The organism is Methylobacterium sp. WL7 (genome assembly GCF_008040085.1).
GTDB classification, from domain to species: domain Bacteria; phylum Pseudomonadota; class Alphaproteobacteria; order Rhizobiales; family Beijerinckiaceae; genus Methylobacterium; species Methylobacterium mesophilicum.
In genome coordinates, this window is sequence record NZ_VRVG01000012.1 from 1 (window position 1) to 57,200 (window position 57,200).

Genomic DNA, 57,200 nt, shown 5'->3' on the forward strand with positions numbered 1-57,200 from the left:
CACAGGACCAGCAACATGATCTCCGGCAGCGGGTAGACCACCTTCCAACTCTGGCGCGGGTCTTCCAACGCCGAAAAATGCTCCACCAGTGCCTTGCCTGACATCGGATGCCTCACCAGACCGAGGCCCCCTGTGAATCACGCAAAAGGCAACACCGAAATCCATTCCTTTCAAGCGATCGCCCTGGCTGGCGGGGGTGGGGGGCATTGACGGTGTGTACGGCGTAGGGCCGAGGACAGCGGGGATCGTTTGTCCCGATGTGCGCCGCCGCGCTGCGCGCTGCCCCGCGACCACCCGCTTCAGGCCCGGAGGATTGCGTTGGCGGTCAACCGCACCGATCTGCTAGACCGGCCGGATGGCCGGCCTGAGAAGCCGGCGCAGAGACGGCCAGGGATCGGCTTATGGACTTTCTCAACGCGATGGGCGGGACCGCCGGCGGCTTCTTCGGAGCCGTGATCCCGTTCCTGTTCGTGCTCACCGTGGTGGTCTTCGTCCACGAGATGGGCCACTTCCTGGTCGGCCGCTGGTGCGGGGTGGGCGTGCACGCCTTCTCCCTCGGCTTCGGCCCGGAACTGTTCGGGTTTAACGACCGGCGCGGCACCCGCTGGAAGCTCTGCGCCATCCCGCTCGGCGGCTACGTGAAGTTCCACGGCGACGCCAACGGCGCCAGCATGCCGGATCCGGAGACGATCGCCCGGATGTCCCCGCACGAGCGGGCGATCAGCTTCCCGACCCAGCCCGTGGCCAAGCGCGCCGCGATCGTCGCCGCCGGCCCGGTGGCGAACTTTATCCTGGCGATCCTGCTGTTTGCCGGCGCGATCTGGCTGGCCGGGCGCTACGAGCTGCCCGCCCGGGTCTCCTCCGTGGAGCCCGGCAGCGTCGCCGCCCAGGCCGGCTTCCAACCCGGCGACGTGATCACCGCCATCGACGGCGAGAAGATCGGCGACTTCAACGCCATGTACCGCACCGTGACCGGCAGCGCCGGCACGCCGCTGACCTTCACGGTGGAGCGGGCCGAGCAACCGATCACCATCCAGGCGACGCCCGCCACCTATGAGGAGAAGACGCCCTTCGGCCGCCACCGGATCGGCCGGCTCGGCATCCGCTCGCCCGCAGGGTCGGAGGCGCGGCTCGTCCGGTACGGGGCGCTCGATTCCCTCGATCTCGGCGTGCGCGAGACCTACTTCGTGGTGGAGCGGACCTTCTCCTACTTGAGCAAACTCGCCACCGGTCGGGAATCGGCCGACCAGCTGTCGGGTCCGATCGGCATCGCCCGGGTTTCCGGCGAGGTCGCCAAGAACGGCGGCGTCGGGGGGCTCGTCGGCCTCATCGCGCTGCTCTCGGTCTCGATCGGCCTCCTGAACCTGTTCCCGGTGCCGCTGCTCGATGGCGGGCACCTGCTGTTCTACGCCTTCGAGGTCGTCCGCGGCCGTCCGCTCAGCGAGCGCGCCCAGGAGATCGGCTTCCGGATCGGCCTCGCCCTGGTCCTGATGCTGATGCTGTTCGCCGCCTGGAACGACATCCTCAACCTCGGCGCGTCCTGGCGGAACACCTGATCCAAGGACCCCGCGTGGGCACCGGTCCGATCTCCACCGGAATCGGTGCCCTAATCCCGCCGCGATACCGCCCGGAGACTGCCTCGAAGGCGCCCCGCCCGGTGCTTAAAACAGGGTTAACGCCAACATTGGTAGGCGCGAAAACAGGTGTGGCCGCAAAGATTTACAGGCCATTCACCATGATTGGGGCTTTGCCCGCACGGTCCGCCCGCCGTTAAGTGGCGCGAAGGCCACGACCCCCCAAAATCCCCTGACGATGGCCTCCCGCGCGTTTGCTTGGCAGGGGAATCCCGCTAAGAGCTACGCTTGGACCTGAAGCCACGCTTGGACCAGGGTGACAGGACGACCGGTCAACGGTCGCCTGTGACGGGCTAACCCCCGCGACCAGAACAGAAACGGGCGATTGCATGATGTCGTTGACGGGGAAGCCCCGACGTAAGTCGGTGCGGAAGACCATCGTCCTAGTCGCTGCCGGTGCGGGCCTGGTCCTGAGCGGTGCCGCCCAGGCGCAGCAGATCGTCGTCCAGGGCAACCAGCGCGTCGATGCCGACACGATCCGGTCCTACGTGACCGGGACGGCGTCCGGCTCCGCCGAGGAGGCCCGGCGCAACCTGCTCGCCAGCGGCATGTTCTCGGACGTGAAGGTCGCCCAGTCCGGCGGTCGCACGGTGGTCACCGTCCGCGAGAACAACCTGATCAACCGGGTCGTGTTCGAGGGCAACAAGAAGGTCGAGAAGGCGACGCTCGAGGGCATCGTCGAGGCGAAGGCCCGGGGCCCCTACAGCGAGGCCATCGTCAACGCCGACCTCGCCCGCATCCGCGACGTCTACAAGCGCTTCGGCCGCGGCACCGCCAAGGTCACCTACCGGACCGTGGACCTGCCGAACGGCCGGGTCGACGTGATCTACCAGGTCGACGAGGGCGACAAGACCGGCATCATCTCGATCAACTTCGTCGGCAACAACGCCTATTCGGAGCGGACCCTGAAGGGGCTGATGAGCTCCTCCGAGATGAATTTCCTGTCGTTCATCAAGACCTCCGACGTCTACGATCCGGACCGCATCACCACCGACCTGGACCAGGTGCGCCGCTACTACCTGAAGAACGGCTACGCCGACTTCCAGGTGGTCAGCGCCGACGCCCGCTATGTCGAGGGCGACAGCTCGGGCTACGTCATCACCGTCACGGTGAACGAGGGCGAGCAGTACAAGGTCGGCGCGGTGGCGGTGGATTCCCGCCTGCCCGGGATCGACACCGCCAAGCTCGACAGCAACATCACCGCCGCGGTGGGCGACGTCTACAACGCCGACGACGTGGAGCGGACGCTCAACAACGTCACCCGCGAGGTCAACCGCGCCGGCTACCCGTTCGCCCAGGTCCGCCCCACCGGCCAGCGCGACCCCGCGACCCACCAAGTCTCCCTGGGCTTCGTGGTCGAGGACGGCCCGCACGTCTACGTCGAGCGCATCAACATCCGCGGCAACACCCGCACCCGCGACTACGTCATCCGCCGCGAGCTGGATATCGCCGAGGGCGATGCCTACAACCGCGTGCTGACCGACCGGGCCGAGCGGCGCTTGAACGGCCTCGGCTTCTTCAAGAAGGTCCGGTTCTCCAACGAACCCGGCTCTGCGGCCGACCGCGTGGTCATCAACATCGATGTCGAGGATCAGCCCACGGGTTCGTTCTCGGTGGCGGGCGGCTATTCTACCCAGGACGGCATCATCGGCGAGGTCTCGGTCTCCGAGTCCAACTTCCTCGGCCGCGGCCAGTATGTCCGCCTCGCCGGCACGGGTGGCCAGTACTCGCGCGGCGTCGACTTCTCGTTCACCGAGCCGTACTTCCTCGGCTACCGGCTCGCCGCCGGCTTCGACGCCTTCTACAAGTACTCCGACCTGACCCGGTACTCGCGCTACGAGACCACGGTGTATGGCGGCCAGCTGCGCCTGGGCCTGCCGATCACCGAGGAGTTCGGCATCACCCTGCGCTACTCGCTGTACAACACCGAGCTGAAGGTGCCGAACACCCTCAAGCGGCCGTACAACGACTGCTCGACGCCGATCCCGGGCTACACCGCGACCTACGCGGGCGGCACGATCGACCCGAACAGCGGCCGCAACATCGGCGGCCAGTCGGTCTACCCGAACTGTGCGTATGACGGTGAAGCCTCGATCGCCATCAAGGGCTCGCAGGGCAACACGCTGACCTCGCTGGCCGGCCTGACGCTCGCCTACTCGACCCTCGACGTGGTTGGCGCGCCGCGCAACGGCCTCTACGCCGAACTGAAGCCCGACGTCGCGGGCCTGGGCGGCGACTCGAAGTTCTTCCGCGTCACCGCGGACGCGCGCTACTACAAGGAGTTGTTCGAGGACGTGATCGGCTTCGTCCGGTTCCAGGGCGGCCACATCAACGCCATCGACGGCAAGCCGCTTCGCGTCACCGACGAGTTCTTCCTCGGACCGTCGCTGGTCCGCGGCTTTGCGCCGAACGGTATCGGCCCGCGCGACGTCGGCATCGCCGACGCCCGCTCCAACGCCATCGGCGGATCCACCTACATCGGCGGTACCCTCGAAGTGCAGTTCCCGCTGCCCCTCATCCCGCGGGATCTGGGCCTGAAGGGCGCAGTCTTCGCCGATGCCGGTACGTTGTTCGGCTATAGCGGACGGCGCAACTTCAACGTGAACGGCGACGGCTTCATCAACGGGATCTCGCCGCAAACCGGGAAGTGCAACTTCTCTGCGTTCAACATCGGCGTCGAGCCGGAATGCGTGAACGTCCGCGACACGGCCGCGATCCGATCCTCGATCGGCGCGTCCATCCTGTGGAACTCGCCGCTCGGCCCCATCCGGTTCGACTACGCCTATGCCTTGACCAAGGACGAGGGTCAGTCGGTCTACGTGCCGCTGCTCGGCAAGGTCGGCCATATCGGCAAGGATCAGACCCAGGCGTTCCGCTTCTCCGGCGGCTCGCGGTTCTGATAAAAACCACGCGCACCGGCCGGATTTCTCCGGCCGGTGCGTTGCCCTGCATGTCAGATCCCGATTTCTTCGCCGCGACCGGCTTCCTCACCCTCGCCGACGTCGCCGCCGCAGCCGGTGCTTCCCTGCCCGAGGGCGCGGACCCCGAATGCAGGCTCAGAGCCGCGGCCCCGCTCGAGAGCGCCGGGCCGGACGACCTTGCCTACATGGACAATGCCCGCTACGGCGACGCGCTCGCCGCGACCCGGGCCGGCGCCTGCCTGGTGAGCCCGCGGTTCGCGGCGCGATGCCCGGCCGGGACCGTCGCGCTGGTCAGCCGGGACCCGTACCGGGCCTACGCCGCCCTGCTCGGGCGCCTGCACCCGGATGCCATGCGCCCCGGCTCGCAATTCGGCGGCCGCAGCATCGCCCCGGGCGCCCATGTCCACCCGGATGCGCGGCTGGAGGAGGGGGTCACGGTCGATCCCGGCGCGGTGATCGGCCCCGGTGTCGAGATCGGTTCAGGCAGCGTCATCGGCCCGAACGCGGTGATCGGCGCGGGCGTGCGGATCGGGCGCGACTGCTCCATCGGCGCCGGCACGACCTTGAGCCACGCGCTCGTCGGCAACCGGGTGATCCTGCATCCGGGTGCCCGGCTCGGCCAGGACGGGTTCGGCTTCGCCATGGGCGCGACCCATCTCAAGGTGCCCCAGATCGGCCGGGTGATCGTCCAGGACGATGTCGAGATCGGCGCCAACACGACGATCGACCGGGGTGCCTCGCGCGATACGGTCATCGGCGAGGGCACCAAGATCGATAACCTCGTCCAGATCGCCCACAACGTCGTCATCGGCCGCCACTGCGTGATCGTCTCCGGGGTCGGCATCTCGGGCTCGACCACGCTGGAAGACTACGTGGTGCTCGGCGGCCAGGTCGGCGTGGTCGGCCATCTGCGCATCGGCCGCGGCGCGCAGATCGCCGGCTCGTCCAACGTCAACCGCGATGTCCCGCCGGGCAGCCGCTGGGGCGGCACGCCGGCCAAGCCGGTGCGCGCGTGGTTCCGCGAGCTGACGACGCTGGCGCGGCTGGCCGAGCGCTCCGGCAAGGATCCGGAGAAGGATCCGGCTCCCGACGCCGGGTGATATCGGCCGGCCATCCCGGAAACCCTTGCATCTCCGCTGATTTCTTCCGAAGAGGGCGTCCGCCCGTCATGGGGGGCGGATATCGGTCCGCCCGATGGCGGTGACTCGAGGTACGGGATTCGATGAGCGAGGCGGCGCGCGACACCAACGAGGAACTGGGCACAGCCGACATCCAGACGCTGCTGGAGTTGCTGCCGCACCGCTACCCGTTCCTGATGATCGACCGCATCGTCGAGATCGATCGCGATGAATCCTGCGTCGGCATCAAGAACGTCACCGCCAACGAGCCGCAATTCATGGGGCATTTCCCCGGGATGCCGGTCTTCCCCGGGGTGCTGCTGATCGAGGGCATGGCCCAGACCGCCGGCGCGATTTGCTGCCGTCACATCCGGACGGACGAGCTGCGCACCAAGCAGGTGTTCTTCATGACCATCGACAAGTGCAAGTTCCGCAAGCCGGTCACTCCCGGCGACCAGGTGCGCTTCCACATGAAGAAGATGAACCACCGCCGGACCATGTGGTGGTTCCGTGGCGAGGCCCGGGTCGACGGTGTGCTCGTGGCGGAGGCCGAGATCGGCGCCATGCTGGTGACGGAGTGAGCGACGCCCTGATCCACCCGAGCGCCGTGATCGAGTCGGGCGCCGCGATCGGCGAGGGCGTGCGGATCGGCCCGTTCTGCCATGTCGGGCCCGAGGTCGTGCTGGGCGAAGGCTGCGAGCTCCTCAGCCACGTGGTGTTGGCCGGTCGTACGACGATCGGCCCCCGCACCCGGATCTTCCCCTTCGCCTCCATCGGCCACCAGCCGCAGGATCTGAAATACCGGGGCGAGGCCTCGACGCTGACGATCGGGGCCGATTGCCTGATCCGCGAGGGCGTGACAATGAACCCCGGCACCAGCGGGGGCGGCCTCGAGACCTCGGTCGGCGATCACTGCACCTTCCTGGCGAATTCCCATGTCGGCCACGATTGTCGGGTCGGCGACCACGTCATCTTCTCCAACAACGTGATGCTGGCCGGCCATTGCAGCGTCGGCGATTACGCGATCCTGGGCGGCGGCGCCGCGGTGATCCAGTTCGCCCGGGTCGGCGCCCACGCCTTCGTCGGCGGCCTCTCGGGGCTGGAGAACGACTGCATCCCCTACGGCATGGTGCTCGGCAACCGTGCGTATCTTTCGGGGCTCAACATCATAGGCCTGCAGCGCCGCGGCTTCGCCCGCGAGGACATCCACGCCCTCCGGCGGGCCTACCGCCTGCTGTTCGCCCCCGAGGGCACGCTGATGGAGCGGGTCGAGGACGTGGCCGCGACCTTCGAGTCCCACACCGCCGTGTCCGAGATCCTCGCCTTCATCCGCGCCGGCGGCAAGCGCTCGATCTGCACGCCGCGCGAGCTTCCGGTCCCGATCGGGGCAGCCTGAGCCTACCCGCATGGACGAGGCCGCTCCACTGCCCGAGGGTACGCTCGTCCTGATCGCCGGCGCCGGCCGGCTGCCCGAACTCGTCGCCGAGTCGCTGACCCGGACGCACCGGCCGTTCCGGCTGATTGCGCTCCGCGGCTTCACCGATCGGTCCCTGCGTGCCCGGGCCGACGCGACCGTCGACCTCCTCGACCTCGCCGCGATCCTCAAGCTGCTCCGCGCCTGGGGCCCGGCCGTGATGGTCCCGGCGGGCGGGGTCTCCCGGCCGAGCCCGGCTGCGCTGCTCAATGCCGGCGCGGCTTTGCGCAACCGCGAGACCCTGCGGGCGATCGCCGGCGGCGGCGACGACCGGCTGCTGCGCGCCGCCCTGGCGTTGGTGGAAGAGGAAGGCCACCGGGTGCTGGGCGTCCACGAGGCCGCCCCGGATCTGCTCTGCCCGGAGGGCCGGCTCGGGCGCCTCGGGCCCGACGCGGATGCCGACCTGTCGATCCGCACCGGGCGCGGGGTGCTCGACGCGCTCTCGCCCTACGATCTCGGGCAGGCGGTGGCGGTCTCCGGCGAGCGGGTAATCGCCGTCGAGGGGCCGGAGGGCACCGACCGCATGCTCGCCCGCGCCCGGGCGCTCGGCCGCAGGCCGTTCGGGCGGGGACGGGCGCTGCCCGCGACCGTGCTGGTGAAGGCGCCGAAGCTCGGCCAGGACCTGCGCATCGACCTGCCGGCGATCGGCCCCCGGACCGTGCGCAACGCCGCCGCGGCCGGCTGCGTCGGGCTGGCGCTCGAAGCCGGCGGCACTTTGGTGATTGATCGGGTCGCCACGGCGGCCGAAGCCGACCGCCTCGGTCTGTTCCTGGTCGGCTACGGAACCGCGCCATGAGCGCTGCCGCTATGTCCCCATCCAAGACAATCTGGCTGGTGGCCGGCGAGGATTCGGGGGACCAACTCGGCGCCAAGCTGATGCGGGCGCTGCGCGCGGCGGCGCCCGGAACCGTGTTCGGCGGCGTCGGCGGCGAGGCCATGGCCGAGGAGGGGTTCACCTCCCTGTTCCCCCTCGATGACGTCGCCGTCATGGGCTACCTCCCGGTGCTCGCCCGGGCTCGGACGCTGCTGCGGCGCATCCGCGAGACCGCGACCGCGGTGGTGCGCGCCCGGCCCGACGTGTTGGTGATCATCGACAGCCCGGGCTTCACCCATGCCGTCGCCCAGCGGGTCCGGAAGGCGGCGCCCGGCATCCCGATCGTCGACTACGTGTCGCCGAGCGTCTGGGCCTGGCGGCCCTGGCGGGCCAAGGGCATGCGCGGCTTCATCGACCACGTGATGGCGCTGCTGCCGTTCGAGCCCGCCGCGCATCTGCGTCTCGGCGGCCCGCCCTGCACCTATGTCGGCCACCCGCTGATCGAGCGGTTTCCTGACTTGCGCCCCGCCGCGGCGGAGGTCCGGCGGCGGGAGGCGGTCCCCTACCGCCTCGTGGTCCTGCCGGGCTCCCGCCGGGCCGAGATCGACCGGCTGATGCCGGTCTTCGGGCAGGCGCTCGAGCTTGTCTCCCGCGTCCTGGAGGTGGAAGCGGTCCTGCCGGCCGTGACCCGCCACCGGGCCCTGATCGAGCGGCTGGCCCTGAACTGGCCCGTGCCCGTCCAGGTGCTGACCGGCGAGGCGCCGAAATACGCCGCGTTCCGGGGCGCCCGGGCGGCGCTCGCGGCCTCCGGCACCGTCACGCTGGAACTGGCGCTGGCGGGCGTCCCGATGGTGGTGGCCTACAAGGTCTCGCGCGCGGAGGAGTTCATCGCCCGCCGCCTGATCCAGGTCCCCAGCATCGTGCTGCCGAACCTGATCCTGGCCGACAACGCCATGCCGGAATTCGTCCAGGCGGATTGTACGCCCGAGCACTTGGCTCGGGCCCTGCTGCCACTGCTGGCAGGCGGCCCGGAGCGCGACGCGCAAAGCGACGCGCTCGCCCGGATCGACGGAAGGATGCGGCTTTCCGGGGACGACACGCCGAGCCGGGCCGCTGCCCGGATTGTGCTGGATGCCGCCGTGGGGACGCGGGATCGGAGTCGTTTGACGCCTCAAGCTCATCGCGCGGTTTAACGGGTCAATCTCCCTGTCTTTCCGGGGGCGCGGAGCCGAACCCGGAACCCGTAACCGCCGACAATCCTAGGTCTTGATCTGCCGACGGTTATGGATCCCGGGTTCGGCTCCGCGCCCCCGGGACGACAGGGAGCATGTCCCGGCGTCGAGGCGATGCTTGAGCGCGGACCGACGATCGCCGGTCCAGGATGTTCGCATCCTGCCGCTCGTCACCCCCCGCGCCGCCCGCAGCGCACGTAGGCCGCTGTGCCGCGCCCGCTCGACCAGGTGAGGCGGTCGCCGTCGACCACGAGCCGCACCTGCGAGGACCAGTGCCGGCCGCGGTCGCTGCATTCGGCGGCGACCACCCAGGCGTTGCCGACGCGGCGGCCGTCGTGGAAATTGCAGATCGTGCGGCCGGCCCGGGCTCGCTCCGGCGTGATGGTGGCCGGGATGTAGCCCCGGCGCCGGGAGCGTGCCGAGCAGGCATCTGCGGTCGGCCCCCAGATTCCGGCATATTCAGGATTGGCCGGGCCCGCTTGCCTGGAGGATACGGGCGCCGCCGGGGGAACGATTGCCCCTTGCGTGCCTGGATCCGCCGGGCTCCGAGCCGCCTGGGAGGCCATTGGCGGCCCAGTGTCCAAACCCTGCGCAGCCGGTGCGGCCTCGTCGAGCGCGTCGAGCGTCACGACCCGACGGCCCGGGGGCTTCGGGGCCGGAGCGGGCCGGGTTTCGGCCTGCTGGGTCCGGAACGGCATGTCCTCGGTGAGGTAGATCGCGCTATAGCCGAAAAGCCCGGCCCAGCCGAGGACCAGGAGCGCAGGCACGACGAAGCGGCGCTTGGAGCCGGTACGGGGTTCATCACCCGGATCGGCCAGCACGACCGCACCCATCCTCACCCCCTGATCCAGGCATCCGGTGCCGATTCGGTCGCCGGGTCGCTGGGGAAAAGGATGCCCCAACAAGAGGCTAGGGGGAACTGCCGCGTCGTTCAGCGTCCGAAGATCCCCTTCAGGAACTGGGCGGTGCGGTTGCGCTTGCGCTTGCGCTCCAGTTCCGCGGCGTCCTTGAGCCATGCGACCTGCACCACCCGGCGCTCACCCTCGAACGGCTCGTGGCCATGCCAGGAATTGTCGGCCCGCAGGAAGGCGAACATCGTCCCCATGGTCGGGGGCACCTCCACCGCGAAGGGCGCGTAGTTGCGGCCGTCGTAGAGCACCCGCAAGCGTCCGGCGGCCGGGGCGTCCCAGGCGTCGTTCATGTAGACGAGCAGCGTCAGCACCTTCGATGGGCCGTCGGTGTGGATCGAACCGTATTTGAGCTGGCTCTTCCGCATGATCGTGGTCAGCCGCGGGCAGGAAACCAGGTCGATTCCGAACTTCTCGCCGAGGATGTCAGAGAACGCATCGCTCTCCAGTTCGTCGATCAGCGCCTTGAACCGGCCCTTGAGCGCGACCTCGTCCACCGTCAGGTAGCCGGGCTTTGCGATGTCCGGGAAGTCGCGCCGGATCGCGTCGATGGCGTCCGGGTTCAGGACGTTGGTGCCCAGCGTGTACGGGTAGGGCTCGCGGGCCACCGGGGCGGCACGCACCGCGGAAACGTCGAGGATCGAGAGGGCGGACATCTGCGGGTCCCTGGTCTCCGGCGCGCGACGGCCGGCACGCCGGCGCCAGGGGCGCGTGCCGGAGGATCATCGGGGCGTGCGGGCCGGGCGCGCCCATGGGGCGTCCGCGGTCATCCAATCTCGAGCGCTTCCCCTGATCCTGGAATCCCATAATCCGGTGATTGCGGCGGTCCAACGGCGAAAGCCGTGTGGTGGCGCATTCCGGTGACAGTCTCGGGGCGCCTGGCCGTGCAGGATGGCGCGATGCCCGAGGACTTTCTTCTCGGGTGCGTACCCGGAACCCGTCCGCGATGAGGCCGCTGGTCCTCGCCTTGCTGTGCGTTCACCTTGTCGCGATGGCGGCCGGGGTGAGCGCGTTCGCGCAATCGTCGCGGTCGTCGCGCCCCGCCGGGACGGCGCGGATGAGCTGCGCCGAGGCGATGGCGCTGGTGAAGAGCGAGGGCGACGTGGTGATCGCCGGCGGCACCGCTCCGGAGCGTTTCGTCAGCGGCCCGGGCCAGTGCACCGGCGCCGAGATAGCCGAACTCCGCTTCGTCCCCACCCGCGACAATCCGCAATGCCCGATCGGCTATCGCTGCCGCGAACCGGGCTTCGAGGAGTGGAACTGGTAGCGCGGGACGCGGCGTGGCGTCGCCTCGGCCGGTTCGTGACGAAACTTTCACGTGACAGCGCCCGCGAAGTGCCACGTTCTCGCCACGACCCAGGGCCAAGGCCGCCGGGTTGCGTTCCCGAATGAACGCTCACGTTAGGCGGGAGACACGCGTGGCTTCAATCAGGACCGGGCTCGGGATCCAGGCCGTGCTGACGGCCGTGGCCGCGCTGATCCTGCTGGCGCTTCCGGGGATCCCCAGCCCGCCGCTTTACGTCTCGCTCGCCGGCTTCGTGATGGCCGGCATCCTGATCGCCGCCAACGGCATCTCGGCCTACCTGAAGGTCTTCGTCTCGGTCTACGGGTTCGGCTACCTGCTGCTCGCCGGCCTGAAGACGATCGCCGCCATGGGCCTGCTGCCCCCGGTGGTGGCCGCACTGCTGCCGCCGGACTTCGCCGCCACCGGCGCGGTGGTGTTCGGCGCCATCGTGCTCGCCGTCTCGCATCTCGGTCCGATCCGCGCGATCACCGACATCGCCGACCCGTATTTCGCCAACCGCGACAAGCCGACCAAGGAGATCGGCCTGTTCCGCTGGTTCGGCAGCACCGAGGGCCGGATCGGCCGCAACCTCGTCGCGCTGTCGATCTTCGTGAACTTCGCCGACGTGGCGCTGACCCTGCGGTTCAACTTCTTTTACCGCGACATCTACAACGCGCTGCAGGAATACGACGCGACGGCGTTCTGGTACCAGCTGCTCTGGATCTTCGTTCCGCTGGCGACGCTCAACATCGCCATCGGCATGTTCGACCTGTTCGTCGATTCCTCGCTGCACATCCGCTGGCGGACCTGGCTGACCCACAGCCTATACGAGCGCTGGCTGGGCAACGGCACCCATTACCGCATCCCGTTCACCGACGAGGAAGCCGACAACCCGGATCAGCGTATCCAGGCCGACGTCAACCTGTTCATCCAGCAGACCGCGAGCCTGTCGATCCGGCTGCTCAGCCAGGCGGCGCAGCTCGTCTCGTTCATCGTGATCCTGTGGACGCTGTCGCGCGACTTCGTCGTGCCGTTCACCGACACGGTGATCCCGGGCTTCCTGGTCTGGCTAGTGATCGCCTACGCGGTGGTCGGCACGTGGCTCACCCACCTGATCGGCCGGCCCCTGATCGGGCTCAACTTCCGGCAGGAGCAGGTCGAGGCCGATTTCCGCTTCTCGCTGGCCCGCAACCGGATCTACTCGGAGCAGATCGCGCTGCTGCGCGGCGAGCGCGCGGAGGCGACGCGGCTCGGCTCGCTGTTCCACATGATCATCGACAACTACGTCGGCATCATCTTCCGGCGCATCAAGCTGATCGCCTTCACGTTCAGCTACCGGCAGGCCAGCGTGATCTTCCCGATGGTGCTCGCCGCGCCGTCGTTCTTCGCCAAGAAGATCACGCTCGGCGCCCTGCAGCAGACCTCGCAGGCGTTCTCGCAGGTGCAGAGCTCCCTGTCGTTCTTCGTAGACTCGTACACGACCCTCGCCTCGTACAAGGCCAACACCATCCGTCTCGGCTCCTTCCGCCGCGCGATGAGCAAGGCCGAGGCACTGGAATCAGCGGGCTACGGGCTGGTCCAGGGCAACGAGACCGCCAACGGCGTCACCGCCCGTGGGCTGGTGCTCGCCCTGCCGGACGGCCGCGAGATCGTCTCGGCACCGGAGCTGACCCTGGCCCGGGGCGGCGCCACCCTGGTCACCGGCCCCTCGGGCTCCGGCAAATCGACGCTGTTCCGGGCGATCGCGGGCATCTGGCCGTTCGGCAAGGGCCGGGTGGACGTGCCAGCCGGGCAGTCTACGCTGCTGCTGCCGCAGCGGCCCTACATTCCGCAGGGGACGCTGCGCGGCGCGGTGGTCTACCCGAACACCATCGACCAGTTCTCGGACGACGCGATCCGCGATGCCCTGACCGCCGCCCAGCTGCCGCACCTGATCGACCGCCTGGACGAGACCGATACTTGGGAGCGGCGCCTGTCCGGCGGCGAGCAGCAGCGCCTCGCCATCGCCCGGGCGATCCTGGCCAAACCCGCCTGGCTGTTCCTCGACGAGTCGACCGCATCGCTGGACGAGCCGTCCGAGGCCAAGATCTACCGGATGCTGCGCGAGCGGCTGCCCGACACCACCATCGTGTCGATCGGCCACCGCTCCACGCTCGATGCATTCCACGAGCGGCGGATCGTGCTTGAGCCCCAGGGCGACCTGTTCACGCCCCGGGAGCGCCGGGAGCCCCAGCCGGCAAGATAAGTGGCCTTTGTCCCAGAAGGCCGGGGAAAATGCCCCGTAGAAGTTGCGAGATGGAAATAAGAACGGAACCTGTGACTGCGGGGTCCGTTTGTCATGCGCTGAATAAATCGGAGGAACGCATGACCAAGATCAAGACCCTCGCGGGCGCCGGCGCTCTCATCCTGATGTCGACTGCTGCCTTCGCGGCGCCGTGCGCGACCGGGACGACCGTGACGCGCGACAAGGAAGCCAGCAAGGCCTCGACCGTGGATCCGAGCGTGAAGACCCCGACCACCCCGGGTGCCAAGGCTGAGTCGCCCGGCACCGTCGGCGCCATGACCAACGCCGGCACCGCGACCTCGCCGTCGGACGTGCAGGCTCAGTCGCAGGGCAAGCCGACCGCCGCGCAGGCCGGCAAGGGCGGCGACGACTGCTGATCTCCGCTCCATCATCTGACGTCACGACGAACGCCCGCCCGGCCCTGCCGAGGCGGGCGTTCCCGTGCTCCGGGATGCTTACGCGGCCCGGCGCAGCTTCGAGGCTGCCCGAGCCGCTCGGGTGACGGCGTCGCGGTCGAGGACCCCGGGCTTCACGACCCAGCTGCCGCCGACGCACAGAACTGACGGAACGGCCAGCCAATCCGGAGCGGTCGCCTCGGTGATTCCGCCGGTCGGGCAGAACTTCACACGGCCGAACACGGGCGTCAGCGCCTTCAGTGCCTTGATCCCGCCCGCGGCCTCGGCCGGGAAGAACTTGAACCGGTCGAGACCGTGGTCCAGGCCGCGCATGATGTCGGCGGCGGTGGCGATGCCCGGCAGGTAGGGCACGCCGTTGGCCTTGACGGCATCGGTCAGCGGGTCCGTGAGCCCCGGCGAGACGATGAACTCCGCCCCGGCCGCCAAGGCGCTGTCGAGGTCGCCGGGGTTCAGGACCGTGCCGGCCCCGACCACCGCCCCCTCGACCTGGGCCATCTCTCGGATCACCTCAAGGGCGGCGGGGGTGCGCAGGGTGACCTCCAGGGCGGTCAGCCCGCCCGCCACCAGAGCTTCGGCGATCGGCCTGGCCTGGGCGACATCCTCGATGACGAGGACCGGGATGACGGGCACGGAGCGCATCAGCGCGTCGATGCTGGTCAGATCGTTCATGATCGGCTTCTCCGGTTCGACGTTCAGAGGCCGGCCGCGGCGAGCATGGCGGAGGCGCCCCGTTCGGCGGTGTCGGCCCCTTGGCGCATGAAAGCGAACAACTCCCGGCCGGTTCCGGCCTCGGGAACCGGCTGAACGGCCTCCTCCCGGGCGGCCAGCTCGGCGTCGTCGACCAGCACCTGCAGGAGGCCTTCGGCCGCGCTGAGGCGGACGATGTCGCCGTCGCGGATCCGCCCGATGGCCCCGCCGCCGAGCGCTTCTGGGCTCAAGTGGATGGCCGCCGGCACCTTGCCGGAGGCGCCGGACATGCGCCCGTCCGTCACCAGGGCGACCTTATGGCCGCGATCCTGGAGCACGCCGAGCGGCGGCGTCAGCTTGTGAAGCTCGGGCATGCCGTTTGCGCGCGGCCCTTGGAAGCGGACCACTACGACCACGTCGCGCTCCAATTCGCCGGCCTTGAACGCTTTGAGCACGTCGTCCTGGTCGGAGAACACCCGGGCCGGGGCCTCGATGGTCCGGCGGATCTCCTCGACGGCGCTGGTCTTGAACGTCGCCCGGCCGAGGTTGCCGGTCACCAGCCGCATGCCGCCATCCGCCTGGAACGGGTTGCCGGGCCGGCGGATCATGGTGTCGTCCAGGCTCTCCGGCACGGCATCCTGGAAGGCGAGATCGTCGCCGTCGAGCTTCGGGTCGCGGGCATGGTCGCGCAGGGACTGGCCGGCCACCGTCAGGATGTCGTCGTGCAGCAGCCCGGCATCGAGCAGGGCGGCCATGACGAAGCTCATGCCCCCGGCGGCGTGGAAGTGGTTCACGTCGCCCGCGCCGTTCGGGTAGACCCGGGCGATCAGCGGCACGGCGTTGGACAGCCGGTCGATATCCGCCCAGTCGATGACGATGCCGGCGGCGCGCGCGATGGCCGGCAGGTGGATCGCGTGGTTGGTCGAGCCGCCGGTGGCGAGCAGGCCGACCGCGGCGTTCACGATCGCCTTCTCGTCCACGCACAGGCCGAGCGGCCGGTAATCGTTGCCGGCGGCGCCGATCTCGGTGAGCCGATGGATCGCCGCCCGGGTCACCGCCTGGCGCAGCTTCGTACCCGGATTGATGAACGAGGCGCCCGGCATGTGCAGGCCCATCATGTCCATCATCATCTGGTTCGAGTTGGCCGTGCCGTAGAACGTGCAGGTGCCGGCACCGTGATAGGAGGCGGATTCGGATTCGAGCAGCTCCGCCCGGCCGACCTTGCCCTCGGCGTAGAGCTGGCGGATCCGCTGCTTCTCCTTGTTGGCGAGCCCCGAGGGCATCGGCCCGGCCGGGATCAGGATGGTCGGGAGGTGGCCGAAGCGCAGCGCGCCGATCAGCAGGCCGGGCACGATCTTGTCGCAGATGCCCAGCAGCGCGGCGCCGTCGAACATGCCGTGGCTCAGGCCCACCGCGGTGGAAAGCGCGATCGTATCGCGCGAGAACAGCGACAGCTCCATGCCCCGCTGCCCTTGGGTGACGCCGTCGCACATCGCCGGGGTACCGCCCGCGACCTGCGCGGTGGCGCCGCGCTCCCGGGCGAAGACCTTGATCTGATCCGGATAGCGCCCGTACGGCTGATGCGCCGACAGCATGTCGTTGTAGGCGGTGACGATGCCGATGTTCATCACCGTCTGGCCGTCGCGGAGCGCCGGCTTGTCCTCGCCGGAGGCGGCGAAGCCGTGGGCGAGGTTGCCGCAGGCCAGCGTCGGCCGGTGCACGCCCGAATCGCGCTCCCGGGCGATCAGGTCGAGATAGGTCCGCCGGGACTCGCGGGAGCGCGCCACGACGCGCTCCGTGACCGCCGCGACCTCGGGATGAAGCTCGGTCATGCTCGTTCCTCCGTCAGGGTGCCGGCGGATCGCAGGGCCGGCACTGATCCCGGCCGCGACCGCGTCGCACCGGGCTATCTAGGCGGTGCCCGGGACGATGTAACCCGGTCGTGGCGCAGGGCGGCCGAGCGCGGCTGCCGACGATGGCCGTCCCAATCACACCCTCATCCAGAGGCGCGAGCGCAGCGAGCCTCGAAGGAGGTCTCCAGGGAGCGCGTCTGACTGGAGGGCTTCTTCGAGGGCGATGCTATGCGCCGCGACCTCCGGATGAGGTCGCGGGTGGGAAGCTTGGGAATGACGGGTGTTCAATACTCCCAGAAGATGCGCTGCAGCTCCTTGGTGTCCTGCGTCTTAGTCAGTGCCACGGCGGCCAGGATCTTGGCCTTGGCCGGGTTGAGGTCGTGGGCGACCACCCAGTCGTATGTGTCGTCGGGCTGCTCGGCGTTGCGCAGGACCAGGCCGTCCGGCACCCGCGAGGAACGGATCACGATCGTGCCCTTCGACCGGATGTCCTTCAGCTTGTCCACGAGGTAGCCCGCCACCGAGCCGTTGCCGGTCCCGGCGTTGACGATCGCCTTCGCGCCGGCCTGAACCTCCGCGTCGTAGACGCCCGGGATCATGTTGCCCGAGCCGTACACGATACCCACCAGCGGCAGGCTGTCGATCTGGTCGATGTCGAATTCCGAACTCTTGTTGTGGCGCTTCGACAGGGATCGGAAGAAGTAGGTCTTGCCCTCGATCACCATGCCGAGCGGCCCCCACTGGCTGTAGAAGGCGCTGGGGACGACGTTGGTCCGCTTGTTCACGTCCCGGCCCGACTGGATCGTGTCGTTCATCGTGACCGTGACGCCCTGGCCGATCGCCTCCTTGCTGGCCGCGACTGTCACCGCGTCGAGCAGGTTGAGGGCGCCGTCGGCCGAGATCGCCGTGCCCGGCCGCATCGAGCCGACGACGACGATCGGCTTGTCGCTCTTCACCACGAGGTCGAGGAAGAACGACGTCTCCTCGAGGGTGTCGGTGCCGTGGGTCACGACCACGCCGTCGACGTCGTCCTGCTTCAGCAGAGCGGAGACCCGCTTGGCGAGCTGAACGAGCTGCGCGTCGGTGAAGCTCTCCGACGCGATCTGGAAGACCTGCTCGCCGCGCACGTTCGCGATGGTGTTCACCTGCGGTACCGCGGCGATCAGCTTGTCCACCGGCACCTTGGCGGCCGTGTAGGTGGCGCTGTTGGCCGCGTCCGCCCCGGCGCCCGCGATCGTGCCGCCTGTGGCCAGGATGACAACGTTCGGCTTCTTCACCGCCGCGGCAGTGCTGGAATCGGTCATCTCGCGGGCACCGGACGGGGTGGCCCCGATCGTGCCGGCCAACAACAGAGCCAGGGTCGCTCCGCGCAGGGAACAGGCCGCGCCGCTTCGGCAGGAGATCATCGGGGATCCTTGACGTCTGAAGAAGAATCGCGAGTCGGGCTCGCGTCCGGGATCGTAGACCCCGCTCGCCGCGAGGCAAGTTTCATGCAGCGACGACGCTGACCGACGGATCCATTTCGTAAGCTTGGGCGTTGCACTCAAACGCTGTTCGTTCGGAGGTAGACCCCAATGCTGCATCTTGCCGGACTGCTCGACGAACTCGAGCGGAGCGAGCCCGCGCGGGCTGCGATGGCGATCCTCGAATCGGCCCTCGCCCGACGGTCGGTCGAGGAGCAGACGGCATTCTGGCGGGCGGTCGATCTCTACTACGTCTCGCGCAAGGCACCGCCGGAGCCCGTGGGTGCCGCCCTGTGCGGCGCGCCGCAGATGGCCATCGCTGTCTAATTCGAGTCCTGGCGCCTCCGGGCAGGGTTCGCTGCGCCTCAGGGCGTCGCCAAGCGCTTCACGGTGCCAGCGCGCCGGCCCGACGACGTCCGGTCGAGCAGGCTGTTGAGACGCCGCCGCCCCGGCCGCTCGATCAGGAACAGGCTCACGAGACCCATGGCGATCGCGGGCAGGACCAGGGCTTTGCTGGCCGTCCCGCCGATCCCATCGTGCAGCACGTAGAAAGGTTGCTGCCACAGGTAGATGGCGTACGACCACGCGCCGAACAGCAGCAGCGGTTTCGCACTCAGGCCCCGGCGCAGGAGGGCCGGTGCGCTCGGCAGCGAGGCCACCGCCACGGACAGGAGCGCGGAGCCCAGGCTGTACTTGATCGGATCAGGCACTACCGCGACGTTCAGGGCGAGGCCGGCCAGCGCCAGGAATGCGGGCCGCCACGACGTCCGTGGCGCGCTCCGGCCGATCATCAAGTAGGCGGACGCCCCGAACAGGATCGACGCCACCCGGACATCGCTGCGCCAGTAGACCGTCGTGTAGTCGCCGCCGAGCGCGGTCGAGACCGCGCCGTTGAGGCAAGCGAGGGCTGCGAGAACGGTCAGAACCGGGGCCACGGAAAACGCGTGCCGGCGACGGAGGAACGCGATCATCCCGAGCAGGATGTAGCCGTGCTCCTCGACGCAGAGCGACCAGATGTGGTCGACATTCGGCACCTCGGGCAACCACAGGTGGTAGTAGTTGTAGGTCAGCGTCAGCGCCGCGAGGCAGCCGTAAAGTTGCTGGTCCTGACCGGTGGCGAGGACGAGCCCGGTCATCGCCAGCACGAAGCAGATCAGCGCCGGATAGATCCGGGCGGCCCGGCGGAGGAAGAACGTCTTCAACGGCGTGCCGCGTTCGAACAGGATCTCGGCCATCAGACGGCCGCTGAGCACGAAGAAGAACTCCACCCCGAAGCGGCCGAGATTGATGCCGTGCGTCGTGCCGAAATGGCCGACGAGCACGAGCAGGATCGCACAGCCGCGCCACCCGTCGAGGAAAGGCCAGTGACGCGGGGGCATGGGGCGCCTCTCGAACCTCAGGTTCGACAGTCTGGAGGCGCGCTGCCGCGGCTTAGCGAGATGATCTTAGGGTGTAGGTTTTTGAGGCTCGTGCCACCGGCGGTTCGAAAGGCGTAGGATCACGACGGGCCTCGATCTTGGACCGGTGCCGATCCCGACCCCTGCGGGAGGGGCCGGGCTTCGGCAGGACCGGTACCGCAAGACATTGAACCATCAGCGTTTCCGCGTCCGACGTCCCGGCTCCGGGACACCGTAACGACGGCCCCGGCACCCGCCGGACTCGAGCCTTCCGGCGAACGCGTAGTCCCGGGGCCATCGCCCCGCGCGCGATCAAAACACCGAGATCAGCACGATGCCGGCTGCCATCAGCAAGCCGCCGATCAGCCGACCGATCCCGGCGCGGACGCGCTTCATGCCGAGCCAACCGAAATGGTCGATGGCGATGGAGGTAAACAGGTTGGCGGTGATCAGCAGACCGTTGAAGGCGCCGGCTCCGACCTTGTCGACGAACAGCAGGCCGGCGAACACCGCCACCGCCCCGGCGATGCCGCCCAGCGCGCCCCACCACGGCACCCGGGCCACGTCCGCCCGGGTCGGCAGCGGGGTCGGACGGAGCAGGAACACGAACAGGAAGACCAACGCGACCGGAATGAACGACACGGTGGCGGCGAGCCAGGGGTTCACCAGGGCACCGCGCAGCTGCGCGTTGAGCACCACGCCGACCGCCTGGAGCGAGCCCGCGACCAGGATGAACGGGTAGAGCAACCGTGCCATCAGGCCGCCCTTGCCCGACTCGGCCTGCTCGTCGTCCGATTTCGGGCCGGTGGCGCGGGCGATGAACACGATGCCCACCACCATCAGCAGGCCCCCGAGCCACGGCATCGCCTTGAAGCCCCCGGCCTTGAGGCCGAACAGGCCGAGGCTGTCGAGCGCCAGGGAGGTCAGGATGTTGGCCGTGATGGTCAGGCCGTTGAACGGGCCGGCCCCGACCTTGTCCACGAAGGCGAGGCCGCCGAACACCGCCACCGCGCCGGCCACCCCGCCGAGCGGCGCGTACCAGGGCATCGAGCCCAGGGTCTGCAGCGTCGGCAGCGGCGTCGGCATGGTGAAGAACAGGATCGTGAAAACGATCACGATCGGCATGAACGAGTAGGTCGCCGCCAGCCACGGATTGACCAGCGCGTCGCGCAGGCGCGCGTTCATGGAATTGCCGAGCGCCTGCAAGGCGCCTGCGACCAGGATGAAGGGATAGAGCAGGGCGGCGTTCAAGATCGGGGCTCCGGTCGTGGGAGGGCGAGGCGGTTCGGTGCGGCGTCGTCCTGGGATCCGGAGACCGGGCTCTCAGACGAGGAGGAGGGCGGCCAGCGCCAGCACGAGGGCGGGCGGCATCACCAACAGGCCGAGCTTCAGGAACTGCCAGGCCGACACGTCCTCGCCCTCGCGGCGGATCGCCGTGAGCCACAGGATCGTGGCGAGCGAGCCGGTGACCGACAGGTTCGGCCCGAGATCGACGCCGATCAGGATCGCGCCCGCGACCTTGTGCGAGACCTCCGCGGCCTGGACGGCGGCGCCGGCGAGCAGCCCGGCCGGCAGGTTGTTCACGAGGTTGGTGCCGAAGGCGACGAGGGCGCCGCCCGCCCAGGCGGTGGCGGTGGGATCGCCCTGGGCGTAGGTCTTCAGGGTGTCGGCCAGCAGGGTCAGCACGCCGGTCTTCTCCAGCGCCTCGACCAGCACGAACAGGCCCGCCACCAGTGGCAGCACCGCCCAGGACACGTCCTCGACCACCTCGACCAGGCCGCCACGGTTGAGCGCCACCACCAGCAGGGTCGTGGCGAGGCCGGCCACGAAGGTCGGCAGGCCGAGCTCGATGCCGGCGGCCGAGGCCCCGATCAGCGCCCCCGCGGTGGCGATGATGCCGAGTCCCGCGACCTTGCCGCCGAGGCCGAGGCTCACGGTCTCGACGTCGGTCTTGATGCTCTGGCCCTTGAGCCGGCTGTTCTGGGTCAGCCGCAGCACCGCGTAGGTGGCGACGATCGCCAGCGCCGATGGCAGCGCGAAGGTGGCCAGCCACTGGCCGAGCGGCGGCATGTCGGTGGCGAACACCACGAGGTTGGCCGGGTTCGAGATCGGCAGCACGAAGCTCGCCGCGTTGGCGATGAAGGCGCAGATGAACAGGTAGGGCAGGGGTTCCGCGTCGGCGGCCTTGGCGGCGGCGTAGACCGCGGGCGTCAGCACCACCGCGCAGGCATCGTTGGAGAGGAACACCGTCACCACGGTGCCGACGAGGTAGATCAGCAGGAACAGCCGGGTCGGCGAGCCCTTGGCGGCGCGCACGGCGAGGCCGGCGAGCCAATCGAACAGCCCTTCCTTCCGGGCGATCTCGGCCAGCAGCATCATGCCGACGAGGAACAGGTAGACGTCGGTGCCCTTCGAGACGCCGTCGAGGGCGACCTGCCAGGGCAGCAGGCCGAGAACGACCAGCAGGGCGGCGCCGAGCACCGCCCAGATCGCCTCCGGCCACGAGAACGGGCGCACGATCACGCCCAGGGTCGCGAGCGCGGCGATGCCCCAGGTCGCCAAATTCGGTGTCAGGCTCAATCCAGCGAACACGTCTAACTATCTCCCCCCGGAGGCGTGGCGAGGCTCACCACTCTGCGACGAACACCACTTGGTCAGGGTCACCACTTGCGGCCGTAGCGGTTCGGTCCGAGCTGATCGCCGCGGATTCCCTTCCGGACCCAGCTCTGGATCCGGCCCGCGTCGCCACCAGGCTTTTCCGGCATCGGCGGCGCGGCCGCATTGTCCGAGACTGCGATCACCGGCTCGATCACGTCGGTGTCGACGTAGTCCGGGCCGTGCCCGGGCCAGCATTCATGCACCGCCTCGACCTGGATGCTGCGTCCGCCTCCGTCCCAGGACAGCGACGCCTCGTAGCAGCGCGCGCCCTCCGCGCGGTGCATCAGGATCCACGGGCCTGTATCGACCCGGCAATGGACGTAGCGCGGCGGTGCGTCCGAGAGCACGACGGCCCGGACGGTGATCCGCCCGTCGGCGTCGAGCGCCATGCCGCACGTCACATCCGTCGTCGGCAGCGTGGCGACGCGGCGGTCGGCCGGGCTTGTGATCAGCACGAACGGCGCGGTCCGGTCGAGGGCGCGGAACCGCCAGCTCGTCACCGGCCCATCGATCGCCGCGACCGCGTAACCGACCGAGCCGTCCTCGTTCTGCCCGACCGAGCGGGCGGCGGCGTAGAGGGTCCGGCCGTCCGGGGCGAGTTCGTTGTAGTGGGTGTGGCCCATCTCCACGAGGCGGACCCGTGTCGCCCAGAACAGGCCGCCGATGTCGAGGCGGTCGTCCGGCTCGCGCAGGTCGTCCGGGTAGGCGTGCATGAACACGGCGCAGGGAATCTTCTTGTCGGCTGCGTCGGTGAGCTGATCGCTCAGCCATTGGGTCTGGCAACCGCCGAGCCGAAAATCCAGACCGATGCCTTTCCGGCCGAAGCCGGGGCTGACCATGTCGACGAACAGGCAGCGCACGCCCTGGATGTCGGCGGCGGCGCAGTAATGCGAGATCGGCAGGACCGGCCACGTCTCGGGACAGCCGGATGGCGGCTGTTCCAGCTCCCAGGTGATCGGCTCCGGCAACCGGGCACCCAGGCTCGCCGCAAAGGCATGGAACGCGTCCATCCGCCCGTGCTGGCGGTCGTGGTCGCCCGGGATCAATCGCAGCGGTAGGTGCGGATGCCGGTCCAGCGCGTCCTTCAGGATGCGGTATTCCGCGGCAAAGCCGTTCTCGGCCAAATCCCCCGGCAGGTAGACGAAGTCGAACAGGTCCTGGGGGGCGATCGCCGCGATCTGATCGAGGATCGCGGCGAGGTCGCGGGCATTCTGCGCGTCGGGATCCTGCAGGTGCAAGTCGCCGACATGCAGGAAGACGAGCGGCTCGCGCGCAGGCACGGCCTGGTGGTCGGGGGCGGACATCGGAGGTTCCCGTCGGCGGTTCAGACGGCCGCCGGCACGGCCGGCGGAAGGCCGGAGCCGCTATCCGGTGTGCCGCTCGCGGCTTCCCCGCCCCGGGTCTCGGGCATCAGCGTCAGGTAGAGGACGAAGCCGAGCCCGGCGATCGCGGCCAGTGCCAGGAAGGCGGTGGAATAGCCGGCCGACACGATGATCAGTCCGGCCAGCGTCGCGCTCACCGAGGCGCCGACCCCCTGGGCCGTCGCCACCGCCCCCTGGGCGGCGTTGAACCGCCCGGCACCCCGCGTCAGGTCGGCCACGACGATCGGGAACAGCGCGCCGTAGATGCCGGCCCCGACCCCATCGAGGAGCTGGACGCCGACGAGCCAGAACGGGTTGTCCGAGAACGTGTAAAGCACGCCGCGCAAAGCCAGCACGCCGAAGGCCGCCAGGAAGATCGGCTTGCGCCCGATGATGTCGGCCCGGGCGCCGACGAATACCGCCACCGGCACCATCACGCATTGCGCGGCGACGATGCACACGGCGATCAGAGACGTCGCGTGGTCCTTTCCGGAGAGGTGGGTGAGCAGCTGCCCGACCGAGGTCAGCATCGCGGCGTTGGACAGGTGGAAGATCGCGCAGAGCACGGCGAACAGCATCAGCGGCTTGTTCTGAAGCAGCGTCTTCAGGCCGGAGGGCTGCTCGTCCGCCTTAGCTTCCGCCTCGGTCATGCCGCGGGCGAGGTCGTCGTCGATGGCATCGGCCGGGACCAGCAGCATGGCGCCGATCGAGAGCGCGGCCAGCACGCCCATCAGCCAGAACACCACGATCGGACCGAAGAAGTAGGCCAAGCCGCCGGCGATGGCCGCGGAGGCAGCGTTGCCGGCATGGTTGAAGCCTTCGTTGCGGCCGATCCGCTTGGCGAACATCTTCGGGCCGACGACGCCGAGCGTGATCGCGGCCAGCGCCGGCGGGAAGATGGTGCCGGCCACGTGAGCGATCGATTGCGTGGCGGTCACGAGGTAGAAGTTCGCGATGAATGGCAGGATCAGGCAGCTCGCCGTGACCGCGATGGCACCGCCGATCACGATCGCCCGCTTGTGGTTGGTCGCGTCGATCAGCGCTCCGGCCGGCGTCTGCGCCACGAGGCCCAGGATGCCCGCGATGGTCATCACAAGGCCGGTGGTGGCCTCGTTCCAACCCTGGTCCGGCCCCCGGACTGCGATCAGGTAGATCGCCAGATAGGGCCCGAGCCCGTCGCGCACGTCGGCGAGGAAGAAGTTGAGGGCGTCGAGGCCGCGCAACGCCTTGGTGGAGGGAGTCCGGACGGTCGCGCCGCGCGCCGCCGCTCCGGTATCGGTCCTGTCCATCCTGATCCTGGCCCCCGCCCGAATGCCGCCGCGGCCGGACCCGGTCGGGGACGGCACGTGACGAGCTTGACGCCCGCTTAATCCATCTGTTCCCTGTAATTGTTCGAGAAGACTCGTTCGGGGACGATTCCCAGCCCTGTGAGTGGTTTACCCACCCTCGGCCTCGCCGGATGCGTCGGGATTCGCGACATCAACCGTCGCTTCTGCCGACAGGTCTGTCTCCGGAGTGGCGAGCCCGTAGCGCTCGATCTTGGCGTAGAGGAGCTGGCGCTGGATGCCGAGGCGGCGAGCGGCCCGGGCTCGGTTTCCGTCCGCTTCGCGAAGCGCCACGGCGATCATGGTCCGCTCCAGGCGGGCGACGGCGCCGGGTAGATCGCCCGCGAGCCAGTCCGCCGGCCATCCCCCCGGGACGCCGACACCTTCGGAGAGCTGCGCGGGACGCGCCGTCGGGAGGTCGATCGCGTCGGCCGCGATCACCCCGCAGCGTACCAGCACTGCGGCGCGTTCGACGGTGTTGCGCAATTCGCGGACGTTGCCCGGCCAGCCATAGGCCAGCAGCCGTGAGGCGGCGCCCGCGCTCAGCCGCTTGCCCGATGGACCCAGGAAGTGCTCGGCGAGCGGCACGATGTCGGCCAGGCGCTCGCGCAGGGGCGGCAGCAGGATCGGCACGACGTTCAGGCGGTAATAGAGGTCGGCCCGGAACCGGCCCTGGTCCACCAGCAGCGGCAGGTCGCGGTGCGTCGCGGCGATCAGGCGGACGTCGACGCGTCCCGACCGGCCGCCGAGCGGCGTGACCATGCGGTCCTGGATCACCCGCAGGATCTTGGCCTGCATCGGCGGGGGCATGTCGCCGATCTCGTCGAGGAACAGCGTGCCGCCTTCGGCCTGGTGGAAGGCGCCGGCCCGGTCGCCGACCGCGCCCGTGAAGGCGCCGCGGACATGGCCGAACAGCTCGCTTTCCAGCAGGTCGGGCGGGATCGCGGCACAGTTGACCGGCACGAAAGGCCGTCCCCGGCGGGCGGAATAAGCGTGCAGCGCGCGCGCCACCTCCTCCTTGCCGGTCCCGGTCTCGCCCTGGATCAGCACCGTCGAGGCGGTGTCGGCGACGAGCCCGATCGTCTTCTGGACCCGGCGCATGCCGGAACTCGAGCCGATCAGGCCGCCCTCGGGATCGCCGTCGTCTGGATCCGGCCTGACGCTCGACAGCATCGCATCGAGGGCGGCGGCGAGGTCGGAGCGTCCGACCGGCTTGGTCAGGTGGTCGTGGGCACCGAGGCGCATCGCCTCGATCGTGTTGGCCGGGCTCGCGAAAGCGGTGAGCACCGTCACGGGCGGCCGGGCCGGCAGGGCGCAGATCCGCGCCAGGGTCGCCATGCCGTCGAGGTCGCCCGGCATCCGCAGGTCGAGCAGCACGGCCGAGACCGTCTCCTTCCCCAGAAGAAGCGCCAGGGCCTCCGCCCCGGAGGCTGCCGGCAGGGGGCGGTGGCCGAGATCGGCCACGGTCTCGGCCAGCCCCTCGCGCAGGGCGGAATCGTCGTCCACGATCAGGATGGTCGCCATGGCAGGTCCAGCACGAAGGTGGTCTCGGGCGCGCCATCGATCAGCCTGACGGCGCCGCGATGCGCCAGGGCGATCTCACGCACGATTGCGAGACCGAGGCCGGTCCCGTCCGGCCGTCCGGTCACGAACGGCTCGAACAGCCCGGGGCGGATTTCGGGATCGATGCCGGGGCCGGTGTCGCTCACGCGCAGGTGCAGGCGTACCACGCCCGCGACCGTCACCCGCTCGGCGGCAAGACGGACCCGGCCCCCCGGGGGCGTGTGCTGGAGGGCGTTGAGCAGCAGGTTGTCCAGCGCGCGGGCGATCTGGGCGCCGTCGATCTGCGGCCGGTCCGCTCCGGGCAACGCGTCCCCCGCGATCGCGATCCGCACGGCCCGGGCGCTCGCCAGATCTTCGTGCAGGCGCGCGCAATCGGCGAGCAACGCGGCGATATCGGTGGGGCTGCGGGTGAGCGTGCGGGCCTGGGTGAGGTTCAGGAGGTCGCGCAGCAGGTGATCGACCCGGGCGATCTGGCCGAGCACGCTCTCCAGGGCCACCGTGGCGCGTTCCGGATTGCCGCTGGCCAGGGCGTTCTCAGCCTTGAGCCGCATCGCCGCGATCGGGTTGCGGATCTCGTGGGCGATGCTGGCCGCGAGGCGCCCCACGGCCGCCAGGCGCTCCGCGGCGACCACCCGCGCCTGCGCCTCGCGGAGGCGCCCGCCTGCGGCGTTGAGGGCATCGACCAGCCGGTCGAGCTCGCGCTCGCCGGTCCGTTGCAACCGCGGCAGGTCCTCGCCGTCCGGCCGGGGCGCGGCCAGTGCGGCCTCCAACCGGGCGATCCGGCCCGAGAACCCGTACAGGAACCATCCGAGGAATGCGGCCGACCCCAGCACGGTCACGGCCAGGAAGCCTAGGCCGGCAAGGAAGCGCGTGTAGGCGGGCCCGTCGTTGACGTGGGCGCGGCCCATGGTCCAGGCGGTCAGCCCGGGTTCGGGTCCGTGCAGCGGGCAGCCCTGGACCAGCAGCACCTGCGTGCGGCTCGGCCGGCGGAACGCCACGGCGTGGTCCACCCGCAGGGCCTGGGCATTCACCCCCGCGATGCTGTCGCGCTCGGCCTCGGGGAGGTCGGTCTTCGGCCCGGTGCCCTCGTAGGTCGGGTACGCGTAGGCGACAGGGCCGTCCGCGGCGCTCCAGACCCCACCCTCAATGCCCGGGAAGAGTTCGAGCGCCGCCCCGACGGTGCCGCCGAGCTCGCTCCGCGGGATGTTACCCTTGGTCCGGCGGGTCAGAGCGGCGTAGCGGTCGATGATCTCCCGGCAGGCCCGCCCAACCGCCACCTCCGCCTGCGCGACCTGGACGGCGGTGGATTGGCTGTAGAACCCGAACATGAGGTAGGCGGTGGCCGCCGCCGAGGCCAGCAGCAGGATCCACAAGGCGAGCAGCCGGGCGCGTAGGCTATAGGCCGTCACGGCGCAGGGTCCTCCGGGGCGCCCGCCGCCCCCGCGCAGCCGATAACCGGGTGGGCACGCTGTGGAAACGGTGGCACATACCGGTGCGATCGGAATCGGCCGCTGGACCTCGCGGCGATTGCACGCTTCTGTCGAGGCGTACCGAAAATTCGCTGCCGGAGAAGATGGTGTCACAGTCCCGCGTCGATCGGGCCGCGCTCGACGAACTCGAAGGTGTGATCGGCACCGAGAAGCTCGCGCGCCTGCTCGATCGCTTCGCCACGAGCCTCGCCACGGCCTTCGACGGCGTGGACCAGGGCGAGGCCGCCTACGCCCGGGAAGCCCACACCCTCGTCTCGATGTCGGGGATGCTCGGCTGCTCGGACTTGTCCCAGGCCTGCCGGGCCTTCGAGCAGGCCGCGAAGCTCGGCGGCGGCGACCTTGCGGCGCAACTGGCACATCTCCGAAGCCTGCGCGACGAGACTATCACGGCCCTGCGCGATCTGCGCGAAGAAACGCACGCGGCCCGCTGACCGTCAGCCGGCCGTCACGGCGGCCAGCGGCGCCTCGAAAGTCAGCACGGCCCCGGTCGGCGGGTAGGTCAACCGGGCCGTCCCCCCGAAGCTGTGGGCCAGGCTGCGGGCGATCAGCCGCGTCCCGAACCCGGTCCGGGTCGGCGGTTCGACCGGCGGGCCGCCGACCTCCTCCCAGCGGAACCGCAGGGTGGCGCCGTCACCCGAGCCTGCGATCTCCCAGGCGATCAGCACCTGTCCTGTGGGCACCGAGAGCGCGCCGTACTTGGCGGCGTTGGTGCCGAGTTCGTGCAACATCAGCGCCAGCACCATGCCGTGACGCGGGCCGAGGGTGAGGTCTTCGCCCTCGACCCGGAACCGGCCCGCGACGCCGTCGCCGTGCAGGGACACCGCCCCCTCGACCAGGCCGACCAGGGAGGCCGCCGCGAAAGAGCCCTGCAGCAGCACGTCGTGGGCCTGGGCCAGCGCCAGCAGCCGCGCGGCCAGCGCTTCCCCGGCCGCCTCCAGCGAACCGGCGTTGCGCAGGGTCTGCGCCGCAACCGCCTGGACCATGGCCAGGGTATTCTTCATCCGATGGGACAGCTCCTGCATCAGCAGGGTCTGGCGCGCTTCGGTGAGCTTCAGCTCGGTGATGTCCCGGGACGCGGCCAGGATCCGCTCGGGATGGCCACGCTGGCCGCCCACGGGGGTGACCGCGATGTCCCACCACGTGGCGGACCGGCCGGTCTCCAGCTTGGCCTGGAAGCGGCTCGCGCCGCCAAGGCGCGCCTTGTCCAGGGCCCCTGCCACCGCCTCGCGGTCCTCGTCGCGGGTCCAGATCTCGATCCAGGGACGCCCGATCGTGTCCGCAGGGTTCCGGACACACAGGCAGGCCGGGCCATTCTCGCCCGCGGTGATCACGCGTCCGTCGCGGTCGAGCACCTCCAGGACATCCGCGGCGGCCTGGAGCATCCCGGGGGCGGTCAGCTCACCGGCCCAGGACGGCGCCGACCACGCGGCGGCATCGTCCAGGGCGTGGTGGTGCAGCGATTGGGGCCCGGAGGCTTGCCACGGCTCACGGCCGAGGCGGCCGGCCTCGACGCGGCTCGCGGCCTCGATGATGCGGCCGAGGCGCCGACTGCGCTGCCGTTCCGAATCCGCCTGGCCGGTGGCCTGCATCAGCAGGGCCCTCAGGCGGATGTTCTCCGCTTCGAGCGCGTCCAGGCGTCGATCCGTCCCGTCCGCGCGCGCCAGCATGAGGCCCGCATCCATCGCTCGCCCCCCATCTCAGCGTCCACCCCCGCGGCGCGCGCCATGGGGGACCCACCGAAGGCCAGGTGCGGCGACGCGATGTCGAGGCCCGGAGGCGCCGGCGGATCGAACCGCTTCTGGTGGCGCACCCCGCTCGCAACCCCGCGAATCGAAGGGTTCCCGAGGCTAACACGAGATTCCGGATAATCAAACGAACTGTGTATTCGGCACCGGCCGACAACTAGTTTCGCCGCGTCCGATAGCGACGAAACCGATCACTTGTTTCGCATCAGCAGCACCAGCCAGCCGATGCCGAGGATGAAGATCACCAGCCCGATCGAGACGAAGACCGGCGTGCCGAGGTCGATCAGCCGGGGCGCCAGCTGGGTGGCGAAGGCGGCCACCACCAGGGCGACCGCGACCCGGGCGGCAGCCCGCTCGATGCCGCGGGTGACCTTGTCCAGGCCCTTGATCTCGATCTCGACGGTGACGCGGCCCTGCTTCAGGCGAACCAGCATCAGGTGGATCAGGGTCGGCAGTTCGGAGGCCGCGCCGTAGAGGCCGACACCCAGGGCCTCGGCCTTCTGCTTGAGGGCGCCGAGCGAGAACTGCGTCTGCATGCTCGCCTTGACGGTCGGTCCGGCCGCGGCGAACAGGTCGAAATCCGGATCGAGGTGGCGCATCACGCCGTCGGCGGTGACCAGGCCCTTGAACAGGATCGCCAGGTCGGTGGGCATCGCGAGGTCGTTCTCGCGGGCCATGTTCATGAAGTCGGTGAGCACCAGCCCGAGGTTCAGCGGGATCGAGGAGTGGCTCTCCACGAAGGACGTGGCCGAGACCTGAAGCTTGGTCAGGTCCGGGTTGCTGGTGCCGGTCCAGTCGAGGAGCACGGCCATCAGGCCGTCGGCATCCTGCTTGAGCATCGCGCCGATCAGGACCAGCAGCTGCGAGCGCCGCCGCTGCGACAGCCGGCCGATGATGCCGAAATCGATGAAGCCGATCTTATTGCCCGGCATCGCGAGCATGTTGCCGGGGTGCGGATCGGCGTGGAAGACACCCTCGATCAGCGCCATCTGCAGGAAGGCGTCGGTGCCCTTCTGGGCGAGCAGCTTCTTGTCGAGCCCGGCCGCGCGGAGCGCCGCCTCGTCGTTGGGCGGGATGCCGTGGATGAAGTCCTGGACCAAGACCCGCTCGGAGCAATATTCCCAGTGGATCTTCGGAAAGACGATGTCGTCGCGGTCCACGAAGATCTGCGCCAGCAGCTCGCAGTTGCGCGCCTCGTTGAGCAGGTCGAGCTCGCCGTTGAGGCCGTCGGCGAGATGGCGCATCTGCTCCCGCGGCTGGTAGCGGGCCATGTCCGGCCACTCGTTCTCGACGATCCGGGCGCCGTGGGCCATCAGGCGCAGATCCGCCTCGATGATCTTGCGCAGGTTCGGACGCAGCACCTTGACGATCACGTCCTCGCCCGTGTGCAGGCGCGCCCGGTAGACCTGGGCGATCGACGCGGAGGCGATCGGGTTGGTGTCGAACTCGGCGAACACCTCGTTGGGCGGGGCGCCGATATCCTGCTCGAGCTGCGGGCCGATCTGCTCCCACGACACCGGCACGACCTGGCTGTGGAGCTTCTGCAACTCCTCGGTCCAGGCGGGCGACAGCAGGTCCGGCCGGCTCGCCAGAACCTGCCCGAACTTGATGAAGGTCGGGCCGAGCGCCTCGATCGCCCGGCGCAGGCGCTCGGGTTCGGATAGCCGGGTGACGTCGACCCGCGGCCGGCGGCGCGGCAGCAGCGGCAGGTAGCGCAGGCCGAGGCGGTCCACGACGCGCGTGACGCCGAAGCCGATCAGGATCGACGCGATCTCCGACAGCCTCTGACGGTCGCGGGCGGCAACGAAGGCTGTCTTCAGCATGAAGGGGGCGATCCGTTCGGACACGATTGGGCGTCCGGACAGCACGAGCATAAGGACTTTTTTGCGGTCGCGAAGCCCGGGCGCCCCCCAAGGGCGACAATAGAGCCGCCGTCGAAAACAGCGGCGCCCCCTGTCAGGTCCGGGGCGCCGCGACCGGGATGGCTGCGACACCGGGCGACCGGCGCGCGTCGCCGAAGCGGTCGTTGACCACCAGAAGCGTCACCACCACGGCCGAGAGTGCCAACGCGGCCAGGAAGTACAGGCCGGCCTCGAAGCTTCCGGTGGTCTCGCGGATCCATCCGACCATCGAGGGGGCGACGAAGCCGCCGAGATTGCCGATGCAGTTGATCAGCGCGATTCCGCCCGCCGCCGCGCTGCCGCTCAGGAACACGGAGGGGAGCGCCCAGAACGGCGCCTTCGCCCCGTAGAGCCCGGCGGCGGCGAGCGCCATGAACGCCACCGCCCAGAGCGAGCCGGTGGCGACGCCGGCGAGCGCAAGCCCGGTCGCCGTGAGGCCAAGCGCCGTCGCCAAGGTGATCCGGCGGTCGTCGTAGCGGTCCGAGATCCAGCCGACCGTGAGGCCGCCGACCACGCCGAAGACGTACGGGACTGCCGTCATCAGGCCGGTCTGCATGTCGGACAGGCCGGTGCTCTTGAGGATCTGCGGCAGGAAGAACGCCAGTCCGAGATTGGCGCCGGTGTTGGCGAAGTAGATGAAGGATAGCGCGATCAGCCGCGGATCCGAGAGGGCCGTCCGCAGGCTGGTCCCGTGGGTGCCGGCGACGCTGCTCTGCTCGGAATCGATCAGGGTCTGCAGGGCGGTGCGGTCGGCCGGCGCGAGCCAGTGCGCGTCCTTCGGCCGGTCCGGGATCAGGGCCAGGAACACGAAGCCGAATAGGGTAGTCGGGATGCCCTCCAGCAGGAACAGCCACTGCCAGCCCTTGAGGCCCAGGGTGCCGTCGAGCTGCATGATCGTGGTCGAGAGCGGGGCGCCGATCGCCAGCGAAACCGGGATGCCGACTGCGAAGGCACCGAAGATCCGGGCGCGATACGCCTTGGGGAACCAATAGGTCAGGTAGAGGATCACCCCCGGGTAGAACCCGGCCTCGGCCGCGCCGAGCAGGAAACGCAGGATCAGGAAGCTGGTAGAGCCCTGCACGAACATCATCGCGGCCGAGAGCAGGCCCCAGGTGATCATGATCCGGGCGATCCAGCGCCTGGCGCCGACCTTCTCGAGGATCAGGTTGCTCGGCACCTCGAAGATGAAATAGCCGATGAAGAAGATCCCGGCGCCGAGCCCGAACACGGCCGGCCCGATACCGAGATCGGCGTTCATCCGCAGGGCCGCGAAGCCGACGTTGATCCGGTCGATATAGGCCATGACGTAGCCGATGAAGAGCAGCGGCATCAGCCTGAAGAACACCTGCCGGACGATCCGGTCCTGTTCGCTGGCGACCATGATTTCCTCGTTTTTTATGTTGTTTTATCTTTGCGCCGTCATCGAGGGCCTAGCGGAGCGATCCGGTGCAGGACGCGATCTTCGAGCGATGCGTGTCCCTGGTTTGCGTCGCGGCGCTCGCAATGATGGTGGAGGTGTCTCGAGCTGTCTCAGAAAGCCGGCTCTAGACCGCTGGCGCGGTAGGCGGCGGCCGCCTCCGGCGTGGTCAACCCGGCCAGGAAACGCAGGGCGCCGTCGCGGTCGGTGGTGCCGCGCAGGATCGCGGCCGAGAAGGTGGTCACCTCCTGCACCGGCTCCGGGAATGGCCCGACCACCTCGATGCCTGGCACGACCATCAACTCGCTGATCTGCTGGACTGCAATGTCGGCCTCGCCCGAGACGAGCTTTTCCGCCGTGAAACCCTGCGAGATGATCGTCGCCCGAGCGTTGACCGCCTCGGCGAGGCCGAGCCGCGGCAGGAGGCCGGCGAAGTAGATGCCGCTGGCGCCGGTGCGCGAATAGGCGACTGAGCGCGCGTCCACGAGCGTCCGCTTGAGCGCCTCGACGCTGCCGATCTCGGGATGCGCCGCCCCGGCCTTCACGGCGATGCCGTAGCGGGAGCGCACGACATCGACCCGGGTGTCGGGCTCGACCTGCCCCGCGGCGATCAGCCGATCCATCGCGTCGGAGAGCACGAACACCGCGTCGGCGGTCTCGCCCCCCTGCAGCGCCTTCATGATCACCGCGGTTGGCGCCCAGTCGATCGCCGCCCGGCCGCCCGCCGCCGCGAAGGCGGGGACGACATGGGCGTCGAAGGCGCCCCGCACCACCAGGGCGCATTTCAGCCGCGTCGTTTTCTGGTCGTCCGCCATGCGGGCTCCGGTCGTCTCGGGGTGTGTCATCACCGGGCCGGCGGCGCGGTGCGGGTATAGTCGAGGGCGGTGAAGCCGCCGCCCTGGTAGCGCTCGATCACAGGGTTGCCGCTGGTCTTGCCCTCCAGGGCCGGAGCGTAGGCATCGGCGCTGTCCTGCGGCGCCCAGCCGATCGCGTCGCGCCCGTCCCGGCGCCACCAGATCATGCGGCTGTTGTTCGAAGCACCCCAGATCACCACCGAGCCCTTCGGCCCAAGGCTCGGAGCCAGGGTGGCGCGGGTGATCAGCCGGGTCAGGTCGGCATAGGACAGCCAGGTCGCCAGCATTCGCGCGTCCGTCGGCTCCGGGAAGCAGGAGCCGATGCGTAGGAAGATGCTCTCGACCCCGTGCTTGTCCCGGTACAGGCCGCCCATCAGCTCGCCATAGGCCTTGGACAGGCCGTAATAGCCGTCGGGCGCGAGGGCGCAGTCGTCGTCCAGGACCTCGCTGCGTTCGTGGAACCCGATCGTGTGGTTGGAGGAGGCGAACACCATGCGGGCGCGCTCCCGCCGGGCCGCCTCGTACGCGTGGTAGAGCCCGCGGATGTTCGGGCCGATCACCGTCTCGAACGGGTGCTCCACCGAGATCCCGCCGAAATGCAGGATCGTGCCGCAGCCCTCCGCCAGGCGCAGGATCGCCGGGCCGTCCTCAAGGTCGGCGAGTTGGAAGCGCGCGCCCTCCGGCAGCGGATCGGGAAACGGCACCCGGTCTGTCAGGCGCAGCGTCCAGCCCTGCGCGCCGAGCGCCTTCGTCAGCACCCGGCCAAGCGCACCGGAGGCGCCGGTGAGGAGGATGGGCTTTTCGGGGATCGTGTCGGTGGGGGCGCTCATCGGTTCGCTCCGGGATCAGGCGGTTTTCACCGCTTTGAGTGGCGAGGCCGCCTGCGGGTCGTGCGGGCGCTTCACGAAGACCGCCATCGCGACGACGCCGGCCGCGGCGATCAGGGCGGCGATCACGAAGGCGCTGGCGTAGCCGCCGAGATACTGAACGGCGAATCCCGTGGCGGTCGGCCCGATGATGCCCGAGATGTTGCTCAAAAGGTGGATGAATCCGCTCACGCCGCCGACGCGCGCCTCCGGCACCAGCTCGTGGATCGTCGCCCAGCACGATTGAACCGAGCTCGTCAGCATCAGCACCGCCAGCGCGATCAGCGCGACCGCCGCCGCGGCGTTCGGTGCGGCGTTGACGGTGATCAGTGCGACGCCCGCGATGGCGAGCGGCACGATCGTGGTGATCTTCCGGGCCGCCAGCTTGTCGTCCATGCGCTTGTACAGCAGGTCGGCGACGATGCCGCCGCCGACATAGCCCACGAACCCGCAGGCCCAGGGGATCGAGGCCACGAACGCCATCTGCTGCACCGGCATGTGCAGGGCGTCGGTGAGGTAGCTCGGGAGCCACGAGAGGAAGATGTAGAGGGTGTAGTTCACCGCGAACATGCCGAGACCCAGCGACAGCGTGCTCGGCAGGAACAGGTAGCCGCGCAGGGACCGCTCGTGGTCGGAGGCGGCGAGATGCGACACGGCCCGGCTGCGCTCGACGAGTTCGATCTCCTCCGCCGAGACCCGGGGATTGTCCCGGGGGCGGTCGGTCATCAGGATCCGCCACGCCACCACCCAGACGAGGCCCACGGCGCCGATCGCGACGAAGGCCACCCGCCAGCCGTACTGGATCGCCAGCAGGCCGACGACGGGCGCCGCGATGGCGCTGCCCACGGTCTGCCCGGAGAAGGTGAAGCCGATGGTGCGCGCCGTCTCCTCGCGGGGAAACCACGTGGTGATGGTCCGGTTCGTGGTCGAGTTCATCGGCCCCTCGGCGAAGCCGAACAGGGCGCGGACCACGAACATCTGCGCGAAGCCGGTCACCGCGCCGGTGAGCATGCACAGGACCGACCAGGAGGTCGCCGCCCAGGTGTAGACGCTGCGCGGGCCGTAGCGGTCGGCCAGCTGTCCGCCCACGAAGGCGAACAGGGCGTAGCCGAAGAAGAAGGTGCTGAAGATCACCCCAAGCTCGGAAGGCGACAGGTTGAGGTCCTGCTTGACGAAGGGCGCGGCCACGCCGAGCGCCGCGCGGTCCATGTAGTTGATGATCCCGGCGATAAACAGCAGAGCCGCGATCAGGAACCTGTATCGTTTGGCGAACATCGGGATTCCTCTGGAGGCATCATGTTTTTGTTGTGTATTTTTATAGGAACGCGATCGTGCATGGGCTCGGGCTCTGGCGTGAACCCGTTTGGGTGAGGTCGCCACTGCCTGGGTCGATGGCGAATTCGGTCAGGCTGTCGCCCTGCTCGTTTGCCACCAGCAGGCGGCCACTGTCCGGCGCCAGGGTCATGAAGCGCGGGTCCCGGCCGCCGGATGGCGTCCAGCCGGCCGGTTCGAGGCGGGCGCCGTCTACCCGGAAGCGCGCGATCCCATCCTGGCCGCGGTTCGAGGCGTAGACGAAGCGCCCGCATGGGGTGACCACGATCGCCGCCGCCGTGCTGGCGCCGAAGAAGTCGGGGGGCAGCGTCGGAACGAGGTGGCGGGGCGTGAGCGTCTCAGTTCCCGCATCCCACCGGCAGGTCGCGACGGTGGACTCCAGCTCGTTGACCAGGAAGGCGAGCGCACCGCCGGGGTGGAACGCGATGTGGCGTGGGCCGGCGCCCGGGCGCAGCACGGCTTCGGTGACGATTTCCAATTGGTCGCCGTCGAGGCGGAGGACGAAGACCCGGTCGAGGCCCTTGTCGGGCACCAGCACGTGGCGACCGTCCGGCGACAGGACGACGTGGTGCGGGTGGGCGCCGGCCTGCTCGGTCCGGTGCGGGCCGGGCTCGCCCGGCATCGGCAGGACCTGCGCGGCCGGCTCCAGCCCGCCATCGGGTCGGAGCGGCATCAGTGCGACCGAGCCGCTGGCGTAGTTGGCGACGATCAGGAACCGCCCGCTCGGGTCGAGCGCCTGGTGGACGCTGTTGGTGCCGCCGGTCTCCGCGCTGCCGAGGCTCCGCAGGGTGCCGTCCGGCGTGACCGCGAAGGCGGTGGCCGACGTGCCGTCGCCCCGGACGGTGTAGAGCACCGCGCGGGCGGGATCGGTGACCAGGAAGGACGGGTTCTCCAGGCCATCGACCCGGCCGAGATGGGTCCAGTCGTCGAGCCCGGCCCCGACCCGGTAGATGTCGATGCCCTGGCCCCGGGCCCGGCGGCGCGCGGTGGTGAAGCAGCCGACGAAGGCGAGGCCGAGGGGCGGACGGGGCGCGTCGTCGGTCATGCCGGTCTCCGGGTCAGCTCCGCCGCGGGACGCGGCGCAGGAAGTCCGGGTTCAGCTCGGACAGGCGGTTCACCCCGATCAGCGCCATGTCACGGTTGAGCTCCTCCTTGAGGATCCGCATGGCGTGCTCGACGCCGGCAGCCCCACCGAGCGCGGCGCCGAACATGAACGGCCGGCCGAGCAGGACGAAGTCGGCGCCGAGCGCCAGCGCCTTCATCACGTCGGTGCCGCGGCGGATGCCACTGTCGACGATGATCTTCAGGCTGCCTTTTCTGGCGGCGATCTCCGGCAGCACGTCGAGGGGCGCGATGGCATGGTCGAGCTGGCGGCCGCCATGGGTCGACAGGATGACGCCGTCGGCGCCGCAGCCTTTCGCGATCTCGACATCCTCCGGGGCCAGCAGCCCCTTCACCACGAGGTTGCCGGACCAGCGCTTGCGGATCGCCTCCAGGTTCTTCCAGGAGAGCTGGTCCCGGGCGATGGTGTTGCGCACCGCGCCCTGGGACATCATCGGCGGCCCGCGGGTCGCCTCGGTGTTCTCGAAATGCGGGGCGCCGTGCTTCAGGAAGGTCCGGGCCACGGTGCCAAGCAGCCAGCGCGGGTGGGTCGCGCTCTGCCACGCGACCTTGGGCGTGACCTTGATCGGCATCGAGAAGCCGCTGCGGGTGTTGTGCTCGCGGTTGCCCAAAGTCGGGGTGTCGGCGGTCACCACGAAGGTGCGGTAGCCGGTGCCCGCCACCCGGTCGAGCAGGCGGTCGATCCGGGTCTGATCGCCGGGCAGGTAGCCCTGGAACCAGGCCTGCGGGTTCTGGGCGTAGACGTCCTCCAGCTTGATCAGCGAGGAGGCGCTGAGGATCATCGGCAGGTTCATCCGCCGGGCCGCCTCGGCGAGCACGATGTCGCCCCGATAGGCGATGAACGCGGCTCCGCCCAGCGGCCCGACCCCGAAGGGCGCCGCGTAGGTGTGGCCGAACAGTTCGGTGGCGGTGTCGCGTCCGGATGTGTCGCGCATCAGCCGCGGCACCAGCGCGTAATCGGCGTAGGCGCCGCGGCTGTGAGCGAGCGCCGCCCCGGTTTCGGCCCCGCCGGCCACGTATTGAAAGATCATGTGCGGCAGGAGCCGCCGGGCGTGGCGCTCGAAATCGTCGAGCGCTAGCAGGTCGCGGAACCGGTACGGCGTGACCGCGTCGCTGCGCTTGAGGCTGGTGACGAGGGCCTGAGGTCCGGCGATGCCGGGGGCCGCGGTATCGGCCTGCCCCACCGTGGGGGCCTCGCGCTCGGGAGCCCCCAGACCCGAAGTGGGCTGGTCGAACGTCGCCATCCGCTCCTCCCTGTTTTCCGCCGGACCCGGATGCCAGCGGGCCGACAGCATTTTTGAAAGCGCTTTCAGATAGCCATGGTCATCCGAGAGTGTCAATATACTGCCGGTTAGGGCATGGTTCGGGCGTGTACGGGGGAGAGTCGAATTTCCGTGTTGGATGGGCCGGATGAGATCCTGGAACCGCCGTCGCGCAGCCCGGTGGCGCGGGACGTGGCGCATCGCGCCGGGGTCTCGACCGCGACGGTCTCCCGGGTGCTCAACGGCTCCGCCGGGGTCCGGGCCGACAAGCGGGACGCCGTGATGCGCGCCGCGCAGGATCTCGGTTTCGTCGCCAACGGTGCGGCCCGGGCGCTCTCGACCCGCCGGTTCATGGCCGTCGGCGCCGTGGTCCCCAACATCGAGAACGAGGCGTTCGTACGCGTCCTCTCGAGCTTCCAGGAGCGGCTGCGGCAGGCCGACTACACCCTGGTCGCCACCAATGCCGGATACGACCTCGAGGACGAGCTGCGCGAGGCGACCTTCCTGCTGGAACGTGGCGTCGACGGGCTGATGCTGGTCGGCGACATCCACCACCCGGATCTTCACGCCCGCATCGCCCGGCACGGCATTCCGATGGTGCAGACCTTCAGCCTGTCACGGGAGCGCCCCTGCGTCGGCTTCGACAACGCCGCCTCCGCGGCCCGGGCGGCGAACTACCTGATCGATCTGGGCCATCGCCGGATCGGGGTGATCTCCGGCCTGCGCAAGGACAACGACCGCGGGGGCGCCCGCGTCACAGGCATCGCCCAGGCGCTGGCGGCGCGCGGCCTGACGCTCGCCCCCGAGCACGACATCGAGATCTCCTACGGCATCGGAGGCGGCCGCGATGGCTTCCGCCAGATGCTGGCCGGGGGCCCGCCGCCCACCGCGATCATCTGCGGCACCGACCAGATCGCCTTCGGCGCCATGATCGAGGCCCGCGCCCGGGGGCTCGACGTGCCCGGCGACCTCTCGGTGATCGGCCACAACGATTCCGACTTCGCACCCTTCCTCGATCCGGCGCTGACCACGATCCGGATCCATTCCGCCGAGATCGGCCACGCCGCCGGCGACCATCTCATCGCCCGGATGCAGGGTCGGCCGGTGGTGCGGCTCACCGAAATCGACGCCGAGCTGATCCTACGCGCCAGCACGGCGCCGCCGCGAAGATAGGCCCGTGACCGAGCGTATAGGCGATATCTTGCCACCGCTTTGAAATCGCTTACAAGACGCTGAACAGCGAACGGATGCCCGACCGCGTCACATCCCGGGAGACAGCATGGCCCCCCGCATAGTCCTCCTGCACGCGACGCCGGTCGCGATGGCTCCGATCCAGGCGGCCTTCGCCGAGCGCTGGCCCGAGGCCGAGACGGTCAATCTGCTGGATGACGGCCTGTCCCTCGACCGGGCCAAGGAACCCGGCGAGATCTCCGAGGGCATGATCGACCGGTTCGTCCGGTTCGGGCGCTACGGCCACGACATGGGCGCCGACGGCATCCTGATCACCTGCTCGGCCTTCGGGCCGGCCATCGACCGGCTGATCGAGACCGTGCCGGTGCCGGTGCTCAAGCCGAACGAGGCGATGTTCCGCGCCGCCATCGCGCAAGGGCAGCGCATCGGCATGCTGGCGACCTTCGGCCCTTCGATCGGCACCATGACCGACGAGTTCGAGGAGTTCGTCGGCCAGTCTGGCCGGCTCGCGACCCTGCGCACAATCCTGGTGGACGACGCCATGGCGCGCCTGCGCGCCGGCGACGCCGAGACCCACAACCGGCTCATCGTCGAGCGGGCGCCGGAACTGGCCGATTGCGACGCGATCATGCTGGCGCATTTCTCGACTTCCCGGGCGGCCGAGGCGGTGCGCGCCGCCGTCGCTATACCGGTCCTGACCGCGCCCCATGCGGCGGTGGACCGGATGCGCGCCATGATCGAGACGGCTGAGAGGGCCTGATCCATGAAGCTCGGTGCCTTCTCCGACCGCCTGAGCGGCCATTGCGGCTTCCTGTTTACGGAGCTGCCCCTGCCCGAGCGGTTCGCCGCCGCGGCCAAGGCCGGGTTCCGGGCCGTGGAGCATCCGAACCTGTTCGCGACGCCGGCGGCAGAGGTCGCGGGCTGGCTCGAGCGGGCCGGCGTGTCCCTGGTCCAGACCGGTTTTCCGGCGGGCGACGCCTCCAAGGGAGAGAAGGGCTTCGCGGCACTGCCGGACAAGGTCGCGTATTTCCGCTCCACCATCGAGCCGACCCTGGACTATGTCGCGCAACTCGGCTGCCGGATGGTCCACCCGATGGCGGGCGTCCGGCCGGCCGGAGCCGAGCCCGCGCGGCTGTGGGAAACCTATCTCGACAACTTGGCCTTCGCGGCCGACGCGGCCAAGGCCCGCGACATGACCGTGATCGTCGAGCCGATCGGCCCGGGCTCCATCGCGGATTACGTGATCGACGACCCGCTCAAGGCCGTGGAGGCGATCCGTGCCGTGGGCCGGGACAACGTCAAGCTGCTTTTCGACGCCTATCACTGCGTCTGCCTCGGCCATGACCCGGCGGCACTGATCCGGGCACACGCGCCGCTGATCGCCCATGTCCAGATCGCCGACGATCCCGGCCGGCACGAGCCCGGGACCGGCACCATCGCGTTCGACCCGATCTTCGACGCCCTGGAGGCGGTGGGCTATGCCGGCTTCATCGGCTGCGAATACCACCCGGCCGCCGGCACCGAGGCCGGCCTCGGCTGGATGCGGGCGGCTTCGGTGTAGGGTCGGCGGCCCTCAGAACCGTGCCGCGACGCCGCCCATGATGGTGCGCGGCTGGCCCGGGGTGGCGTAGTGGTTCTGGAAGGCGCGGTCGTAATAGATCTCGTCAAGCAGGTTATCGACGTTGAGGTAGATCCGGACATCCGGCGTGATCTGATAGTACGAGATCAAGTTCACCACCGTGTAGGCGGGCATCGTGAAGGTCGACAGGGCCGTGCCGGCGACGCGCTGGCCGACGACGTTGAGCCCGCCCCCGAAGCCGAGCCCCTTCAGCGCGCCGCCCTGGACCTCGTAGACCGCCTGCATAGCAAAGCTGTTGGCAGGAATGTTGGCCAGTCGGGTCCCGACCGGGATCGTGTTGTCCCGCGTCACCGCCGCATCGACATAGGTGTAGGTGCCGATCACGCGTAGCCCCGGCGCCAACTCGCCTGCCAGGGTGAGGTCGAAGCCGCGGCTCTGCACCACGCCGGCGGCGACGCTGAAGGCGGAATCGACCGGGTCCGTGGTCGGGACGTTGGTGCGGCGGATGTCGAACACGGCCGCGGTGGCGTTGAGCCGCCCGTCGAGCAGGCCGACCTTTACGCCGGCCTCGTAGCCCTCGCCGCCCTCGAAGGCGAGGGGTTGGCCGCGCCGGTCCAAGGCGGTGCTGGGCTTGAACGAGCGCGCGTAGTTTCCGTAGACCGAGACTGCGTCGGACACGTCGTAGACCAGGCCGAAGCGCGGCAGCGCCTCCGTGCCGCGCAGAATCGTGGTGCGATTGGTGATGTATGATGTGGAGTCCTGTCCGACATCCTCGACCCGGACCCCCACCAGGGCGTGCAGCTGTGGGGTGATGTCGATCTGGTCCTGGACGTAGCCCGCGTAGCTCTCCGTGTGCTGCAGGAAGTTGGTGATGGTGGGCAGGCTGCGCGGCAGCGCCTGGCCGTAGCGCGGCGCCAGCAGGTCGAGCAGGAACGGGAAGGGCGCGGCGTTCGAGCGGTCGAAGACCTCCCGGTAGCGGTACCGGTCGTATTCGAGGCCGAGTAGCAGCGTGTGGTGCAGGAAGCCGGTGTCGAACTTGCCGGCCAGGTTGACCTGCACATCGGTGTCGGACCAGGTCAGGTCACGCCATTCCAGATTCCGGCGCAGGGTGCGGCCGTCCGGCAGGAAGCCGTTGGCAGCTGCGCCGACGCCCCAGCTCTTCAGAGATCCGCCGAGCACCTGAGCGCCGGCCGTGAGCACCCAGTCCTGGTCGAACCGGTGCTCGATCCGCAACTGGCCGAGGGCGTCCTGGACCACGCTCTGCGGCAGGCCGGGCTCGCTGAGGAAGCGGGAGCGCGGCACGTTACGCAGACGGCCCTGGAGGGGGACGATGCCGCGATCGAAGGTCGTGCCGGTGCTGACGAAGGCGCCCTCCAGGGTGATGGTCGTGTCCGCGCTGGGCTTCCAGGCGATGACGGGGGCGACGTGGTAGCGATCGCCGCTCACGAAATCGCGAAAACTGCCGTTGTCCTCCACCGCGCCGGTGATGCGGGCGAGGACCTGGCCGCTCTCGTCGAGCGCCCCGGTGGCGTCGAAGGTGCTGCGCTTGGCGCCGTAGCTGCCGTACTGCGTGCCGATCGCCAGCGACCGCTCGGCCAGGGGCTGCTTGGTCACGATGTTGAAGGTGCCGCCGGGATCGCCGCGGCCGTACAGGAAGGCCGAAGGCCCCTTGAGCACCTCGATCCGCTCGATCACGACGACGTCCGGCGCGTTCGGGTATCCGCGACTGATCGGGAATCCGTTGCGATAGTAGTCGAACACGGAGAAGCCGCGGATCGTGACTTCGGTCAGGCCGAGGCCGCCAAAATTGTTGGAGCGGCCGACGCCGGCCAGGTCGAGGGCGGTGTCGATCCGCGTGGCGGCGGCGTCCTCCAGCACCTGCCGGGTCACCGGCACGACCGTCTGCGGGACGTCGCGCAGGGGCGTGTCGGTGCGGGTGGCGCTGATCGTGGTCGCGGGAGCGTAGCCCTCCGGGGTCCGGGCGCCGCCGCCCTGACCGGTGACCGAGAGTTCTTCGAGCTGGACCTCGTGATTCGCCTCGAATGCAGGTTCCGCCCTGGCCCAATCCAGGGTCAAGACAGCAGAACTTACGATGATGAGGGCCGACGCAGCGATCTTTGCTCCCAAATGGGGAGTAATCAATCCAGATTGTTTAATTTTTTTCGCCACGTTCTCTAGCCAAGCTGCGTCCAGGCCGCCGAGATGGTCGAGTCGCGCCGACGCGGTCAAGCTTGATCGCCGGCGGATGGCGGGTGCTAAACTTAGAATGACTTTGAACGGGTCGTGGAATATCTTACGAACGCTCAAAACTAGCCCCGAACGAGGCCGGAGCGTTGCCGTCGCGCAACATCTGGGACGGGCGGTTCGCTCGTAGATCCGACGTCGTGGTCTCGCTACGCAGCGCCGAACAACCGCGCCCGGCGCTCCAGCACGGCCGGCCAGACCTCCGGATTCACCAGACGCGGCGGGGTCTCGCCGCGCAGGAGGCCGATGATCTGCTCGGCGCCCCATGCGGCCACGTTCCGGCGCGCCTCATGGGTGACGCCGGCGGTGTGGTAGGTCGCCACCACCGTGTCGAGCTGCAGCAGGGCCGAATCACGGGGCGGGGGTTCCGGCGCCCAGACGTCGAGGCCGGCCCCCGCGAGGTGTCCGGCGGTGAGGGCGTCGGCCAACGCCGCCTCGTCGTGAACGCCGCCCCGGGCCGTGGTGATGAACAGCGCCCCGGGCTTCATGGCCGCGAAGGTCGTGCCGTCGAAATTGCCCCGGGTCGTATCGTCGAGCGGGCAGTGCAGGGACACGATGTCGGACTCGGCGAGCAGCCGCGCCCGGTCCACCGGCTCGGCGCCGCGCGCCCGGATTTCTTCGGCCGAGAGCAGCGGGTCGTAGGCCAGGACCCGCATGTCGAAGCCGCGGGCGAGCTTGGCGACCTCCCGGCCGGTATGGCCGATGCCGACGAGCCCGAGCGTCGCGCCGCCGATCTCGTGGCCCATCAGCGATTCCCGGGAGAAGCCGCGCTCCGTCCGCAGCAGGCGGTCCGAGACGCAGATCTTGCGGGAGACGGCGAGCATCAGGCCGATGGCGAGTTCCGCCACCGAGCGGGCATTACCGCCGACCTGGTTGACCACTGCGATTCCGGCCCGGGTGCAGGCGGCCGCGTCCACCGTGTCGAAGCCCGCCCCGCCGGACGACACCGCCAGCAGGTTCGGGCAGCCGGCGAGAAGCGCGTCGGTGACGTGCCAGCGGCGGGGCAACTCGTCCCGGGCCGGGGAGACGTGGAAGACGTGCGCCTGTGCCAGCAGGGCCTCGAGCGTTTCCGGCGGGCCCTGCAGGTCGCCGACCTGCAGGTCGATGTCGGGCTCAGCCCTCAGCCGCGCGTCGAAGACCGGGTTGATCCAGAGATTGAACCGGCAGACGCGCTTGAGGGCCGCCACCGGGTCAGCCCTTCACGACGGCGTCGATCGCATCGACCACGTGGTCGATGTTGTGGGTGTTGACCGCCGCCACGCAGATCCGGCCCGTCTCCAGGGCGTAGACCTCGTGCTCGGTGCGCAGGCGGGTCGCCTCCTCCGGGCTCAGGCCGGTGTAGGAGAACATGCCCTTCTGCGCCTTGATCGCGTCGAAGCCGCGCTCGGGGTGGCGCTGCTGCAGGCTGTCCGCCATGCGCACCCGCATGGAGCGGATCCGCTCGCGCATCTCGGCCAGCTCCCGCTCCCAGTCGGCGCGCAGCTCCGGATCGGTCAGCACCATCTCGACGATGGCCGCGCCGTGGGTCACCGGGTTCGAGTAGCTCGCCCGAACCAGACGCTTGGCCAAAGACTCGACCTTGGTCTTCAGGGCCGGGGTCTCGGCGACGATCGTCAGCGCGCCGACGCGCTCGCCGTAGAGCGAGAACGACTTCGAGAACGACGAGGCGACGAAGAACTCCTGACCCGACTCGGCGAAGAGGCGCACCGGCGCGGCGTCCGCATCGAGGCCGTCGCCGAAGCCCTGGTAGGCGATGTCGAGGAACGGGATCAGGCCGCGCTCCGCGAGCAGGGGGGCGAGGTCGCGCCATTCATCGGGCGTCAGGTCGGCGCCGGTCGGGTTGTGGCAGCAGGCGTGCAGCACCACGATCGAGCCCTTCGGCAGCGTCTCGAGGTAGGCGCGCATCGCCGGGTAGTCGACGCCGCCGGTCTCGGCCGAGAAATACGGGTAGTCGACGACGGAGAAGCCGGCCTGCGTGAACAGCGCTTTATGGTTCTCCCAGCTCGGGTTGCTCACCGCCACGGTGGCGCCGGGATTGAGCAGCGCGAGCACGTCGGCGCCGGTCTTGAGGGCGCCGGTGCCGCCGATGCTCTGGAGCGTCGCGGTGCGGTTCTGCGTCAGGATCGGGGCGCCCGCACCGAACAGCAGGGCCTGGACCGCGTCGCGGAACGGCTTGGTCCCCTCGATCGGCCGGTAGGTCTTCGGCAGACCCTTCTCGATCCAGCGCTTCTCGGCGGTCTGCACGGCGCGCAGGCGCGGCACCTTGCCCTCGGCATCCGTGTAGACCCCGACCACGAGGTTGAGCTTTTTCGTGCTCGTGTCGGCGTTGAAGGCCTCGAACAGGCGCATGATCGGGTCGAGCGGCGCGTCCTGGATGCCGGCGAACAGCGAGGTCATGATCGTCAATCGTCCCAGAGGGGCTTCGATGCGGCGCGCGCGGGCGGGTCTGTCCGAAGTCGCGGGCTGGCCGACGCCCTTATTTCCCACATCGCGCCCGCCCGCCAGCGCTTCCGCGCGCAGCTGCATCCCGATCCACTCAAGGATGAACGGATTTTGAAACCGCTTTATCCGAAAGCCGGCGGCCACCTTTCGGGCCGATGCGCGGGCCCGGCGCTGCACGCTTCCCGTGCGGCGAGACTGACCATAACGTGTGGCGATGAAGCAGATCCTCGCCCCGATCGTCGCCGGCCTCCTGGGCGCGGCACCGGCCGCCGCGCAGGCCCCTGTGCGGATCGGCCTGTCGGCGCCGCTCACCGGGCCGGATGCCGCCTTGGGCCAGGGGCTCCGGCAGGGCGCCGAGCAGGCTGTCGCCGACCTGAACCGCGCCGGCGGCAGCCGTCCGAAATTCGCCCTGGTGCCGGCCGACGATGCCGGCGATCCCAGGCAAGCCCTCGCCGCCGCGAAGAAATTCGCCGGTGAAGGCGTGCGCTTCGTGGTCGGGCCGTTCGAGTCCGGGGCGGTCGCGGCGGCGGCTCCGGTCTACGAGGAGGCCGGCGCCGTGATGGTCGCGCCCGGCGCCGCCTATACGCCTCTGACCGGCCGCGGGTTGTGGAACCTGTTCCGGCTGGGCCCGAGCGACGCGCAGCAGGGCCGGGCGGCGGGGAGCTATCTCGCCAAGGCGTTCGCCGGCCGGCGCGTCGCCATCGTCAACGATCGCTCGACCTACGGGCGCGGCCTCGCCGAGGCGGTGGCGGCGCGCCTGAAGGAGGCCGGCACCCCGGAGGTGCTGTTCGACGGCTTTCCCCGCGGCACACGCGACCTCTCCGATCTCATTGGGCGGGTGAAGGCGGCCCGGGTCGAGGCCGTGTATTTCGGGGGGCTGGCGCCGGAGGCCGCCACCCTGGTTCGCGCCCTGCGCGAGGCGTCCATCGGCGCAACGCTGGTGGCGGGCGACGGCATCCTCGATCCCGCCTTTGCGGCCGTCGCCGGCCCGGCCGGGGAGGGGACCGTGATGACCCTGCCCCCCGATCCGCCGCGCCTGCCCGAGCCGAAGGGCGGCAAGGCGACGGCGCGCAGCCCAGAGGCCGAGAGCGTCGCGGCTTCGGGCTACGCGGCGGTGGAAGTGCTGGCTCAAGGCTTGGAGCGCGCCCGCGCGGCGGACCCGAAAGCCGTGCGCGTTCCGGACGGCCGCAAAGTCGCCGAGGCGCTGCACGGCACCCAGCCTGCGCGCACGATCCTCGGTCCGGTCGGCTTCGACGAACGTGGCGACCGGATCACCGGTCCGGTCACCCTGCGGGTCTGGCGGCGGACGCCGGACGGGCGCCTAGACTACGCCGGCAACGACGTCTCCGGTCCGTGAGCGCGGGCCGCCCGGGACCGCGATCCGAGGGCGGTCCGGACGCGGCATTCCTGAGATGGCCGCCAGTTTTTTGGAAAAGATGATGCCAAATCAGCGGTTGCGCGCATCATCCGGGGCTCGATATCCAGTCCGATCGGCACGGCGTGACTTGCCGCGGGATCGTGCGACGACTAAATGCGGGCAGCGTCGCTGAGCAGGCGCGGACCGTCCGTCGGATCGGATCCGCGCCCTGCGGCGTTTCCCGAGCTTGATGACAGCCGTTGAAGTTTTGCCGGAACGCCTGCTGCCGGACGGTCCGACTGGAGAAGGTGCATGGCGAAAGAAGAATTGATGCAGTTCGACGGTCTCGTGATCGAGATCTTGCCGGACGCGCGCTACCGCGTGCAGCTCGACCAGGGTCACGAGATCGTCGCCTACACGGCCGGCAAGATGAAGAAGAACCGCATCAAGACGCTGGCGGGTGATCGGGTTACGGTCGAGATGTCGCCCTACGACCTCGAGAAGGGCCGCCTGGTGTTCCGTCACAAGGACGAGCGCTCCGCGGGTCCGCGTCCGCAGGTGCGGGGCGGTCAGTTCCGCCGCCGCTGATGGCTGAGCGCGCGACCCGGGTTTCCTCGGTCGCGCCGGCCTATCTGCTCCTCACGCTCACGGCGTTGCTCTGGGCCGGAAACGCGGTCAGCAGCCGCTGGGCTCCGGGGCACGTCTCGCCGCAGGTGATCACGACGCTGCGCTGGGCTGTGGCCTGCACTGCGCTCGCGCCGTTCGCGGCCCGCAGGCTCGTGGCGGAATGGCCGCTCCTGCGCCCCCACTGGCTGCGCATCCTGCTGATGGGCGGCCTCGGCTACACTGCTTTCAACTGCCTGTTCTACGCCGCCGGCGTCCACACCGGAGCGGTCAACCTGGCGCTGTTCCAGGGAGCGATCCCGGTCCTGGTGATCCTGCTCAACCGCGTGGCCTACCGGGTGCCGGTCACCCTCGGCCAGATGCTTGGCGTGGTCCTGACGCTGATCGGCGCCGGCATCGCCGCAACGCACGGCGACTGGTCGGTCCTGACGCGCCTCGATTTCAACCGTGGCGACGTCCTCGTGTTCGGCGCCTGCCTGCTCTACGCGGGCTACACGATCTTCCTGCCGACGCGCCCGAAGGTGACGGCGCTGGCGTTCTTCGCCGCCATGGCGATCGCCGCCTTCGTGACCTCGCTGCCGCCCCTCGCCGTCGAGTGGGCCACGGGGCATGCGGTCTGGCCCGGGCTGGCGGGCTGGGCGATGGTCGCCTTCGTGGGCCTTGGGCCGTCGCTGCTGGCGCAGTTGTTCTTCATGCGCGGTGTCGAACTGATCGGCCCGAACCGGGCCGGCCTGTTCGTCAACCTCGTGCCGATTTTCGGCGCGGGCCTCGCCGTCCTGCTGGTCGGCGAGCCGTTCGGGGCGACTCAAGCCGTCGCCCTGGCCCTGGTGCTCGGGGGGATCGCCTGTGCCGAGCGCCTGAAGCCGGCGCCGGCCGCCGGGGCGACCCCCGAAGCCGCCTATTCGCAGACGCGGACGCGCCGGATGTAGACGTCGCCGTAGGGGTCGATCGTGCGGCGGCGCTCGAAGTGGCAGACCGGACCGTAATCCTCTTCCACGTAGACAGGCGGCGGGGCGCGGTAGACCGGCCGGCCCGGATAGTAGCCATTGTTGGCCGACGACGCGATGGCGCCGCCGACCGCGAGGCCGCCGAGCACGCCGAGGGCCGCGGCGCCGCCGGCGCCGATCCCGTCACGGGCCTGGGCGGCCGGAGAGAGGGTGGCGAGGCTCCCGACGATGAGGCTCGTCGCGAGAAGGTACTTCATGACATTCCCCCTGATGGGTGCGATTCGGTCAGGCGTAGGCTGACTACCACACCTCAGCTTTGGGGCGTTTGTTCGGCCGCACATCGCGACTTGACGTGGGGTGTTCCGACGCACCAAACCCGGATCGGACGCATCAAAACAACAACCGCGAGCGGAGGCCGGCATGGTGACACGGGGCTTCGTCGGGCGCAGGCAGCCGCCCGAGACGGGCGCGCGCATCCCGCCCGGCCAATATCTCACCGAGGATTTCCCGATCCTGCAGATCGGCCCCAACCCGACCGTGGATCCGGCCACCTGGCGGTTCACGCTGCGTGAGGGCTCTCGGCCGATCAAGACGTGGAGCTGGGAAGAATTCGAGGCTCTGCCCCGCACCACCTGGCAGGGGGACATCCACTGCGTCACCAAGTGGTCGAAGTTCGACACCGCCTGGAAGGGCGTGAGCTTCGACGACCTGCTGGCCGATGCCGGCATCGCGGCGCCGACCGGGTATCTCCTGGCGGAATCCTACGACGACTACACCACCAACGTGCCGGTTGCCGACCTCGTGAACGGCCAAGCCATGGTGGCGACGCGCTATGCCGGCCAGCCGATCCACCCGGATCACGGCGGCCCGGCGCGGCTGCTCGTGCCGCACCTCTATTTCTGGAAGAGCGCCAAATGGGTGAAGGGCCTTCGCTTCACTCAGACCGATACCGCCGGCTTCTGGGAGTTGCGTGGGTATCACATGTACGGGGATCCCTGGCGTGAGCAGCGCTACACCGGTGACTGAGCCGATCGTCTTCCGCTGGCACCAGGCCGAGATCACCGCAATCGCGCCCGTCACCTCGCAGGTGAAGAGCTTTCGGCTACGCTGTGACATCGCTCAGGCTTACCGGGCCGGCCAGCACGTCGATGTCCGCCTGACCGCCGAGGACGGCTACCAGGCCCAGCGCAGCTACTCGATCGCCTCGGCGCCCGACGGCAGCGGCACCCTCGAGCTGATGGTCGAGGCGCTGCCCGACGGCGAGGTCTCGGGCTGGTTCTCGGAGGCCGCCGAGGTCGGCGACCGGGTCGAGCTGCGCGGGCCGATCGGCGGCTCGTTCTCCTGGGACGGCCCGGACGGGGGCCCGCTGCTGCTGGGGGCCGGCGGCTCCGGCGTGGTGCCGCTGCTGGCGATGCTGCGCCGGCGCGCGCTGGTCGCTCCGGAGATTCCGGCGGCCCTGATCTACTCCGCCCGGACGCGCGCGGACGCGATCGCGTTGCCCGAACTGGAGCGCCTCGCCGCCGACGGAACCGGCTTCTCCCTGCACCTCACCACCACCCGGGATGCCGGCGGCCGGCGCATCGACGCCGCCCTCGTGGCCGGCGCCCTGGCGCGGCTCGGACGACCTGAAAAGGTCTTCCTCTGCGGGTCGAACCGATTCGTCGGCGCGGCCTCCGACCTGATCCTGGCGGCGGGCGTCCCGGCGGGCGTGATCCGGACCGAGCGGTTCGGCAGCTGATCAGGGGCTGAAGATCAGCACGAGGTAGACGAAGAACACCACGAGGTGAACGGCGCCCTCCAGAACCGTCGTGCGGAGGCCCGAGAAGGTCTGCGTGCTCAGGATCAGCGTCACCGCCAGCAGCGTCATCTCGGTGGGCTTGAGTCCGAGCACCACGGTCTGGCCGGTGAGCAGGCCGATCGTGAGGATCGCCGGCACCGTGAGGCCGACCGTCGAGGTCGCCGCGCCCAGGCACAGGTTGATCGCCCGCTGCAGCTCGTTGCGGGCGATGGCCTTCAGCGCCGAGATCGCCTCCGGGGTGAACACGATGGCGGCGATCAGCACGCCGCCCAGCGCGGAGGGCGCCCCGAGCGCCGCGATGCCGTGGTCGAGGATCACCGCGAGGCTCTTGGCCAGCAGCACGATCGGCACGACGTTGGCGAGCAGCAGCACGACGTGCTTCGCGATCGCGCCGCGCGAGGTCGAACCCGAGCCGGACTCGCTGTCCGCCTCCTCTTCCGACTCCTGGAAAAAGTCGCTGTGCCGGCTGGTCTGGATCAGCAGGAACACCCCGTAGAGCGCCAGGGTGAATACCGAGAAGGTCACCGCCTGCAGGGTGGTCAGGGTGCCGTCGGCGGTGGAGCTGGTGAAGTTCGGGATGATCAGCGCGACGGTGGTCAGCGGGATGATCACCGACAGGAAGGCCGAGGCTCCCTGCAGGTTGTAGCTCTGCTGGTGGTGGCGCAGGCCGCCCATCAGCAGCCCGAGGCCGACCACGCCGTTCAGCACGATCATCAGCACGGCGAACATCGTGTCGCGGCCGAGCGTCGGCGCGTCCTTGGCCGAGAGCATCACGGCGGAGATCAGCGCCACCTCGATGATCACGATCGACAGGGTCAGCACCAGGGTGCCGAGCGGCTCGCCGAGCCGATGCGCGAGATCCTCGGCCTCGTGCACGACCCCGAAGGCCGCCCAGACGATGACCGCGAGCAGCCAGGCGAACAGGCCGCCCGCGAACCAGGGCTGCGACAGGTCCCCGAGCCAGGACTTCCCGAACCACGCGAAGGCGAGAACCGTCGCCCACGCCACCGCCAGCCGCAGGACTCCCGTCATGGTCTTGGTCGTCTCCGTGCGCGGTCGTGTGACGCGGCCGTGCGTACTGTCGGACCCAATGAGAGTCCATGCCCGGCCTGGACCGGGTCAGCCCGCGTCCTACGGTGGCGTCAGTGCGGGCGGACCAGCCTCGCCGCGCCCCTCTGAGCGCGCGCAACCGGCCCATGCCGTGGCGGGAGTGGTCATCGGGCCCCGTAGGCGCTACCTTGTCAGGACCCGAATAAAGTCCGGTGCCTGATTCCTCCGCCGCGCGATGGCGCGCTGCCGGGCGCGGCGCGGCCGTTGAGAGTTTCCGAAACTTGCCCTTCCCGACCCTGCCCGCCCCCCTCGCGCGGGCCCTGTCCGAGCGCGGCTATGCCGATCCCACCCCGGTCCAGGCCGCGGTGCTGGAGGCGGCGGCCGGCGCCCGCGACCTCCTCGTCTCCGCCCAGACCGGCTCCGGCAAGACCGTGGCCTACGGGCTCGCCATGGCCGACATGCTCTTCGGCCGCGAGGCGGGTGAGGAGGCCGATGCGGCCGAGATGCTGCCGCCCGCCGGCGCGCCGCTCGCCCTGGTGATCGCCCCGACCCGCGAACTGGCCCTCCAGGTCCAGCGCGAGCTGCTGTGGCTCTACGCCCCGGCCGGCGGGCGCGTCACCGCCTGCGTCGGCGGCATGGATCCCCGCCGCGAGGCCCGGATGATGGCCGACGGCACCCATATCGTGGTCGGCACCCCGGGCCGCCTGCGCGACCACCTCGAGCGCCGCAACCTCGACCCGACCAACCTGCGCGCCGTCGTGCTCGACGAGGCCGACGAGATGCTCGACCTCGGTTTCCGCGAGGATATCGAGTTCATCCTTTCGTCCACCCCGCCGGAGCGGGCGACCTACCTGTTCTCCGCGACCCTGCCGAAGGCGATCGAGGCCCTGGCCGAGCGCTACCAGCGCAACGCCCTGCGGCTGGCGATCAAGGGCGAGAGCAAGGGCCACGCTGACATCGCCTACCGGGCGGTGCGGATCATGCCGCGGGAGACCGAGCACGTTGTGCTCAACCTCCTGCGCGAGGCGGACGCCCCGACCGCGATCGTGTTCTGCAACACCCGCAACGCGGTGCGCCATCTCCAGGCGAGCCTCACCGAGCGCGGCTTCTCGGTGGTCGCGCTCTCGGGCGAGCTCGGCCAGGGCGAGCGCAACGCCGCCCTCCAGGCCCTGCGCGACGGGCGTGCCCGGGTCTGCGTCGCCACCGACGTGGCGGCGCGCGGCATCGACCTGCCGTCGCTGAGCCTCGTGATCCACGCCGACCTGCCGCACGACGCCGAAGTGCTTCAGCACCGCAGCGGGCGTACCGGTCGGGCCGGGCGCAAGGGCACCTCGGTGCTGCTGATCCCGAACTCCCGGCGCCGCCGCGCCGAGCAGATGTTCGCCATGGCCAAGGTCAGCCCGGAATGGTCGGGGCCGCCCTCGGCCGACGACATCCGCAAGCTCGACGGCGAGCGCATGCTCTCCGACCCGCTCTTCTCCGAGCCGCCGGCCGAGGAGGATGTCGCGCTCGCCGGCGCCCTGCTCGCCGGCAAGACGCCGGAAGAACTCGCCGCCCTCCTGGCCCGGGTCTACCGCACCCGCCTGCCGGCGCCCGAAGAGGTCAGCGATCCCGGCGAGGGCCGTGCGCCGCGCGGCGTCAGCGAGCGCCCGCCCTACGACCCGATGAACCCGGAGCAGATCGCCGCCCTGGGTCCGGCGGTGTGGTTCCGGCTCAATCTCGGCCGGCGCGACAACGCCGACCCGCGCCGTCTGCTGCCGATGCTGACCCGCCGCGGCGGCATCGGCCGCCAGGAGATCGGCGCGATCCGGATCTTCGACCGGGAGACCAAGTTCGAGATCCGCGGCAACGCCGCCGCGCGCTTCGCCGAGGCCTTCGCCCGCAACGGCTCGCCGGAGATCCAGGTCGAGGCCTTGGCCGGGGATGCCGGTCCGGCCGAGCGCAAGAGTGCCCCGAGCGGCCCGAAGGGGTTCGCGAGCCCGCGCGCCGGCAAGCATCAGCGCCAGGCCGAGCGGTCCGGTCCCCGGCCCGATCACAAGCCCGGCCGGAACACAGGCCGCAGCTGAGCCGGCTGAATCCTGAACGGGGGCGCTGCTGCGCCCCCGGGCAGCCCGTAAGCGGCGTCCAGAACGGCAGCCGCCCGCTTATCGGTAGGGACGTTGCGGAGAGCGGAGCATGCGTATCGAACCGCTCCGGCGTCCGGCGGGAGGTGCTAGAACACCTTTTTCATCGCATCGCCCAGTGCGTCGACGCTCTCCTTCAGCTTCCGGCCGGCTGGCGCCAGGGACGGGAGCTTAATACCGAGCACCTCGGTCTCCTCGTCGGCCGGCTCGGCCTGAGCCACGGTCGCGGCGCCGGGCTTGGCCGCATCGGCGGCCTTCTTCGCAACCGGCGGCTTGCTGACGGCCATCACCTTGCGGGCTGGCTTCTCGGGTGAGGCCGGAATCGGTGTCGCCGCGACCGGCTTTGGCGCGGGCGCGGCGGCGGGCACGACTGCGTCCCGCGCCCGGACGATCTCGGAGGCCCGCGGCTGCTGCAGCACGGCGGTGCGGGTAGGCGGGAGGGGCACGACCTGCCGGGCGGCGGCGATCGGCGCGACCGGGGTCGGCGTCGGGATCCGCTTGGTCGGCGCCTCGGGCACGGCGACGCTTTTCGCGGGCGGTGGGGCGCTCGGTACGCTTCTGGCCGGCGCGGACATGGGCGGGCTCGCGACGGCCGGCGCTGGCGCCAAGGCCTCCGGCAGGACGGCCATGCGCAGGGCCGGCTTCTCAGGCTCAGCCGGCTTCGGCGTGACGGGAACGGCCGGAGCGATTCCGGCGACGGCTGGAAGACCGTCCTTCAATTCGGGCCAGTCCGCGGCCCGGCTCGACGGTCCCAGCTTGACGGGTGTCGGGGCTGCGAGCCCTGCCATCAGGGTCGAGGCGGCGACGCCGAAGCCCGCGAGCGCGCTGACACCGACCAGCCCGGCCAGGACCAGTCGCAGGCTGGGCTTGCGTCCGGGACGGAGATCCGGCGACCGATGCGGCCGGGTGTCGGACGGGTCCAGGGCGAGGTCCATCATGGTCCGGGGTCTCTGACACGGTGCACGACGCGCGCGACCGGGCCCCCCACGACCGGCCGCCGTTCTCCATCGTTGCGGAGATGGGTCGACTCTGCCGTCGATAGAGAAACCGCAATACGGCGCAAAGATGTCGCGTCGTATTGGGTGCCCGGCCCATCTGGGCTCGGCTATCCACAAGATAAGCTGAAGCCGCTTAAGAATCCGTAGTCGGTTCGATTACCGCGGTACGGCTTCGACAGCGCCGGGGCGCCGCCGATCCCCTGGCCAGGGCCGTCATCGTCCGAAGCGACTTGCGGGATCCGGTGGCAGAGGCTTCGCCGACAGGCCAGCGCGAGCACAATTCCCGAAGGCGGCCACTGGCTTACGGGGAAAAGACGATGGGAATCAAAAAGCTAGCGCATCGAGCCGGTTCCGGTCGCCGGGACGATGCGTTATGCGTCTCGGCGTGGATACGACACCGACTCAGCTTCCCATCTCGGCTGCACCGCCCGACAGGCACCGCGCCGGCTTCTGGTCGTGGACCGATTGGTCGACCCGGGCCCGGCTCGTCGCGGTTGTGTTGTTCATCGACGCGCTGGCGGCTCTGATCTCCTGCGGGGTGATCGTGCTCAACGCGCGCAACGCGGTGCGGGTCGAGACCCGCGCCTCGCTGGCCACCGTCGAGTCCCTGGTCGCCGACACGATCCGCCTGTCCGACACCGCCTCGCCGGACACGCTGCTCCAGACCTTGGACCTCCGCTTCAAGGTCCTGCGGCACGTCCGCGTCGCGGTCCTGGAAGCGGACGGCGACCAGGTCGGCAAACCGATGCCACCGCACCGGGCCGAGCGCGAGGCGCCCCATTGGTTCGCCGACCTGATCATGCCGCCGATCGAGCGCCACACCCTGCCGATCGTGGTCAACGGGCAGACCCTCGGAACCGCGCAGATCACCACCCAGCCGATGGACGAGATCGACGAGATCTGGGGTTATGCCCGGGCGCTCTCGATGACCACGCTGGCGATCAACGCCGCGATGCTGATCGCGCTCTATCTGGCCCTCGGGCGCATCCTGGCGCCCCTGCAGCGGCTGGGCGCCGGCCTGACCCAGCTGGAGCACCATGATTACACCGCGCGCCTGAAGCCCCCCGGCGCCCGGGAGCTGGCGGTGATCGCCGAGCGGTTCAACAAGGTCGCCGCCGCGTTGAGCGAGGTCCGCGCCGCCAACGGCCGGCTCAACCGGCAATTGCTCACCGCGCAGGACGACGAGCGCCGCCGCACCGCGCTCGAACTGCACGACGAGTTCGGTCCCTGCCTGTTCGCCCTTGAGGCCAATGCCGCGTCGATCGCCCGGATCGCCTCGGGCGCGGCCGAGCCCAATCGCGAAAAGCTCGCCACCCGGGCTGCCGAGATCAGCGCCATCGTCGGGCAGGTCCAGACCGTCAACCGGGAACTCCTGAACCGTCTGCGCCCGCACGGGCTTGGGCAGGCGCCGCTCGCCACCTGCCTCGATCTGATGCTGCGCGGCTTCGGTCAGCGCCATCCCGGCACCGCCTTCGTCGGCCGGTTCGACGGCTTGGCCCGCGGCTATGGCGACCTCGTGGACCTCACGGTGTTCCGCTGTGTGCAGGAGAGCGCGACCAACGCCGTGCGGCACGGCGCCGCCACCCGGGTCGAGGCCGAGGCGACAGAGGGGGACGGCCTATTGCGCGTCACGATCCGCGACGACGGGACGGGAATCCCGCTCGAACACCGCACCGGGCTCGGTCTGTCGGGGATGCGCGAGCGCGTCGAGGCGCTGGATGGTACCTTCGCCCTTGACAATGCCGGCCCCGGAGCAATCGTCAAGATCACGATCCCCGTTCCGCCGGAGCGGGTCGACGAGAACAACAACGCGCCGAGCGCATGAACGCCATCGCCTCCCAGATCGACGCCGCCGCCACACGCTTACCGGTCCTCGTGATCGACGATCATCCGATCGTCCTGCAAGGCTGTCGCCGGGTCCTCGAGGATTCCGGGGTCGAGACCATCGCGGAGGCGACCACGGTGGTCGGCGGCTACCGGATCTTCCACCGGCTGCGTCCGCCGGTGGTGATCTGCGACCTCACCTTCCAGGGCAGCGGCATGGCCGGGCTCGGCCTGATCCGTCGCATCCGCGCGGTCGCCCCGGAGACGCGCATCCTGGTGTTCAGCATGCACAACGATCCGGTAATCGTGGCGCGGGCGCTCGAGGCCGGTGCGCTGGGCTACGTGCTGAAGGACCACGCCTCGGCGGAGCTGTTCGAGGCGTTCGGCAAGGTCAGGGTCGGCGAGGTCTACCTCGACCGCCGGCTCGCCACCGAGGTCGCGATGCTACGCGCCGACGCCCGCCGGACTCCCGAATCCCAGCTCACCCCCCGTGAGCAGCAGATCCTGGCGCGGCTGGCCCAGGGTCGCTCCTACGGCGCCATCGCGGCCGACCTGTCGGTGAGCTACAAGACCGTCACCAACGCCTGCTCGCAGATGCGCCAGAAGCTCGGCGTCCGGACGCTGGCCGAACTGATCCACGT

Annotated in this window: 49 protein-coding genes (1 of these 49 running past the window's edge); 23 read left to right on the forward strand and 26 right to left on the reverse strand. The window is 69.9% G+C overall.

Translation table 11 applies throughout. The annotated features are described in order from the left end of the window. Positions 1-401: 401 nt before the first annotated feature. The 7 genes from FV233_RS05490 (at position 402) to lpxB (ending at position 9,154) form a co-directional block, all read left to right on the forward strand. Complete coding sequence (locus tag FV233_RS05490; protein WP_147855077.1) at positions 402-1,556, forward strand: RIP metalloprotease; 1,155 nt, start codon at positions 402-404, stop codon at positions 1,554-1,556. Between the two features lie 407 nt (positions 1,557-1,963). Then, positions 1,964-4,534 (forward strand): outer membrane protein assembly factor BamA, encoded by a 2,571-nt coding sequence (gene bamA, locus FV233_RS05495; protein ID WP_147855076.1) that lies wholly within the window; start codon positions 1,964-1,966, stop codon positions 4,532-4,534. Positions 4,535-4,584: 50 nt separating this feature from the next. Continuing rightward, complete coding sequence (gene lpxD, locus FV233_RS05500) at positions 4,585-5,655, forward strand: UDP-3-O-(3-hydroxymyristoyl)glucosamine N-acyltransferase (RefSeq protein ID WP_147896869.1); 1,071 nt, start codon at positions 4,585-4,587, stop codon at positions 5,653-5,655. Between the two features lie 122 nt (positions 5,656-5,777). Beyond that, a complete protein-coding gene (gene fabZ, locus FV233_RS05505) occupies positions 5,778-6,254 on the forward strand; it encodes a 3-hydroxyacyl-ACP dehydratase FabZ (RefSeq protein WP_147855074.1) in 477 nt (158 codons plus the stop codon). Beyond that, on the forward strand, positions 6,251-7,069 hold the full coding sequence (gene lpxA, locus FV233_RS05510) for an acyl-ACP--UDP-N-acetylglucosamine O-acyltransferase (protein WP_147896870.1): 819 nt from the start codon (positions 6,251-6,253) through the stop codon (positions 7,067-7,069). The genes fabZ and lpxA overlap by 4 nt, the downstream gene beginning before the upstream one ends. A gap of 10 nt (positions 7,070-7,079) precedes the next feature. Then, complete coding sequence (gene lpxI, locus FV233_RS05515) at positions 7,080-7,943, forward strand: UDP-2,3-diacylglucosamine diphosphatase LpxI (protein ID WP_147896871.1); 864 nt, start codon at positions 7,080-7,082, stop codon at positions 7,941-7,943. 11 nt (positions 7,944-7,954) lie between these two features. Further along, positions 7,955-9,154, forward strand: a complete 1,200-nt coding sequence (gene lpxB, locus FV233_RS05520) for a lipid-A-disaccharide synthase (protein ID WP_147896893.1) — start codon at positions 7,955-7,957, stop codon at positions 9,152-9,154. Between the two features lie 209 nt (positions 9,155-9,363). On the opposite strand, the gene FV233_RS05525 is transcribed toward lpxB, so the two are convergent. Beyond that, positions 9,364-10,026: a peptidase inhibitor family I36 protein gene (locus FV233_RS05525; protein WP_147896894.1), complete on the reverse strand. Its 663-nt coding sequence runs from the start codon at positions 10,024-10,026 to the stop codon at positions 9,364-9,366. Between the two features lie 98 nt (positions 10,027-10,124). Continuing rightward, the gene (locus FV233_RS05530) at positions 10,125-10,757 is read right to left on the reverse strand and encodes a 2OG-Fe(II) oxygenase (protein WP_147853620.1); all 633 of its coding nucleotides are present in this window, start codon (positions 10,755-10,757) and stop codon (positions 10,125-10,127) included. A gap of 290 nt (positions 10,758-11,047) precedes the next feature. Between FV233_RS05530 and FV233_RS05535 the strand changes: the two genes are divergently transcribed. The 3 genes from FV233_RS05535 (at position 11,048) to FV233_RS05545 (ending at position 14,047) form a co-directional block, all read left to right on the forward strand. Next, positions 11,048-11,368, forward strand: coding sequence for a hypothetical protein (locus FV233_RS05535; protein ID WP_147853621.1), 321 nt, complete (start codon positions 11,048-11,050; stop codon positions 11,366-11,368). A gap of 151 nt (positions 11,369-11,519) precedes the next feature. Then, entirely contained in the window at positions 11,520-13,631 is a 2,112-nt protein-coding gene (locus FV233_RS05540) for an ABC transporter ATP-binding protein/permease (RefSeq protein ID WP_147853622.1), read from the forward strand. A gap of 119 nt (positions 13,632-13,750) precedes the next feature. Next, positions 13,751-14,047 carry a hypothetical protein gene (locus tag FV233_RS05545; RefSeq protein ID WP_058194694.1) on the forward strand — a complete coding sequence of 99 codons (297 nt, stop codon included), beginning with the start codon at positions 13,751-13,753 and terminating at the stop codon, positions 14,045-14,047. 78 nt (positions 14,048-14,125) lie between these two features. Here the strand turns inward: FV233_RS05545 and eda are convergent, their stop codons facing one another. From eda to FV233_RS05560, 3 genes are all read right to left on the reverse strand, one after another. Continuing rightward, positions 14,126-14,755 (reverse strand): bifunctional 4-hydroxy-2-oxoglutarate aldolase/2-dehydro-3-deoxy-phosphogluconate aldolase, encoded by a 630-nt coding sequence (gene eda, locus FV233_RS05550; protein WP_187277640.1) that lies wholly within the window; start codon positions 14,753-14,755, stop codon positions 14,126-14,128. A 23-nt stretch (positions 14,756-14,778) separates the two neighbouring features. After that, positions 14,779-16,605: a phosphogluconate dehydratase gene (gene edd, locus FV233_RS05555; protein ID WP_147853623.1), complete on the reverse strand. Its 1,827-nt coding sequence runs from the start codon at positions 16,603-16,605 to the stop codon at positions 14,779-14,781. Between the two features lie 305 nt (positions 16,606-16,910). Further along, entirely contained in the window at positions 16,911-18,032 is a 1,122-nt protein-coding gene (locus tag FV233_RS05560) for an asparaginase (RefSeq protein WP_147853624.1), read from the reverse strand. Positions 18,033-18,200: 168 nt separating this feature from the next. On the opposite strand from FV233_RS05560, the gene FV233_RS05565 reads away from it, so the two are divergent. Beyond that, positions 18,201-18,416 (forward strand): hypothetical protein, encoded by a 216-nt coding sequence (locus FV233_RS05565; RefSeq protein ID WP_147853625.1) that lies wholly within the window; start codon positions 18,201-18,203, stop codon positions 18,414-18,416. 38 nt (positions 18,417-18,454) lie between these two features. Here the strand turns inward: FV233_RS05565 and FV233_RS05570 are convergent, their stop codons facing one another. From FV233_RS05570 to FV233_RS05600, 7 genes are all read right to left on the reverse strand, one after another. Further along, entirely contained in the window at positions 18,455-19,468 is a 1,014-nt protein-coding gene (locus FV233_RS05570) for an acyltransferase (RefSeq protein ID WP_147896872.1), read from the reverse strand. Positions 19,469-19,798: 330 nt separating this feature from the next. Continuing rightward, complete coding sequence (locus tag FV233_RS05575; RefSeq protein ID WP_147853627.1) at positions 19,799-20,737, reverse strand: DMT family transporter; 939 nt, start codon at positions 20,735-20,737, stop codon at positions 19,799-19,801. Between the two features lie 72 nt (positions 20,738-20,809). After that, positions 20,810-22,078 (reverse strand): arsenic transporter, encoded by a 1,269-nt coding sequence (locus tag FV233_RS05580; RefSeq protein ID WP_187278057.1) that lies wholly within the window; start codon positions 22,076-22,078, stop codon positions 20,810-20,812. A 68-nt stretch (positions 22,079-22,146) separates the two neighbouring features. Then, a complete protein-coding gene (locus FV233_RS05585; RefSeq protein WP_147853628.1) occupies positions 22,147-23,448 on the reverse strand; it encodes a metallophosphoesterase in 1,302 nt (433 codons plus the stop codon). A 20-nt stretch (positions 23,449-23,468) separates the two neighbouring features. Continuing rightward, on the reverse strand, positions 23,469-24,794 hold the full coding sequence (locus FV233_RS05590) for an MFS transporter (RefSeq protein ID WP_147853629.1): 1,326 nt from the start codon (positions 24,792-24,794) through the stop codon (positions 23,469-23,471). Positions 24,795-24,941: 147 nt separating this feature from the next. Beyond that, positions 24,942-26,354, reverse strand: coding sequence for a sigma-54 dependent transcriptional regulator (locus FV233_RS05595; protein ID WP_147853630.1), 1,413 nt, complete (start codon positions 26,352-26,354; stop codon positions 24,942-24,944). Continuing rightward, positions 26,339-27,802 carry a HAMP domain-containing sensor histidine kinase gene (locus tag FV233_RS05600; protein WP_147896873.1) on the reverse strand — a complete coding sequence of 488 codons (1,464 nt, stop codon included), beginning with the start codon at positions 27,800-27,802 and terminating at the stop codon, positions 26,339-26,341. Before FV233_RS05600 ends, FV233_RS05595 begins: the two co-directional genes overlap by 16 nt. A 164-nt stretch (positions 27,803-27,966) precedes the next feature. Here FV233_RS05600 and FV233_RS05605 point away from each other — a divergent pair, with 164 nt between their 5' ends. Beyond that, positions 27,967-28,314, forward strand: a complete 348-nt coding sequence (locus tag FV233_RS05605; protein ID WP_187277648.1) for an Hpt domain-containing protein — start codon at positions 27,967-27,969, stop codon at positions 28,312-28,314. A 3-nt stretch (positions 28,315-28,317) separates the two neighbouring features. Here the strand turns inward: FV233_RS05605 and FV233_RS05610 are convergent, their stop codons facing one another. The 8 genes from FV233_RS05610 to FV233_RS05645 form a co-directional block, all read right to left on the reverse strand. Beyond that, the gene (locus tag FV233_RS05610) at positions 28,318-29,550 is read right to left on the reverse strand and encodes a PAS domain-containing sensor histidine kinase (RefSeq protein WP_246689913.1); all 1,233 of its coding nucleotides are present in this window, start codon (positions 29,548-29,550) and stop codon (positions 28,318-28,320) included. Positions 29,551-29,819: 269 nt separating this feature from the next. Continuing rightward, entirely contained in the window at positions 29,820-31,451 is a 1,632-nt protein-coding gene (locus FV233_RS05615) for an AarF/UbiB family protein (protein WP_147853755.1), read from the reverse strand. A 133-nt stretch (positions 31,452-31,584) separates the two neighbouring features. Continuing rightward, on the reverse strand, positions 31,585-32,910 hold the full coding sequence (locus FV233_RS05620) for an MFS transporter (protein ID WP_147853754.1): 1,326 nt from the start codon (positions 32,908-32,910) through the stop codon (positions 31,585-31,587). Positions 32,911-33,059: 149 nt separating this feature from the next. After that, complete coding sequence (locus FV233_RS05625) at positions 33,060-33,761, reverse strand: substrate-binding domain-containing protein (RefSeq protein WP_147896874.1); 702 nt, start codon at positions 33,759-33,761, stop codon at positions 33,060-33,062. A 29-nt stretch (positions 33,762-33,790) separates the two neighbouring features. After that, complete coding sequence (locus FV233_RS05630; protein ID WP_147896875.1) at positions 33,791-34,630, reverse strand: NAD(P)-dependent oxidoreductase; 840 nt, start codon at positions 34,628-34,630, stop codon at positions 33,791-33,793. Positions 34,631-34,645: 15 nt separating this feature from the next. Next, the gene (locus tag FV233_RS05635) at positions 34,646-35,941 is read right to left on the reverse strand and encodes an MFS transporter (RefSeq protein ID WP_147853751.1); all 1,296 of its coding nucleotides are present in this window, start codon (positions 35,939-35,941) and stop codon (positions 34,646-34,648) included. 40 nt (positions 35,942-35,981) lie between these two features. Continuing rightward, positions 35,982-37,043, reverse strand: coding sequence for a lactonase family protein (locus FV233_RS05640; protein ID WP_147896876.1), 1,062 nt, complete (start codon positions 37,041-37,043; stop codon positions 35,982-35,984). 13 nt (positions 37,044-37,056) lie between these two features. Next, positions 37,057-38,364, reverse strand: coding sequence for an alpha-hydroxy acid oxidase (locus FV233_RS05645; protein ID WP_147896877.1), 1,308 nt, complete (start codon positions 38,362-38,364; stop codon positions 37,057-37,059). A gap of 150 nt (positions 38,365-38,514) precedes the next feature. On the opposite strand from FV233_RS05645, the gene FV233_RS05650 reads away from it, so the two are divergent. From FV233_RS05650 to FV233_RS05660, 3 genes are all read left to right on the forward strand, one after another. Continuing rightward, positions 38,515-39,555, forward strand: coding sequence for a LacI family DNA-binding transcriptional regulator (locus tag FV233_RS05650; RefSeq protein WP_147853748.1), 1,041 nt, complete (start codon positions 38,515-38,517; stop codon positions 39,553-39,555). Positions 39,556-39,661: 106 nt separating this feature from the next. After that, positions 39,662-40,333, forward strand: a complete 672-nt coding sequence (locus tag FV233_RS05655; protein ID WP_147896878.1) for an aspartate/glutamate racemase family protein — start codon at positions 39,662-39,664, stop codon at positions 40,331-40,333. A gap of 3 nt (positions 40,334-40,336) precedes the next feature. Continuing rightward, positions 40,337-41,134, forward strand: a complete 798-nt coding sequence (locus tag FV233_RS05660; RefSeq protein WP_147896879.1) for a TIM barrel protein — start codon at positions 40,337-40,339, stop codon at positions 41,132-41,134. A gap of 12 nt (positions 41,135-41,146) precedes the next feature. On the opposite strand, the gene FV233_RS05665 is transcribed toward FV233_RS05660, so the two are convergent. The 3 genes from FV233_RS05665 to FV233_RS05675 all read right to left on the reverse strand — a co-directional run bounded on the left by FV233_RS05665 (position 41,147) and on the right by FV233_RS05675 (position 45,793). Then, the gene (locus FV233_RS05665) at positions 41,147-43,228 is read right to left on the reverse strand and encodes a TonB-dependent receptor (RefSeq protein ID WP_246689914.1); all 2,082 of its coding nucleotides are present in this window, start codon (positions 43,226-43,228) and stop codon (positions 41,147-41,149) included. 317 nt (positions 43,229-43,545) lie between these two features. Next, on the reverse strand, positions 43,546-44,583 hold the full coding sequence (locus FV233_RS05670; RefSeq protein ID WP_147896880.1) for a hydroxyacid dehydrogenase: 1,038 nt from the start codon (positions 44,581-44,583) through the stop codon (positions 43,546-43,548). A gap of 4 nt (positions 44,584-44,587) precedes the next feature. Continuing rightward, positions 44,588-45,793 carry an amino acid aminotransferase gene (locus tag FV233_RS05675; protein ID WP_147896881.1) on the reverse strand — a complete coding sequence of 402 codons (1,206 nt, stop codon included), beginning with the start codon at positions 45,791-45,793 and terminating at the stop codon, positions 44,588-44,590. Between the two features lie 259 nt (positions 45,794-46,052). On the opposite strand from FV233_RS05675, the gene FV233_RS05680 reads away from it, so the two are divergent. The 3 genes from FV233_RS05680 to FV233_RS05690 all read left to right on the forward strand — a co-directional run bounded on the left by FV233_RS05680 (position 46,053) and on the right by FV233_RS05690 (position 48,748). Next, positions 46,053-47,195, forward strand: coding sequence for a branched-chain amino acid ABC transporter substrate-binding protein (locus tag FV233_RS05680; protein WP_147896882.1), 1,143 nt, complete (start codon positions 46,053-46,055; stop codon positions 47,193-47,195). Between the two features lie 312 nt (positions 47,196-47,507). Next, a complete protein-coding gene (gene infA, locus FV233_RS05685) occupies positions 47,508-47,783 on the forward strand; it encodes a translation initiation factor IF-1 (protein ID WP_007561169.1) in 276 nt (91 codons plus the stop codon). Further along, positions 47,783-48,748 (forward strand): DMT family transporter, encoded by a 966-nt coding sequence (locus FV233_RS05690; RefSeq protein WP_147896883.1) that lies wholly within the window; start codon positions 47,783-47,785, stop codon positions 48,746-48,748. The genes infA and FV233_RS05690 overlap by 1 nt, the downstream gene beginning before the upstream one ends. Here FV233_RS05690 and FV233_RS05695 read toward each other — a convergent pair. Next, complete coding sequence (locus tag FV233_RS05695) at positions 48,718-49,023, reverse strand: hypothetical protein (protein ID WP_147896884.1); 306 nt, start codon at positions 49,021-49,023, stop codon at positions 48,718-48,720. The two genes, FV233_RS05690 and FV233_RS05695, sit on opposite strands and share 31 nt — an antisense overlap. Before the next feature lie 163 nt (positions 49,024-49,186). Between FV233_RS05695 and FV233_RS05700 the strand changes: the two genes are divergently transcribed. Beyond that, a complete protein-coding gene (locus tag FV233_RS05700) occupies positions 49,187-49,792 on the forward strand; it encodes a sulfite oxidase-like oxidoreductase (protein ID WP_147896885.1) in 606 nt (201 codons plus the stop codon). Next, a complete protein-coding gene (locus tag FV233_RS05705; RefSeq protein ID WP_246689915.1) occupies positions 49,767-50,504 on the forward strand; it encodes an FAD-binding oxidoreductase in 738 nt (245 codons plus the stop codon). Before FV233_RS05700 ends, FV233_RS05705 begins: the two co-directional genes overlap by 26 nt. Here FV233_RS05705 and FV233_RS05710 read toward each other — a convergent pair whose 3' ends face one another. Continuing rightward, positions 50,505-51,596: a calcium:proton antiporter gene (locus FV233_RS05710; protein ID WP_147896886.1), complete on the reverse strand. Its 1,092-nt coding sequence runs from the start codon at positions 51,594-51,596 to the stop codon at positions 50,505-50,507. 299 nt (positions 51,597-51,895) lie between these two features. Here FV233_RS05710 and FV233_RS05715 point away from each other — a divergent pair, with 299 nt between their 5' ends. After that, positions 51,896-53,680 (forward strand): DEAD/DEAH box helicase, encoded by a 1,785-nt coding sequence (locus tag FV233_RS05715; RefSeq protein ID WP_147896887.1) that lies wholly within the window; start codon positions 51,896-51,898, stop codon positions 53,678-53,680. Between the two features lie 146 nt (positions 53,681-53,826). On the opposite strand, the gene FV233_RS05720 is transcribed toward FV233_RS05715, so the two are convergent. Then, a complete protein-coding gene (locus FV233_RS05720) occupies positions 53,827-54,675 on the reverse strand; it encodes a hypothetical protein (RefSeq protein WP_147896888.1) in 849 nt (282 codons plus the stop codon). A 433-nt stretch (positions 54,676-55,108) separates the two neighbouring features. On the opposite strand from FV233_RS05720, the gene FV233_RS05725 reads away from it, so the two are divergent. Together FV233_RS05725 and FV233_RS05730 are read left to right on the forward strand one after the other, a co-directional pair. Then, positions 55,109-56,560 carry an ATP-binding protein gene (locus FV233_RS05725; protein WP_246689916.1) on the forward strand — a complete coding sequence of 484 codons (1,452 nt, stop codon included), beginning with the start codon at positions 55,109-55,111 and terminating at the stop codon, positions 56,558-56,560. Then, positions 56,557-57,200, forward strand: the 5' portion of a protein-coding gene (locus tag FV233_RS05730) for a response regulator transcription factor (RefSeq protein ID WP_007561188.1). It continues 31 nt past the right edge of the window; 644 of the gene's 675 nt are visible here — the first part of the coding sequence; the start codon lies at positions 56,557-56,559; the stop codon falls past the right edge of the window. The genes FV233_RS05725 and FV233_RS05730 overlap by 4 nt, the downstream gene beginning before the upstream one ends.

Bases quoted from the DNA above. Each gene is read 5' to 3' on its own strand.
- FV233_RS05490 (WP_147855077.1), top strand. From the start codon at position 402: ATGGACTTTCTCAACGCGATGGGCGGGACCGCCGGCGGCTTCTTCGGA.
- bamA (WP_147855076.1), top strand. From the start codon at position 1,964: ATGATGTCGTTGACGGGGAAGCCCCGACGTAAGTCGGTGCGGAAGACC.
- lpxD (WP_147896869.1), top strand. From the start codon at position 4,585: ATGTCAGATCCCGATTTCTTCGCCGCGACCGGCTTCCTCACCCTCGCC.
- fabZ (WP_147855074.1), top strand. From the start codon at position 5,778: ATGAGCGAGGCGGCGCGCGACACCAACGAGGAACTGGGCACAGCCGAC.
- lpxI (WP_147896871.1), top strand. From the start codon at position 7,080: ATGGACGAGGCCGCTCCACTGCCCGAGGGTACGCTCGTCCTGATCGCC.
- lpxB (WP_147896893.1), top strand. From the start codon at position 7,955: ATGTCCCCATCCAAGACAATCTGGCTGGTGGCCGGCGAGGATTCGGGG.
- FV233_RS05525 (WP_147896894.1), bottom strand. From the start codon at position 10,026: ATGGGTGCGGTCGTGCTGGCCGATCCGGGTGATGAACCCCGTACCGGC.
- FV233_RS05530 (WP_147853620.1), bottom strand. From the start codon at position 10,757: ATGTCCGCCCTCTCGATCCTCGACGTTTCCGCGGTGCGTGCCGCCCCG.
- FV233_RS05535 (WP_147853621.1), top strand. From the start codon at position 11,048: ATGAGGCCGCTGGTCCTCGCCTTGCTGTGCGTTCACCTTGTCGCGATG.
- FV233_RS05545 (WP_058194694.1), top strand. From the start codon at position 13,751: ATGACCAAGATCAAGACCCTCGCGGGCGCCGGCGCTCTCATCCTGATG.
- eda (WP_187277640.1), bottom strand. From the start codon at position 14,755: ATGAACGATCTGACCAGCATCGACGCGCTGATGCGCTCCGTGCCCGTC.
- edd (WP_147853623.1), bottom strand. From the start codon at position 16,605: ATGACCGAGCTTCATCCCGAGGTCGCGGCGGTCACGGAGCGCGTCGTG.
- FV233_RS05560 (WP_147853624.1), bottom strand. From the start codon at position 18,032: ATGATCTCCTGCCGAAGCGGCGCGGCCTGTTCCCTGCGCGGAGCGACC.
- FV233_RS05565 (WP_147853625.1), top strand. From the start codon at position 18,201: ATGCTGCATCTTGCCGGACTGCTCGACGAACTCGAGCGGAGCGAGCCC.
- FV233_RS05570 (WP_147896872.1), bottom strand. From the start codon at position 19,468: ATGCCCCCGCGTCACTGGCCTTTCCTCGACGGGTGGCGCGGCTGTGCG.
- FV233_RS05585 (WP_147853628.1), bottom strand. From the start codon at position 23,448: ATGTCCGCCCCCGACCACCAGGCCGTGCCTGCGCGCGAGCCGCTCGTC.
- FV233_RS05590 (WP_147853629.1), bottom strand. From the start codon at position 24,794: ATGGACAGGACCGATACCGGAGCGGCGGCGCGCGGCGCGACCGTCCGG.
- FV233_RS05595 (WP_147853630.1), bottom strand. From the start codon at position 26,354: ATGGCGACCATCCTGATCGTGGACGACGATTCCGCCCTGCGCGAGGGG.
- FV233_RS05605 (WP_187277648.1), top strand. From the start codon at position 27,967: ATGGTGTCACAGTCCCGCGTCGATCGGGCCGCGCTCGACGAACTCGAA.
- FV233_RS05610 (WP_246689913.1), bottom strand. From the start codon at position 29,550: ATGCTGGCGCGCGCGGACGGGACGGATCGACGCCTGGACGCGCTCGAA.
- FV233_RS05615 (WP_147853755.1), bottom strand. From the start codon at position 31,451: ATGCTGAAGACAGCCTTCGTTGCCGCCCGCGACCGTCAGAGGCTGTCG.
- FV233_RS05620 (WP_147853754.1), bottom strand. From the start codon at position 32,910: ATGGTCGCCAGCGAACAGGACCGGATCGTCCGGCAGGTGTTCTTCAGG.
- FV233_RS05625 (WP_147896874.1), bottom strand. From the start codon at position 33,761: ATGGCGGACGACCAGAAAACGACGCGGCTGAAATGCGCCCTGGTGGTG.
- FV233_RS05630 (WP_147896875.1), bottom strand. From the start codon at position 34,630: ATGAGCGCCCCCACCGACACGATCCCCGAAAAGCCCATCCTCCTCACC.
- FV233_RS05635 (WP_147853751.1), bottom strand. From the start codon at position 35,941: ATGTTCGCCAAACGATACAGGTTCCTGATCGCGGCTCTGCTGTTTATC.
- FV233_RS05640 (WP_147896876.1), bottom strand. From the start codon at position 37,043: ATGACCGACGACGCGCCCCGTCCGCCCCTCGGCCTCGCCTTCGTCGGC.
- FV233_RS05645 (WP_147896877.1), bottom strand. From the start codon at position 38,364: ATGGCGACGTTCGACCAGCCCACTTCGGGTCTGGGGGCTCCCGAGCGC.
- FV233_RS05655 (WP_147896878.1), top strand. From the start codon at position 39,662: ATGGCCCCCCGCATAGTCCTCCTGCACGCGACGCCGGTCGCGATGGCT.
- FV233_RS05660 (WP_147896879.1), top strand. From the start codon at position 40,337: ATGAAGCTCGGTGCCTTCTCCGACCGCCTGAGCGGCCATTGCGGCTTC.
- FV233_RS05675 (WP_147896881.1), bottom strand. From the start codon at position 45,793: ATGACCTCGCTGTTCGCCGGCATCCAGGACGCGCCGCTCGACCCGATC.
- FV233_RS05680 (WP_147896882.1), top strand. From the start codon at position 46,053: ATGAAGCAGATCCTCGCCCCGATCGTCGCCGGCCTCCTGGGCGCGGCA.
- infA (WP_007561169.1), top strand. From the start codon at position 47,508: ATGGCGAAAGAAGAATTGATGCAGTTCGACGGTCTCGTGATCGAGATC.
- FV233_RS05690 (WP_147896883.1), top strand. From the start codon at position 47,783: ATGGCTGAGCGCGCGACCCGGGTTTCCTCGGTCGCGCCGGCCTATCTG.
- FV233_RS05695 (WP_147896884.1), bottom strand. From the start codon at position 49,023: ATGAAGTACCTTCTCGCGACGAGCCTCATCGTCGGGAGCCTCGCCACC.
- FV233_RS05700 (WP_147896885.1), top strand. From the start codon at position 49,187: ATGGTGACACGGGGCTTCGTCGGGCGCAGGCAGCCGCCCGAGACGGGC.
- FV233_RS05710 (WP_147896886.1), bottom strand. From the start codon at position 51,596: ATGACGGGAGTCCTGCGGCTGGCGGTGGCGTGGGCGACGGTTCTCGCC.
- FV233_RS05720 (WP_147896888.1), bottom strand. From the start codon at position 54,675: ATGATGGACCTCGCCCTGGACCCGTCCGACACCCGGCCGCATCGGTCG.
- FV233_RS05725 (WP_246689916.1), top strand. From the start codon at position 55,109: ATGCGTCTCGGCGTGGATACGACACCGACTCAGCTTCCCATCTCGGCT.